The following is a 55,566-nucleotide window of genomic DNA, read 5'->3' as shown; positions in this document are numbered from 1 at the left end:
CAGGCCACTGGCGACAGCCTGCAGCAGACGCATTGGAGCAATCCCATTGAGCTTACTCAGCGTTAGCGTGCAGGTGATATCCAATACACCGCAGGTCAGGCCTGCCAGTGCAATGACTCCAAGATCGGTGAGTAACCGTGAGTTGAGCATCAATCAGGGTCTCCAAAGATGCGAAAAACTTCCCATCAAAGCCTTTGGAGCGTTATGGCCCCGGCAAGGCAACAGGATAGTTTGCGTGGCATAGATGTGATGCATCCTGGCAAGTATTGGCATCGAGTTAGTTTCCGGATCGCTGGTCATTCGAAAGCTTCGTAACAAAAACGCGTTAATGAGATGGTCCGCCGCTTCGCCCTTCCTTTTGCTGAAGCTCGTTGGCGATAATAGGTACTGGCCGGATAATGAGAGCCGAGTGCATGGCAAGCGTTGCAGGAGGATGAATGGCAGACACCAAGACCCTTATTGAGCAGGCGTACTCCGCATTCAACAAGCGGGATATCGACGGTGCATTAGCACTGATGACGCAAGACGTGAGCTGGCCCAAGGCTTCGGAGGGCGGCAAGGTCGTCGGAAAGGAAGAGATCCGCGCCTACTGGACTCGACAATGGGGTGAGTTCGATCCGTACGTCGTACCGCTTGCGATGACCGAGGAAGATGGAGACAATATCCGCGTCAGGGTGCACCAGCTCGTCAAGAGTCTTCAAGGGGATGTTCTTTCGGATAGCGAAGTTCTCCACGTATTCAGTGTGAAGAGCGGTCTCATCGCAGCCATGGACCTTGGAAATGAGGCAGATTCTATCGCTGGTCCGTCTGCCGCATTCGCACATCGATCCTGACTGGGCAATCCGGGAATTGACCACTAGCTCTATATTTCAGTCAAAATAGCAGTCTTTCCCGGCAATTACAGCTCTCTCCGGATCTAACCTACCCTACTCCGCCTATAATCCTTCATTGACATCCGCGAGCGCCACGGATACCGTAGAAAGCAATGACCGTTCTTCTGCACCATCGTGGCCACCACCATCATCATGCGCAAAGCGTGTTGGCGGCTGTGTCCGGTGCGGCGAAGTAGCAAGAACGCACAACAGGATCAACGACAGGCCCGCTGACGCGCACATCGCGAGCGGGCTTTTTGCTGCGCGGCGATATTTAGCTTCAACCGGGTAGAAGACAGGTAGCTTCAGCCGATCAATAAGAGGATTTGGAAAGATGACGACAGCAACAGAGATCGATTTCGAGAAAGCCGGCGGCCTGGTCGCGGGCATTGTCCAGGACGCGAAGACCGGCGAAGTGCTCATGCTCGGCTTCCTTAACGAAGAGAGCTATCAAAAGACTACGGAGACGGGTTTCGTAACCTTCTGGTCACGTACACGTTCGAAGCTGTGGATGAAGGGTGAAACCAGCGGCAATCGGCTGCGCGTGGTTTCAGCCGCAACCGACTGCGACAATGACGCGCTACTGTTCCGCGTCGAGGTCGAAGGCGATGGGCTGGTGTGCCACGAAGGCACGGTGAGCTGCTTCACCAAGCCACTCGGCCTGGGCGAGAAGTAAAAGCAGAAGCAGATTCCCTGCGGGAATGACAGTAAGAAAAACAACGGCAAGAGCAAAAGCGAAGGCGAAGAATCGACATGAGCAATAAATTGAAGCTTGGAATTCCGAAGGGCAGCCTGCAGGACGCTACGATTGCGCTGTTCGAACAGGCGGGCTGGCACATCTATGCCAGTGGCCGCAGCTACTTCCCAACCATCGACGACACGGAGATCGAGTGCATGCTGGTGCGTGCCCAGGAGATGGCCCGCTACGTCGAACATGGTGCGCTGGATGCCGGATTGACCGGTAACGACTGGGTGCTCGAGAACCAATCCGACGTCGAACGCGTTACGTCGCTCACCTACTCCAAGCAGTCCCGCACGCGTGTGAAGTGGGTGCTCGCCGTGCCTGAGGACTCACCCTTTCAGAAGCCCGAGGACCTGGCGGGCAAGACCATCGCGACCGAGCTGGTGGAGTTCACCAAGCGCTACTTCGCGGAGAAGAATATCCCTGTAACGGTGGAGTTCAGCTGGGGCGCGACCGAGGTGAAGCCGCCGACGCTGGCCGACGCCATCGTCGAAGTGACCGAGACCGGCAGCTCCCTGCGTGCGAACCGTCTGCGTATCCTCGAAACCCTGATGGAGTCCGAGACGCAGCTCATCGCCAACAAGGCAGCCTGGACCGATCCGTGGAAGCGCACGAAGATCGAGACCCTCTCGCTGATGTTAAACGGTGCGATGGCCGCGCAGATCCAGGTCGGCCTGATGTTGAACGTGCGCCGAGCCGATCTCGACAAAGTACTGGGCGTACTGCCGGCACTGAATTCGCCGACGATCTCGCATCTGCAGGATCCCGAATGGGTCGCGCTGAACACGATTCTCGATCACTCACTCGTGCGCGATGTGATTCCGAAGTTGAAGGCTGCCGGCGGCACAGGGATTGTCGAGTATCCGCTGAGCAAGGTTGTGTTGTAGTACAGGGCTCCCGCCTGCGCGGGATGGAAGGAGGATGACAGTCTAATGTCATTAGGGACAACGTTTGCATTAATTCTGATCGTCGCGCTGGTCATCGTGATTCCAGCGATGAGAGCCTGGCGCCGGCGCGGGGCCGAGTTAAAAGGCCGTTTGACGATGGCCACCATTGTCGATATCAGTGCCACTCACACCTCGATCAACTATCAGCCGGTCATGAAGATCGACGTAGAGGTGGAGCAGTTGGACGGGCCACCAAAACGCTGCAGCATCCGCAAAGTAATCCCACCCGGTATGAGTCTGGCCCTGGGCCAGATGGTCGCTGTCGTCGTAGATCCAAAGGATCCGAACCGCGTCTACTTTGCCAACGCCACGGCGCTCCAGCGCAAAGACCCCCTTGCAGACAACCTGCGGCTGGCGACGTCTATTCCTCCACAGTTTTCCGGAAGCCTTGCGGTTGGCGATGTGGTCGCCTTGACCCCCACGGGCGATGGCTCGATAAGCGTACAGGTCGATGTTGTGAAGATTGGGCAACCGCGCCAGACAGTCTTCTGCCTGCAGAGCTTTCCCGGCACACCTCCTTTTACCGTTGGCGATCGCGTGTATTTGAAACTGGACACGCTATCTCCACCGCGAGCGGGCTACATCATGCCTCCGGAGTTCACCAAGGGACAGACGATTCCACGCACCGGCAATCGGGTAGATGCGCTGGTGCTCGCCGATGAGATTCTGTTTGCCGGAGCCAAAGGACAGGCAAGAATCAACTCTGCCGTGCAGCAGTCTCTTCCCGAGACCTATACCCGTCAGGGCATCAGCAAATGGGTGCTGCAGCTTTCTGTTTTTCCGGAAGACGGCTCCGCGCCCTATGAAGGAAGCGCTTCGGTTGGAGTAAGCAGCCCGGACAAAGCGGCAGTGGTCTCCCAGACAGGCGCCACAATACCCATCCGCTACGACCCAAACGATCCACAGACCTTCACGATCGACAGCATCGCGATGGGCTGGGGCGATCCTAAACTAGCGCTGGCAAAGCTCAGCAAGGTTGCAGCGCAGGTTGCGCAGGAACGTGGGAGCGGTTCCCCATCGGTGTAGAGTGAGTCACGGATCTGTATGCCGTTTTTCCCCAGGAAAAACGGAGCTTGCAGGAACCATCCGTTGCACAAGAAATACGCGAACAGCTCTAGCGCTGCACAAGAAAGGCATTTGATGAAGATTGCAATTTGGACACTCCTGTTTTTGGCCGCCGCGACGCCGGCCGTGCTGTACTTTTTTCAGCGCTGGCGGCAGCAGAGGGCGGAACGTGAAGGCGTGGCTGTGTATGCCACAGTGGTTTCCGCGGAGCCTATGAAGCGGTTCGGCAGGACCTTACCGATGATGAAGATTTCCATGTGGATTCAGGAGCCCGGCGGCAGCAATCGTTCGGTGACACTGCACTCGCGGGTAGAGCCGGGGCAGAAGATCACTGCCGGTGTGCGGCTCGCCGTGGTGATCGACCCGAAGAACCCGAATCGTATCTATCCGGCTGGACCAGAGGCTGCAAAGCGCGTGGTTCTGACTGGCCCGCGACGCGAACGACGGCAGATGCGCAAAGCGCGTTATTAAAAAAGCAGTGAGGTGGCATGAGAATTCTGAAGACGTTCGGCGATAGCGCGCCAGCAGCGGAGGCTGCATTACAGCAGCTCGAGCAGCGCGGCGCCGCGAATACCGCCAAGGTCGATGGTGTGGTCCGCGAGATTCTTGCAGCAGTACGCGAGCGCGGCGATGTTGCGTTGCGGGAATACGCAGCACGCTTCGATGGACTAGCGGATGACCAGCCACTGCTGGTGAGCCGCGAGGAGATGCGATCGGCGTGGGAGGCCACAAGCGAAGAGCTGAAAGCGGCGATGCGGTTGGCACAGGCCAACATCCGCACCTTCGCGGAGAAGCAGTTGCCACGCGCCTGGAGCTTTCGTCCTTCGGACGGCATGGAAGTCGGACAGATCGTGCGGCCGCTGGGCTCGGTAGGCTGCTACGTTCCCGGGGGGCGCTATCCCCTGCCCTCGACGCTGTTGATGACCGTAACTCCAGCGCAGGTAGCGGGCGTAGAGCGCATCGTGGTGTGCTCGCCAAAACCCGCTCGCGAGACGATGGCGGCGGCTTATCTCGCGGGAGTGACGGAGTTCTATCGCGTGGGCGGCGCACAGGCGATCGCGGCGATGGCTTTTGGAACCCCGACGATCGGCGCCGTCGACAAGATTGTTGGACCGGGCAATCTGTATGTGACCGCAGCGAAGATTGCGGTCTCGCAGGAGACCGGCATCGACATGCCGGCAGGACCGACAGAGATCGTAGTGACCAGTGAAAGCGGCGACCCAAGCGGTATAGCCGCAGATCTGGTGGCGCAGGCCGAACACGATCCTGAGGCGCTGGCCGTGCTCATCACAAGCAAACAGGATTTAGCCGAAGAGGTCGCGCTCGAGACAAAGCGCCAGGCTCAGGGCAACGAGATTGCTCAGGCCTCACTGGCAGCGCAGGGATTTGCATTCGTCACCAAGACAGTAGAAGAAGCGCAGGTGCTGACCAACCGCCTTGCGCCCGAGCACCTAACCGTGGATGCAGGCGCCGATCTGCGCTGGGTGAAGAATGCCGGCTCGGTGTTTATCGGGCACCACACACCACAGTCGATGGGCGACTATATCAGCGGACCGAACCATGTGCTGCCCACCGGCCGCAATGGCCGTGTGCGCGGCGGCCTGAGCGTGCTCGACTTCGTGAAGGTGATTACCGTGCAGCAATACACACGCGAGGCCTTGCGCGAGGTTGGTCCGCATACGATTGCGCTGGCCGAAGCAGAAGGTTTAGTAGGACACGCCGAAAGCGTGCGTGTGAGGATGAGATGAGCACCTTAACGATGGACGACCTGAAAACCGCAACGGTACAACCGCGCAAAGCTGTGCTGGCGATGCCGGAGTATCACCCGCCTCTCGCCGGTCGCGACGCTCTACGGCTGGACTTCAACGAGAACACCAATTCGCCAAGCCCCCGCGTATTTGCGAAGTTACAGAAGCTGACCAGCGAAGGACTGACGATCTACCCGGAGCGCCAGCCGGTCGAGAGGATCGTCGCAACACACTTCGGACTCGATGTAGATCAAGTCCTTCTGACCAACGGCGTCGACGAGGCGATTCACCTGATGGCCTGCGCGTTTCTCGACGAAGGCGATGAGGCGCTGATCTGCACGCCCACGTTCTTTATGTATGACGTGTCGATCAGCATGATGACCTCCGGCCTGCGCAAGGTACAGACCGACGACACTCTGACATTTCCCTTCGAGCGATTTCTTGCGGCGATCACGCCGAAGACCAAGCTGATCATCGTCGCTTCGCCGAACAATCCGACCGGCGCGACCGTGAGCCGCGAACATCTGCTCGCAATTGCCGCTGCCGCCCCGCAGGCCGTGCTGATGGTCGATGAGGCATACTTCCACTTCCACGGCGAGACGACTCTCGGCGATGTTGGCAGCGTGCCGAACCTGATTGTCGCGCGCACGTTCTCCAAGGCCTATGGGCTGGCAAATCTGCGCATAGGCATGGTGGTCGGTGATGCCCGGCTGATTGGTTTTCTGCGCAAGGTGAGCTCGCCCTATAACGTGAACGGCGTTGCACTTGCCGTACTGCCCGAAGCGCTTGCCGATGAGGACTACCTGAACTGGTACATCCTTCAGGTGCATCAGGGACGCGAGCGAGTATTTACCGCTCTTGAGGAGCTCGGCGTGCGGACATGGCCGAGTGCTTCGAACTTTATCCTGATGGATATTGGGACGAAGCACAAAGAGCTTGTAGCCGCGATGCGGAAGCGCGGCGTACTGCTGCGCGATCGCTCGACCGATCCGGGTTGCAATGGCTATGTGCGCATCACCATTGGCGTCGAGGAACATGTAACGCGCGGCATCGCGGCATTGCGCGAGTCGTTGGCAGAGATTGGGTGGACACCCGAGGAAGGCAGGGCACGAGCATGAGTGATCTCGTACAGGAGTTAGGTGTGGTTCCGGGGAACGACGAACGCATCGGCGTCGTTGAGCGCAATACGACGGAGACGAAGATCTCCCTTCGGTTGAATGTCGATGGACAGGGCAGCTATACGGTCTCGACAGGCATTCGCTTCTTCGACCACATGCTCGAACTGTTTACGCGGCATGGCGGATTCGATCTGCAACTGAAGTGCGTGGGTGACCTCGATGTGGATCAGCACCATACCGTCGAGGACGTCGGCATAGCGCTGGGTGAGGCATTTGCCGAGGCACTGGGCGATAAGAAGGGCATCCTGCGTGCCGGTTACTTCGTCATGGCGATGGATGAGACGCTCGCCGTGGCTGCAGTCGATCTCTCGGGGCGCGTGGCGTATGTCGTCGACGACCAGGTAACAGTACCCGTTGTAGGCGACCTGCAGAGCGAACTCGTCGCGGACTTCTTCGACGGCTTCGCCCGCGGCGCGAAGGCCAACGTGCATGTGAAGACGATGTATGGCCGCAGCAACCATCACAAGATCGAGGCGATCTTCAAGGCATTCGCGCGAGCCATGCGCGGTGCGTGCTCGCGCGATGAGCGGATGCGGGAGCTGCTGCCAAGCACGAAGGGGCTGCTGTGAAGATCGAGCTTGCGGAACGGGCGCGAAAAGATGCCATCGCCTCGATCCAACAGTACTTCGAGGTGAACATGCCTGAGCCGATCGGACAATTACCGGCTGGTCTGTTGCTGGATTTTTTCGTCGAAGAGATCGGCCCCGCAATCTACAACAAGGCGATTACGGATGCCCAGACACGGATACAGCAGCGTGCAGCCGACCTCGAAGCTGAGCTCTACGTGGACGAGTTTCAGTATTGGCCGAAGCTTGCAGCCAAGCGGAGTAAATCGAGATAGGCGGACCTGCGGAATGGCAGAAAGAAACGTAAGAAAAACACTATGATCGCTGTCATCGACTACAAAGCGGGCAATCTGACGAGCGTCGTAAAGGCGTTGCGGCATCTTGGCGCTGACGATATCGTCGTCACGCAAAAGCCCGAAGATGTACTTCGAGCAGACAAGATCGTGCTGCCCGGCGTCGGGCACTTTCAGTCGACGCAACTGCTCGCCGATCTCGGCCTGACGCAGGCTACGCGAGAGGCTGTCGCAAAGGGCACGCCGTTTCTTGGCATCTGCGTGGGATTGCAATGGCTGTATGTCGGCTCGACCGAAGCGCCAGAGACCGCAGGCCTAGGCCACTTCAGCGGCCAGTGTGAACGCTTCCCTGCTGTCTTCGAGGGAGCCGAGCTGAAGTCGCCACATGTGGGCTGGAACTCGCTGGAAAATGTGCGCGAAGACTCGCGACTGCTTGCGGGCGTTACACCGGGAAGCTTTGTGTACTACACACACTCATGGCGCGCTCCGGTTTCGCCAGATACCGCTGCAGCAACACTCTACGGCGGTGCATTCACGGCAGCCGTGGAACGTGACAACGTAATGGGCGTACAGTTTCACCCTGAGAAGTCGGCCGAAACCGGCCTGCGCGTACTGAAGAACTTTCTCGCGCTTTAGCATCGATCCGCAACGCAGTAGCAGGAGGCTCATCATGATTAGCGACACGACACACATCTCGCAGGGCACGGTGGAAATGGTGAAGCCAGACTTGGCGGCAAACTGGACCGGCATGGATCTCGTGCCGTTTGAGACCATCGCCGAACGCTTTCTCGATATCGAACACGAAGGCCACACCGCAACCCTGACCGTTGGCTTCGGCAAACCCTTTCACATCGAAGGCAAGGGCTGGGCATGCCCCTACCGCATCAGCGCGCTGGGCCGTGAGCACATCACTCCCGCTGGCGGCGCGGATTCGGCGCATGCCATCCAGATGGCGATGCACATGGTGCATAACGACCTCAGCGGCATGGCTCGTCACCACAAGATGAGCTTTCTTGGGACCGATGATTTTGGCTTTGGCCGCGTCGGCGGCAACGAGGCTGCGGCGGCAAAGTGCCCGGTTATGGATATGAGCGTGAGTTCGTAATTTGTGCCGCTAACCAAAAGCAGATTCCCTGCTGAAATGACAGAAAGAAAAGCAAAGGCTGAACTGTGCTAACGAAACGTATTATCGCGTGTTTGGATGTAAGAGGCGGACGCGTCGTAAAGGGCATTCAGTTCGTCGATATCGTCGATGCGGGCGATCCGGCGGAGCTGGCGCATCGCCACGCGGCTGCGGGAGCCGATGAGATTGTGCTGCTCGACATCACGGCCACCCACGAGGGACGCGGCACGCTGCTCGATACCGTGAAACGCACGGCAGCATCGCTCTTCGTGCCGTTCACCGTAGGCGGAGGCATTCGTTCCGCGGAAGATGCAGCGGCTGTCTTCGATGCAGGTGCCGACAAGGTCAGCATCAACTCGTCAGCCATCGCGCGGCCAGAGTTGATCGGCGAGATCGGTTCCAGCTTCGGCGCGCAGGCGGTCATCGTCGCAATCGATGCCCGACGCGGCGAGCACGGCGTAGAAGATGCCGAGGTGTATGTCAGCGGTGGACGCAAGGCGACTGGCCTGCGCGTCGTCGACTGGGCACGCGAGGCCGAGCAGCGCGGAGCAGGTGAGATTCTGCTGACGTCGATGGACACCGATGGCATGCGCAACGGCTTCGACTGCGAGCTGACGCGGCGCGTGTCGGAGGCCGTGCAGATTCCGGTGATCGCCAGCGGTGGTGCTGGTTCGGCCGCACACTTTGCCGAGGTGTTCAAAGCCGGCAAGGCGGATGCGGCATTGGCGGCGAGCATCTTCCACTTTGGGATTACGGATTCGCGGGCGTTGAAGGCTGAGGTTGCGGCGGCGGGTGTGCCGATGCGGCTGCCGTGCTGAGATCAATGGCCAAAAACAGAAACAGATTCCCCGTTCGACTACGCTCAGGGGAATGACAAAAAGAAAGGCAAGAACAACGACGTGCTGATTCCTTCGATTGACCTGATGGGCGGGCGCATTGTGCAGCTCGTGCAGGGCGAGAAACTCAAACTCGCCTTTGACGACTTCGACTACTGGATCGAACGCTTCTCCAAGTACCCGACCGTGCAGCTCATCGACCTGGACGCGGCGATGCGGCAGGGCGACAACCGCGAGCTTATCGAGATGATCTGCAAGCGGCTGCCTTGCCAGGTAGGTGGCGGCCTCAAGACGCCCGAGGACGGCCAGCGGCTGCTCGACGCCGGGGCTAAGCGCGTGATCTATGGATCGTCGCTCTTCAACAGCGAGGGCGTAGACAAAGCATTCGCCGCAAGCCTGAAGAAAGCGCTTGGCGAAGACGCGCTGTGCTTCTCCGTCGACACTAAGAACGGCAAAGTCGCGATAAAGGGCTGGAAGGATTCGGTCGATCTGACGCCCGAAGAGGCTGTAACGTGGCTCGAGGATTACACCTCAGCCTTCCTCTACACGCACGTCGATACCGAAGGCACAATGCAGGGCTTTCCGATAGACGTTGCCGCAGTGTTACGGTCTACGACTGCCCGGCAGCTCATCGTCGCCGGAGGCATCAAAGAACGCTCCGAAGTGGACGCGCTCGATGCGATGGGCGTGGACGCCGTGGCTGGAATGGCTGTGTATTCAGGGGCTATGGAGGCTTAGCTATTCATCGTCGCCACCGCCGACAATCGCGTAGTACCCCTTGCGTGCCTGCACATTCGTCCCTTTGCCGCAGTCGATGTTGGTCTTGCGGAACTTGCCGTCGGCGACTTTATTCTTGGGCGTATAGCTGACCAGATACTGGGTGCGTAACTCGTCCTGGATCTGGTCGAAGGCTTCTTCGAGCTTCTTGCCATTGTTGCCGACATTGATGACACGGCCACCGGTGTCCTGGGCCAACTGCTCCATCTCCCGGGCGCCGGTCGATCCCAGCGTGATGCCACCCCCATAGAAGCCGCGGTCGGCGATGAGGATCACATAGACGATGGCATTGGCCTTCTGGGCGGCTTCCGTAGCCGTCTTCAGGGTCTCCTGCGAGCCGTTCTCGCCGCCATCGGTAAGCAGCACGAGGATCTTGCGGCCGGCTTCGATGCGGAGCTTGTCATGGGCCGCCAGGTAAACGGCGTCGTAGAGCAACGTGCCGCGAGGGTTGCTCGTCGGGAACGGGCCGCCGCCAATACCAGGAACACCGGCGCTGGAGGAGGCCGCGTTGATGGTGGCCTTATCGATAGCGCGCTTCAGCTCGCGAGCGCTATTGGTGTAGTCGGCCAGAAGATCGACGTTGACATCAAAGGAGATCAAAAATGCCTCGTCCTTCGGCTTCAGCACCTCACTCAGAAAGCGGGCGCCGGAGTCCTGCTCGAGCGGCAGCACGTTTTTCTGGCTCCCACTGGTGTCCAGCAGAATACCGATGGTCAGCGGAAGATTCTTCTCCTGCGTGAAGTTCTTGATCGTCTGCTGCTGACCGTCTTCCCACAGGCCGCAGTCCTGCTGGTGCAGTCCGGTGATGAAGCCCGACTTATCGCGCACGGAAAAATAGACGTCGACCAGGTTGACGTTGACCTTGAGAGTCTGGGTGTCGGGATCCCGTTCCTGCTGGCCGGGTGCCGTGCTCGCCGGAGGGGGGCCGTCGGGCGAGGGCGCCTCCTGTGCACGAAGACCTGGCGCACAGGCCAGAAGAGCGAACGTCAGAGCCGGAATAAGACGCAGAAATACAGGTCGCATAGGTCTATTAGACGACGAAGTGGCCTCTTGGGGCCACAAACGGAAGCCGGGTTCCGGGCCGTCCAGGCCAGCAGCACAACACTGTGTACCTTCCGTGCGTCTATAAGTCTATTAAGAGGTATAGCCGGAATGTAGCAGAGGAGCGCACACACTGGTAGTCTCAAAGGGTGTGCCTGTGACCTGTCGGTCCCGGGCAACCGTGTTCAAGAAGAGGTTGACCTTAATGGTGTTCGGCAAGCAGACAGTTTGGGTAGGGGCGCTAACGGTGGCGCTGGTGGGCTTTGGAGCGGGCTTCGGCTCTGGAATGCAGGGTCAGAGCACTCCCAGCACTCCGCAACAGAACGTTCCGGACGCGCCACGCCCTCAGGCATTGCCGCAGCTCAATAGCATCACCCCCGTGGGTGCCGCACTGCCCAGTGCTCCAGCACCGCAGGCATCATCCGCCCCGGCAGAGGCTCCTGCCAGCGACGGCCAGACGGCGCCCGGCAGTACCCTGCCTTCGTCATCCGCGGCCAGCGCGCAGGCCCCCGACAATGACAACGAGGGCGCTCCACCGCCGCGTGGTGCGGATGCCATTCCGGTGCTGCGTGTGCACGTAAACTTCGTCACGGTTCCCTTCACCGTCAAAGACAGTAAGAATCAGTTGGTTCCCGCGCTGACGTGGCGCGATGTACGCATCTACGAGAATGGCCTGCGTCAACAGATGATGGTGTTCGGGCGCGATCCCTCTCCGATGTCGGTTGCGCTGGTCATCGACCAGAGCGTGACCTTCGACACCATGACCAAGATCAACAACTCGCTGCACGCCCTGCAAGATGCATTCGCACCGTACGACGAGGTCTCGGTCTTTACGTACAACAACGGCGTGAAGGAACAGACGACCTTTACAGCGGCCCAGAGTGCTCGCCTGGGTGTCGTTCTGGAGAGATCCAAGGCGGTTGGACGCGAGCCCAATATGTCCTTTGGCAGCGGTCTCGACCAGACTACGGTGAAAAACAATCAGCAGGTTGATCCCAATACCACTCCGGTACGCGGACAGCAGGGCCTGTTTGTGACCCCTCCCAGAGAGTTCCATACGCTGCTCGATGCGATCCTCGCTGCGGCAATTGAGACGACACACGCGGGCAAAGACCGGCTGCGGGTTGTGTATGTGATCTCCGACGGCAAGGAATACGGCAGCACTGCAAAAGAAAAAGAAGTCATCAAATTCTGCCAGACCAACAATATCGAGGTCTTTGCGACGCTGGTGGGTGACTCGGCCATTCGCGGATTAGGTTTCATCGACCGCATTCACCTGCCACTGACTATGCGTGACGATGTTCTGCCACGTATTACCGCGTTGACGGGTGGACAGACCGATCCCGAGTTCCGCCAGGGCGGGATCGAGAAGAGCTTTGGCAAGATTACCGAACAGGTACGGTATCAGTACACGGTTGGCTATTACAGCCACGAGCCGATCCTCGACGAGAAGTTCCGCAAGATCGAAGTTCGTGTCATGAAGCCTGACCTGACGGTCATCTCAAAGGATGGCTACTTCCCAACCCCCAGAAACAGCACCCCTCTGCCGGTAACGCCTTCGGCTGTACCGTAGACACTGGAAGTCTGTGAACTGGAACATACAAAGCAACGCCCTGGTGGCGCTTGCTGCGGCGGTGGCATGGGGCGGCGGTGACTTCGCTGGCGGCATGGGCGTCAAGGCCGCAGGAGGCTCGCTCCGGGCGGCGTTGCGCGTCATCCTGCTGTCTCACTTCACCAGCTTTGCAGTGTTAGCGGCGATCATCCTGCTTCGGCATGAATCGATGCCTCACGGTGCGCTGCTCGGCTGGAGTTTGCTGGCAGGCTTTGCCGGCGGTACCTCCGTGACGGCGTTCTATATCGCTCTCTCACGCGGTGAGATGGGTGTTTCAGCCGCGATCAGTGGGCTGCTGGCCGCTGCTATCCCTGCGCTGGTCTCGCTGGTGCTCGAAGGGGCTCCAGGCGCGCTACGGCTGGCCGGATTTGCGTTTGCGTTTGTCGCTATCTGGGTGATCGCTGCCGGGCCTTCTACGGGAAACTCTGCCCGAGGGACGCTGGGCCTCGCCATCTTTGCCGGCATCGGCTTCGGCGTTTACTTCGTAGCTCTGCGCATGGCGAACCCGCTCGGAGTCTTTGTGCCACTGGCCGTGGCTCGTATCGGAAGCCTCACCACCTGCGGCCTGACACTGCTGGTGCTGTGGCTTCGCGGAGGCGCCGCAGACAAGGACGCAGGCCGCATCAACAGGTCCGCTGCCCTGTGGGCTCTTTCTGTCGTGCTGCTCGATACCGGCGGCAATATGCTCTTCGTATGGGCCACTCGCCTGGGCCGGCTGGATGTGGCGGCGGTGCTGGCTTCGCTCTATCCTGCGTCAACAATTCTGCTGGCGGCATGGAGGCTGCACGAGCGGCCTACGCGACGGCAGATCGCAGGTATGGTCATGGCGGTGGCCGCAGTTGTGATGGTTACGCTCTGAGGAGTTGCTCTCCTCATCCCACCCTTATTTGCTGCTCGCTGGAGTCGCATCGGCAGCAGGGGCATCTTTGCCTTTGCGTTTCTTGCGCGCCGCGATCTTCTTCACGGCCGAATCCGCGCTCTCTTTCGTCAGCTTGATGCCGGATGGATCGAACGTCGGTTTCGGATACTCCAGCTTCAGGCCCTTCATCGCGTCTACCAGAATCTGAGAGATCGCGATGTTGCGGTACCACTTGTTATCCGCCGGAATCACGAACCATGGGGCGTGCTTGTGGCTGGTGTCGCGAAGGATGTCCTCGTAAGCGTCAACGTACTTCGGCCAGAATTTGCGTTCGGCGAAGTCGGCGGGTGAAAGCTTCCAGCGTTTGTCGGGCGTGTCGATGCGCGCCTGCAGACGGCGTGTCTGCTCCGCGTGCGAAATGTGCAGGAAGAACTTGAGGATCACAACCTCGTTGTCCGCCAGCGTCTGCTCCCAGGCGTTGATATCGTCCATACGGCGGCGCGCAACCTTGTCTGAGATCAAGCCGTGGACGCGCGGGGAAAGCACATCCTCATAGTGAGAACGATTGAAGATCTCGATCATGCCGCGCGCTGGCGTCTGGGCCTGGCAGCGCCATAGAAACTCATGCCGGGCCTCCAACGGTGTCGGCACCTTGAAGGCTGCAACATCGCAGCCTTGAGGATTGATCCCCGAAAAGATGTGCCGGATAGTGCCATCCTTGCCTGCGGTATCCATGCCCTGCAGCACGATCAGCACGGCCTTGGACTGGGAGGCGTAGAGGACTTCCTGCAGGGCCGCAAGCTGCTCGAGATGCTTCGCGAGCACAGGCTCCACGTCATCCTTGTCGTGGAAACTGCCGGTCTCAGAGGTGGAGAGACGCGAAAGCCGCACTTTGCTGTGCGGCTTTACGAAGTAGCTTGATTTCAACTTCATGGAGATGGCCTCTTTGGGAGATCCCGGCAAACGCCGGGCATTCACCGAAAAAGAAAACGACGGTCGCAGGGGACCGTCGCTCCTGTGTTGTCGATAAAAAACCAGTTAGGCTGCCGGTGGCGGTTTGAGCGAGTCTCCGGGCTTGGGCGCCTCGCTGGTCTTGGCGGCGGCATTGGGATCTTCTGTGATGCCCTTAACGCCTTCCTTGAAGCCACGCAGGCCTTCACCGAGGCCCTTGCCAAGCTCCGGCAATTTTTTGCCGCCAAAGAGCACAATAGCCACAACAGCCAGCACAATCAGGTGGGTTGGTGTAAAAAGTTCACCCATACGAAGTCTCCCTGCTGCCGTACCCAGTCGAACGGGGCGGCGACGTACCATTGTCGCACGATCCAGCAGTCCTTGGTGAGTGCGGCTTGAAGGGTACAGGCCTCAAGCTGCCAGGGCCGCGGACTTCAAGTCCCTCTTCTGCACGACAACAACAGGCGCTGGAGCCGTGCCGTTCCACGATCCAAACTAACGCGTTATCCAATCCGCAGGATTCGCCGCAAATCATGCCCCGGCGTTATATCCTTAGAGGAACGCACCGCGAAGGCGCGCACTTGAACAATAGCGCGCTCCGGCGCCGGCAGTAGAGGACAATCTTCCACGTGACGAATCAGACAGCTTTATCCACGCGCCGCACGCCGATAGCGGCGCTTGTTCTGGCAATTTTGACAACTCTGACAGGAACATCCCTTTTCTGCGCCAGCAGCCTGCAGGCACAGGTTGCAGCCCCCGGGACCAAACCCATGTCGACCACCGTAACCTCACCAGCGCTGGCGCCTTACGCCGGACCACGCTATGACAATCGGTGGGAGGTCTACGGCGGCCTGAGCTACAGCAACGGCCAGGCCGGCCAGAACCTGCCCAAGCACTACAACATGGGTGGCGGCGAATTGATGGGCACCTATTGGCTGACCAACCATCTCGGCATCGCGGGAGACTATCGCTTTCAGGCTGGAACCACGCCTACCTCCCCCAATCCCGGATCCAATCAATTGACCAATCTGAACCGTGTACTCGTCATGCAGAACATTGAGAGCGGCGGCATACAGTGGCGCGGCCCGAAGAACCGTTACGCCGCAATCGACTATCACGCGCTCGTCGGCGCTACAGAGGGCATCTTCGATCACGCTACGGCGAATTTCCCGGGAGGCAGCCCCGTCTCTGCCTGCCCGTCACAGCAGCAGCCCGGCCAGATCGGAAATCTGGGACTCTACTGCAACAGCACCTCTCCCTTTGGCGCAGTAGGCGGCAGCATCGACTTCAACTATGCACCGCGCGTAGCCGTACGCCTGCAGCCCGATCTCATCTTCGAACACTTCGGAACGGAGACCCGCGAGTTCTTCTCGATCTCGGCGGGACTGGTCTATAAGTTCGGAAAGAGATAAAGGCAGTGAATAAGTGACCAGTGGTAAGTGACAAGTAGTAAGACAAAAGCGGCGCGGAACGATATTCATTCCGCGCCGCTTAGCTTTTACTTATCACTTGTCACTTAACACTGGTCACTGTCTTTACCAGCCTTCGCTCACCTGCTTGAAATCCGTCGAAACCGGGTTCTCATAGACCGAGTAGTCGCGCGTGACGACGGTTAGGCCGCTGGGAGTGACGAAGTAGTTCTTCTTATCTTCGGCGGGGTCGTAGCCGATGACCGTGCCATCCGGGATATGCACGTCGCGGTCTATGATGGCATGCCGAATACGGCAGTGGCGGCCGATGTTGACGTGCGAGAAGATGATGCTGGAATCGACATCCGCATAGCTGTTCACACGCACATCCTGCGAAAGCACCGAGTTGCGCACCACCGAGCCTGAGACGATGGAGCCGGCGCTGACGATCGAGTTGATCGCCATACCTGTGCGACCGGGTTCCCCGAAGACGAACTTGGCCGGCGGGTACTGATAGGCCCGCGTACGCATCGGCCACGCCTTGTCGTAGAGGTTGAAGGTTGGCGCCACCGCAGCGATGTCCATGTTGGCCTCGTAGTAGGCCTCCAGGGTTCCCACATCGCGCCAGTAGAGCGCGCGCTGCTTGTTCTCATCGACGAAGTTATAGGCGTGTATCTTGTAACGCCCCAGCAGCTTTGGCAGAATGTCGTGGCCGAAGTCGTGCTTGGAGTTCGGGTCCTCGGCGTCCTTCATCAACTCGGGAATCAACACGTCCGTGTTGAAGAGATAGATGCCCATCGAGACATCGACCATGTCAGGGTTGAAAGGGGACCGAATATTCGTCTCCTTCGGCTTTTCGACGAAGCCTGCAACTTCAGCGTTCTTGCCGACCTCGACAACGCCGAACTGAGAGACCTGATCCGGGTTCACCGGCAGGGTGGCAATCGTTACATCCGCGCCCGATTCGATGTGCTGCTGCCTCATCAGCGCGTAGTTCATCTTGTAGATGTGGTCGCCGGAGAGAATTAACACATAGTTTGGCTCTTCGGAGCCGATGGAGTAGATGTTCTGAAAGACCGCATCGGCCGTGCCTTGGTACCAGCTCTTGGAGACACGCTGCATCGGCGGCAGAATCTCAATGAACTCGCCCAGTTCACTCGCGACTACCGGCCCCCACCCCTCGCGAATATGGCGATTCAGCGACAGCGCTTTGTACTGCGTCAGGATGTAGACGTGACGAAGATCGGAGTTGATGCAGTTCGAAAGTGTGATGTCGATGATGCGGTACTGCCCCGCAAAAGGTACCGCTGGTTTAGCACGGTCGCGAGTCAAGGGAAACAATCTCTCGCCCGCCCCACCGGCGAGCAATACACCCAACGTATCTCTCATGTACTCCCTTTACCTCTCCCAAAGTGCATTTAATCTCACAAGACGCAAAACTGGCGACGAGTCTAGCACACGGTCAAAACATTGAGGCAGATGCAGTTATGCACCGTCGGGCCCACCACTACCAGTGTCGCTGCTGGAGCCCGATTCATGCTCCTCTGTTGTGATGCGCAAAGACTTCAGGAAGGTTAGATCGTTGCGCGTAAAAGGACCGTGCGCCGCCTCATTGCCTTCGTCGTTTTCTGCCGTTTCGTCGTCATCATCGACCTCGTTCAAGCCGATGGTCGCTTCCAGCATCAGGATCACGTCGAAGCCTTGCTCGCGTATCTCGCGGACCACGCCCGCAATCGCTTCCGATTCAGCTACCGACTCGTGAATCGCTTCGCCTAACTTTTGGATAAGATCCTTGACCTGTTGATTCAATGCCACCTCCCGGCTTCGTTCAGAATGCCCTGACCACGCACCGGGTATTCCCAAAACCAACCTTTTGGGAACGGCAGCAGCGGGTGCAACTGCCCTCAAGATTACGCCGATGTCGGCGGTGTCGCAAAACATGATTTACCAGGTGGCCTTTAGATCTCTATATCCTGGCCTTCGTCGTGCTCTTCCCAGGCCTCTTCAAGGCGATGCGCCAGGTCCTGGACCGGCTTGACGCGCTTTGGTCCCCACACCAGGAACCCCGCCGCAGCGGCGCACAGCCCTCCCACCAACCAGGCCCATTTCTTCAGGCTTCCCGTACTCTCATCTTCCCCATCGACAGACGCCATATGCCGTTGGATGCAAGGCGTGGACTTCGCGCTTCGCGGCAACAGGTGGGGGCACGATACACTTGGGCCATGGACAGGGTTCGCCTCGGTCGCGCTCTTGGCTACGGCGCGCGCCACGCCACAAAGACGCTAATCAGTGCCGTCGACGCAGCCACAGCGCCAAATCCTTCGGCTGGGACTTCGCAGCGAGCGACACAGCCCACCCCTGCAAATACAACCCCTCAACCTTCCCCCATAGCCCAGGTCGCAGAGGCCTACCGCACCGTTGCCGAAGTGAAAAAAAATGCCAGAACCCATGCACGTGGCCTCGGTCAGTCCGTACTGACTCCCGTGAAACGGTTTTCCAGTGTTCTCTGGCTGGAGGTAACAGGCACCTTCTTCGCGCTGTTTGCGCTGTTCCTGGCGCAAGGCGTGTGGCGGCTGCGCAACAGCTTCAAAGCGTCGCCAATCACACCCGAAGCTCACAAGGCTTACTTTTACCTGGCCGTGTTTCTGGTCTTCGCGTACTTCTCCGTCAGCAGCTTCGTGCGCGCGAGCCGCCGGCAGCGACGCTAGTACTACAGTTCTACTGAAGAATCTCTCCCGAACCCCCTCCAAAAGCTGCCATTTCGACCAACCAACGGGAGCAGAGAGGTCTTCTTGCTTTTGTTGTTGTTTTTCTGGTTGTCATTCCCGCAGGGAATCTGCTGTTGGTTCGTATAGCCACAACCTTCTTACCAGCAAAGAAAGAAGCAGATTCCCTCCGGGAATGACAACTAGAAAAGCAAAGGGGCCTAATTACGCAGTCACGGTCCCAGGGGTAGGTTTGGTTCACCGAATATCTTTCCCAAGAGACCAACTGTAAAAATCCCACGTCTCTTGCCTAGCAGACAGACGACACTCCTTGCTGCTAAAAAGGACACCATCATGCGGCTTCGTTCCGTGCTTCTACTCTCGTTCCTGCTTCTACCCGGCGCGATACAGTCCCAACAGCTTCCAAACCGGCCTCCCGTACCGGCGCCACTGCTTGCGGGCAAGAGCGTGTTTGTCTCCAACGCAGGCGCCGACAGCGGACTATTCCCTCACCCCTTCAGCGGCGACACGGCGCGGCCCTATACCGCGCTCTATATGGCGTTGGCGGCAGATAAAACGTTTTCCCTGAAGACAAGCCCAGCTGAAGCTGACCTCGTCTTCGAGATTCAACTGGTAGCGCCCAAAGGACCTGCCTTTGGAGACAACCAGGGAGCCAAGGTAAAGGGTGCGGCCGATCCGCTGCCGATGTTTCGGCTTGTGATCTACGATCGGCCGACCCATTACATCCTGTGGACGTTTACCGAATCCGTCGATGTCGCATACTTACAGAAGACGCATGATCGCAACTTCGATGATGGAATCGCTGCCCTGCTGAACGACCTGAAAGCCGTCGTATCGCCGGCCCATTAGGTTGGGGCAGCGCTCCTGAGGCTATGCCTGAGGTTTGCTATCGTAGACAGTTGCCTCGCGCGAACTGCGCGCTCTGGTGCATCCTAAGGACAGACATATGACCACGACCGAAACCCCCTCCGCTCTCCGCCGTACCGCCCTTCACGCCACTCACCACGCGCATAAGGCGCGCATGGTCGACTTTGGCGGTTGGGATATGCCCGTTCAGTATCGCGGACTGATCGAAGAACATATGGCCGTGCGCACCGCAGTCGGCCTCTTCGATGTCTCGCATATGGGCGATATTCAGCTACGCGGGCCAAACTCGCTGGCCGCTGTGCAGAAGCTGCTGATGAACGATGCCAGCAAGCTCCAGACCGGACAGGCGCACTACTCCGCGATGCTGTATCCGAACGGGACCTTCGTCGACGATGTCGTTCTGCATAAGCTCGGCGACAACGACTACCTCATCGTCATCAACGCCGGCACCCGGGAGAAGGACGTGCAGTGGGTGCGGCAGGTCATCGGCGGCATGAGCGGCGTTCATGTCAACGACTTTTCCGACTACTACACGCAGCTCGCGATCCAGGGCCCGAAGGCACAAGCGACCCTGCAAAAGCTGACCGGCGTTGACCTCACCCCGATCAAGAACTACTGGTTCACCTGGGGACAGGTTTGCGGCTGCCACAACGTGATGATCGCCCGCACCGGCTACACCGGCGAGGACGGCTTCGAGATCTATATCCCCTCCGACGAGCCGACCAGCGCGCGGGTGTGGGGCGAGGTGCTCGCCGCCGGCGAGGAGTTCGGGATCATCCCCTGCGGGCTCGGCGCAAGGAATACGCTGCGCCTGGAGTCCTCCATGGCCCTCTACGGGCACGAGATCTCCGACACGATCAACGTCTTCGAGGCGAATCTTGGCCGGTATTGCAAGCTGGACAAGGGGACGGACTTCGTCGGGCGGGAGGCACTGCTCGAGGTACAAAACAGCGGTGGCCCGGCTCGCCGGCTGGTTGGGTTGGAGATGGTCGACCGCGGCATCGGACGCGACGGCTATCCGGTCGCCACCCTCGACGGAACCCGCATCGGAGAGATCACTTCGGGCTCCCCTGCCCCATTTCTCAAGAAAAACATCGCTCTGGCCTACGTACCCGTGGCTTATACGGAGGTCGGTACCGAGCTCGCGGTCGAGATTCGTGGCCAACTGGTGAAGGCGGTGGTTGTCCCAACCCCCTTCTACAAACGCCCTAAGGCCGTCGCAGCGCCGATTACCGCGCCACTATCCTAGTTTTCAGCGCGGCCTCACCCTCAGCAATCCTCTACAATCTTCTTCGGAGAACCTCAAATGTCTTATCCCGAAAAGTACCGTTACGCGAAGTCGCACGAGTGGCTCGCAATCGATGGCGACACCGGCAGTGTCGGCATCACCGACTACGCGCAGAGCTCGCTGGGCGATATCGTCTTTGTTGAACTGCCCAAGGTAGGCCAGGAGCTTACTGCCGGTGACTCCTTCGGATCCGTGGAGTCGGTTAAGGCCGTCAGCGAACTCTACTCGCCCGTAACTGGCACCGTCACCGAGATCAACGAGTCGCTCAACGACGAGCCCGAGACCATCAACACTGCCGCGAACGACACCTGGCTCCTCAAGCTCAAACTGACCAGCGACGACGACGGAAACGCCTTGCTTTCCGCCGCAGAGTACGAAAAATTCGTCTCCGAAGAGACCGGTCACTAATTTCTAGAAAAGATCCGCGAAGCCTCTTCATGGCAGTCGTATCGTCTCGCCATGAAGAGGCTTCGCGAAGACATATCAGGCTCCAGAAAGTTCCCTTCCCATGCGCTATCTCCCCAAATCTCCCGCCGACCGCACAGAAATGCTCGAAGCCATCGGCGTCTCCTCCATCGAAGATCTCTTTGAGACGATCCCCGCTGAATACCGCCTGACTCGTGACCTCGATATCCCGCGTCAGCACTCGGAGTCCGAGGTGCTGGACCGTTTTCGCGCATTTGCAGGGAATATCGCGAGCGGCGAATTTAACCAGTTGGTTCAGCAGCCCGCGAGCAAGCCCTATGCGAGCTTCCTCGGCGCGGGTGCATACCGGCACTACCGGCCGGTGATCATCGATTCGCTCGTGCAGCGCGGCGAGTTCCTCACCAGCTACACGCCTTATCAACCCGAAATCGCCCAGGGCACGCTCCAGGCCATGTTCGAGTTCCAGACGATGATCTGCGAACTCACCGGCATGGAGATCGCCAACGCCTCGATGTACGACGGTTCGACGGGCGCCGCGGAAGCCGTGATGATGGCTGTACGCGTGACAGGCCGCAATGGCGCCGTCGTAGCCCGGACCGTTCACCCGGAATACCGCGAAGTACTGCATACTGCAACACAGCATCAGGGCATTCCGGCAACGGAAGTTGGCTATGTCGCCGAGACAGGCCGGGTCGATCTCACGGCGCTGGACGCCGCAATTACCGACGATACCGCCTGTGTGCTCATTCAATCGCCGAACTTCTTCGGCACGATTGAGGATGTGGCAACTATCGCCGAAATCGCCCACAAAAAGGGCGCTCTGCTGATCGTTTCGATCGCGGAGGCTGTCTCTCTCGGTATCGTGAAAGCCCCGGTAGAAGCTGATATCGTCTCGCTCGAGGCGCAAAGCTTTGGCGTGGCTGTGGGCTTTGGCGGACCTTACTGCGGTGTGATCGCGTGCAAGGAAAAGTTCCTGCGCCAGATGCCCGGCCGCCTTGTCGGCGAGACCAAAGACAAGAACGGCAAGCGGGGCTTCGTGCTCACACTGAGCACACGCGAACAGCATATCCGCCGCGAGAAGGCGACATCGAATATCTGCACCAACCAGGCGCTGGTCGCGCTGATGACGACGATCTTCCTGACCGTCTACGGCAAACAGGGCCTGCGCGAACTCGCGGAACAGAACCTCGCGAAAGCAGCGTATCTGCGCAGTGCATTGGTTGCGGCTGGTGCGACGACAAAATTCGACGGTGCACCCCGCTTCCACGAGTTCGTTTTAGCGTCTACAGAATCGGCAGAGCAGCTGAATGCAAAGCTGCTCGACAAACAAATCATCGGCGGCCTCGCGTTGGCGAAGTGGTATCCCGAGCTTGGCGAGAACGCGACGCTGTGGTGTGCAACGGAGCTTACGACCAAGGCCCAGATCGACACAGCAGCCACCGCACTTTAGCTTTTGCTTTTCGGAGATGGTTTGCGGGGCTAAAGCCCCGCGCTACTCCTAAACACAAAGAACGGAAGCGTAATGGACATCACCGAGATCGAAGGTCAGGAACTAACGGCGGTCGAGTTCGTCGCCGACTACGTCCGTCTGCGCTTCGAAGGGCCCCTGGTCACTCTCTACGCATGGCCGCACGTGCTGCTCGCGGACTTCAGCATCGCTTTCGGCGAGCCGGAGTATCGCAACGCCCTCTGCGCGCAGATCGGCGAGACAGTCGCAAAGGCCGCGTTGGAAGAGATGGAGTCGCTGACAATCGAGTTCGAAAGCGGTACGGTCATTGCGCTGGGTCTGCGTGAAGAAGATTTAGATGGACCGGAGGCTGGAAGTTATTCCGCTGACGGCAGTGGCTTGGACGAAGAGGATTTCTAGTTTCGAGTCGTGAGTTTCGAGATACGAGTTAAGGCGGTAGGCATGTCAGATAAATTTGTTGGAACACCCATTAAGGCAACCACGCACGTCAATCAGAACGAAGACCTGATCTTCGAGAAGTCCTCGTCCGGCAAGAAGGGCTATCGTCTCGCGCAGCTCGATGTGCCTGCGGTGGATGCCGCCTCCCTTCTGGGCAACACCGTACGCACCGACGATCTCGGCGCGATGCCCGAGCTTTCGGAGATAGAGATCATCCGTCACTTTACGCGTCTATCTACATGGAATTATGCGATCGACCTCGGCATGTATCCGCTGGGCTCCTGCACCATGAAGTACAACCCGCGTATCAATGAGGCCGTGGCGAGACTTGAAGGGCTGGCAGAGGCACACCCCTATCAGCCGGAATCTCTGAGCCAGGGCGCGCTGGGTATTATGAAGCTCCTGTCCGATTGCCTCATCGAGATCACCGGCATGGACACGATCACCTTGCAGCCTGCCGCCGGAGCACATGGTGAGTTCACCGGCATCCTGCTGGCGCGCGCCTATCATCAGTCGCAGGGGAATCCGCGCAAGAAGGTGCTCATCCCCGACTCCGCGCACGGGACGAATCCCGCTACTGCAGCAGTGTGCGGGTACCAGGTGGCAAACCTCAAGTCGAACGCCCAGGGCATGGTCGATCTTGCCGAACTGGAGCGGATGGTCGATGGGGATGTCGCCGCCCTGATGCTTACGAATCCTTCGACGATCGGCGTCTTTGAGAGCGATATTCACAAGATTGCGGACATTCTGCATGCGAAGGGCGCGCTGCTCTACATGGACGGCGCGAATATGAACGCTCTGTGCGGCAAGACGCGGCCCGGCGACTTTGGCGCGGACGTAATGCACCTGAACCTGCACAAGACCTTCTCGACGCCGCACGGCGGTGGTGGTCCGGGTTCGGGACCGGTCGCCTGCAAGAAGATCCTTGAGCCGTTTCTGCCAACGCCTGTCGTCAAGACCAACCCCGACGGCTCGCTGGGCCTGGATTACAACCGTCCGCAGTCGGTGGGACGCGTGCGCGCCTGGTACGGCAACTTCGGCATGTTCATTCGCGCTCTGGCCTACATCCTCGCCAACGGTCCCGATGGCCTGCGCCAGACGACCGAAGACGCCGTGCTCAACGCGAACTACATCCGTGCCAAGCTCGAAGGCACCTTCGAACTGCCGTACAAGTCGCCATCCCTGCATGAGGTCGTGTTCAGCGACAAACTGCAGGCCAAGAACGGCGTCAAGACCGGCGATATGGGCAAGCGGCTGATCGATTACGGCTTCCATGCGTACACGGTCTCGTTCCCTCTCGTGGTCAACGGCGCAATGATGATCGAGCCAACGGAGAGTGAGTCGCGCGAAGAGCTCGACCTGCTGATCGATGCGCTGAAGCAGATTGCACGCGAGGCCGAGGAGAATCCTGAGCTGGTGCAGAACGCTCCGCACTCCACACGGCTACAGCGGCTGGATGAGACCACCGCCGCGCGCAAGCCAATCCTGCGCTGGAAAGCCCCAGTGGCTTCGACGCAGCTCACACCGGATACCGCGGCGAAAGAGTGGTAACGACGGATAGAAAACAGCAAAAGGCCTGCTCCTAGGAGCAGGCCTTTCTGTTTCAGTCAGGTACAGCTACTTCGCTGCTTCGACCTTCACCCACTCGTCTGTCGTCTCCCACTTCACATGCAGTTCGGTTGAGTGTGCGGTTGTCTTCTCGAAGCTGATGCTCATGGATTCCTGCGGCGCTGAAAGCTTGTCGAAGTGCAGCGGCGTGCGGCCGAGGTCCTGCTCCTGGTGGTACTCGGTTCCCCACTGACCGGTCTGCTTGTTCACGATCAGCAACCATGGAGTACCAGGAGCGGCAGGCAGTGTGTAGATGGTGTATGTACCGGCGGGAACGTCCAGCGTGCCAATCTTCAGGCCGGTGGCGGTGATGAGGGTCGTCGCTGGGTTTGCGCCGGTACGCCAGACCTGGCCATAAGGAACGAGTCCGCCCATGATCTTGCGTCCGCGAATTGCAGGCGAGTTGTAATGGATGGTGACTGACTGGCCCGCGAGGGTGGTCTCGGCGGTAGCTGCGGGAGAGGCAAGAGGCTCTTGGGCCACGCCCATGAGGGTGAGCGGGGCAAAAACGGCTGCGAGGAGGGCGGTGCGGAGTGAGTTCATAATGCCCCTATGCTACGCTTAAGCAGTGCACCCGTAGCTCAGCTGGATAGAGCGGCAGCCTCCGAAGCTGTAGGTCAGAAGTTCGAATCTTCTCGGGTGCACCATATCCCTCATTTTTTTGCTATCCCCATGCGTCGACTGTAACGACACGCTTGCCTTCTCTGCTAAAGCGCTCCAGCAAGGCACCTGTTGCCTTCACTGTGGCACTGCGGTCTGTTCCCATCGCCTGGTCATAGCCGTCATGTAGCAGGATGTTCGCGCCAACCCCACGCCTCTGCGCGCGGGCCAGTCCCCTGTCTACGTGGCGCACGATGCCGTCGGCACCGATAGGCTCCCAGTCGAACCCCATTACATTCCACTGCACCGTTGTCAGGCCGAGTTCGCGGGCAATACGCATAACTGCCGGACGACGAGCTCCATGGGGTGGGCGGAAGTAGCGTACAGGAGCGCCAAGCGCATCTTCCAGCGCCTCGTTGCAGGTGCGCAACTCTTCACGAATCACACGCGCAGATTGCCAGGCAAGCCACGGATGCGTCTCAGTATGGTTACCGATGAGGTGGCCGGCAGCCTGCACCGCGCGGACGATCTCGGGCCGCTGCCGTACGAAGCGCCCGATCATGAAGAAGGTGGCACGGGCATTGTGACGCGCCAGCAGGTTCAACAACTCGCCGGTCGCGTCGTCGTTCGGGCCGTCGTCATAGGTGAGGGCTACTTCCTGAGGGTTCCTGCCCGCGACCAAAGTGCTGCCGAAGAGCTGGGACCCAGGCCGAAGGGCGGCGTTGGTCACGACGAACGCCGCCGCAGCGGCCACAGTTGCGCCGAGCACCAGATCTTCAGGGATGGTTGGGGCAATCATCGTTACTTCTTCAATAGCGCCAAAACTTCCTCGGCGTGGCCTTCCGGCTTGACCTTATGGAAGACGTGCAACAGCTTCTGATCAGGGCCGATGACGAAGGTTGTGCGTTCAACGCCGCTGACCAGCTTGCCGTACATCGTCTTCGGCTTGACGAGCTCGAAGCGGTTGACGATCGTTTGATCGGCGTCAGCGAGCAAGGGGTATTTCAGGTCGTACTTGTCGGCGAATTTCTTCTGGGCCTTCACCGTATCGCGAGAGATGCCAAGGACGACGACACCTGCCTTCTGGAGCTTGGCGAAGTGATCGCGGAAGCCGCAGGCTTCGATCGTGCAGCCGGGCGTATCGGCTTTCGGATAGAAGAAGAGTACGACGGGCTTGCCGGCGAAGTCGGTGAGGTTGATGGTGTTCCCATCCTGATCGGGCAGGGTGAAGTTTTCTACGAGTTCGCCTACTTGCGGTTGCATGATAAATCTCCTCGGACTCTATCGTAGCGCGGGAGAGCCTCGCAGGGCTGTCGCCAATACCGATACGCCGCGGCGAAGCTCGTCGGGATTGCACCCGGCAAAGCCCAGTATCAGGGCAGGCCTTTGTTTCTGCTGAAAAGTGAATGCCGACAAGGCCATGACCTCGAGTCCGAGCTGGCTGGCTCGCTCGGCTGCAACCTTGTCCGATGTTCCTGCCTTGAGCCACGCTACAGTCCGCATGCCTGCAGCAGCGGCAGTCACATCGAGCAGACCATCCAAGTCCTTGTCTGCTGATTCCTTCAATATCTCCATCCGCTCGGAGTAGGTCTGGCGCATTCTGCGTACATGATGGCCGAAGTGACCCTCCGTGATGAATTCGGCGAGAATCGCCTGATCGAGCGTCGGAGGGTGACGGTCCACAAAGCTTCTGGCGGCTTCAAAGGCTCCAACCAGCCGTTGCGGCAGCACCATGAAACCCAGACGCAACGCATTGAAGAGCATCTTGGTGAAGGTCCCAACATAAATGACGGATCCTGAGCGATCAAGGCTTTGCAGAGCAGCTACAGGACGACCGTGGTAGCGGTACTCGGCGTCGTACTCGTCTTCGACGATCCATGCTCCCGCACCCACGGCCCAGTTCAACAACTCCATGCGGCGATCGGCGGACATGGTGACACTCAGCGGAAATTGATTGGCCGGTGTTACATAGGCCAGCTTTGCACGGGGCGAGAGCTTCATCCCTGCTACAACGTTGAGACCGTCTTGATCGACGGGGACCGGGATCATGCGCGCGCCGGTAGCTCGAAGCGTCTGCCATGCGCCGGGATAGCCAGGGTCTTCTATCCAGACAGGATCGCCGGGATCCAGCAAAAAGCGTCCGATGAGGTCGAGAGCCTGTTGCGCCCCCGAGGTAACGATGATCTGCTCCGGCAAACAACGCACACCGCGTGACGTCCCAATGTATTCCGCTATAGCGCGGCGTAGCGGTGGATATCCAGCGGCATTGCCGTGGCCATAGAGAGACCTGGGCGCGTGACGAAGGACACGAGCCGCAACGCGGGCCCAAAGTTCGACAGGAAAGAGATCGATGGCAGGTTCATAGGCGCGAAACGCTTTGCCGACCGAGTGCGGTGCGGGCATAACCGTTATCCCTTTGAGGGTTTCTATTGCACGCTTGCTTAGCGTAGCAGTGGACGGTGGCAGCGTAAGCGCAGGCTTAGTGCGCGGCGACGATAAGGGAGGGTCTGGCAGACCTGAGGCGACGAAGGTTCCAGAGCCGATCTCTGTGTGCGTATAGCCCTCGGCCTGCAACTGATCAAACGCCGCTACAACGGTACCGCGCGAAAGCTGGTACTGCACAGCCAGGCTACGCGTAGAGGGGAGCCTGCTCCCTGGGCGTAGACGGCCATCGAGGATCGCGGCCCTCAGTTCCGTATAGAGCCAGCGCCAGAGTTCACCGTGGCTCCCCGAACTGACAAGGGATAGGTCCTGGAACGTTTCGGTCTTTGGCATGATCCTCAATTCCGTCGAGCAAGTGGACTATTCCACATTTTAATTATGGACCTTACTGCTAGACCACATTCTCTCTATGCTTTGAAGGAGAGGAGCGAGATCATGAAACCCAGATTAGAAGCACAGAAGGCGTCTCCGGCAGCGTACACGGCTATGCTCAGCATGGAGGCATTTGTCAGGAAGGCCTCCAAACTAGAGCCCTCTCTGATCGAGTTGGTCAAGATGCGTGCCTCGCAAGTCAACGGATGCGCTTATTGCATCGATATGCACTCAAAGGATGCTCGCGCCGAGGGCGAGACCGAGCAGCGCCTCTATGCGCTCTCCGCATGGCGCGAGACACCGTTCTTCACCGATCGCGAGCGTGCAGCGCTGGCATGGACCGAAGCGGTAACGCTGATTACCGAGGGCCATGTGTCCGATGCGGTCTACGAGGAGGCGAAACAGCGGTTCTCCGACGAGGAACTTGTCAACCTGACACTTGTGGTCATCACCATCAATGGTTGGAACCGCATAGCGATTCCATTCCGCATGGTGCCGGGAGAATACCAGCCGAGCACACACAAGACGGAGGGAGGAAAGTAATGAAGCGCATCCTCCTCCTGTTGTTCCTCCTGACGATGCCCCTGACAGCTCAACAGGCGAAGGTCACACCGCTTCTCTCAAAAGACCTCACCGGTATTCCCGGCAAAGAAGGCACGATGATCACCGTGGAGTTTGCGCCCGGAGAGGTTGATGCCGTACATCGCCACAATGCGCATGTGTTTGTTTACGTGCTCGAAGGCACTGTGGTGATGCAGGTGAAGGGTGGAAAGGAACGGACGCTCAGACCCGGCGATACGTTCTACGAATCACCGCAGGACATTCATGTCGTCGGCCGAAACGCGAGCAAAACCGAACCGGCAAAGTTTCTCGTATTTTTCGTCAAGGACAAAGGAGCCCCGCTCCTGGAGCCCGTAAAGTAGCGATACAGCCACCTTCGATTGAAGCCCATCCATTCCAAAGGAGGAAAAGAGATGAATATTTTTGTTGCAGGCGCCAGTGGAGCGATTGGGCAGCCGCTCATTACGGAGCTGATTCGCAAGGGACATGCGGTCACCGGCATGACACGAACCGAAACAGCAGCCAAGAAGCTTCGTGAGATAGGCGCGACCGCTGCAATGGTAGATGCGTTCGATGCGGCAGCCTTGGAATCCGCGCTGCGGCAGTCGCAGGCCGAGGTGGTGATCGATGAGCTTACCGCCCTGCCGAAAGATCCAAGAGACATGCCCGCCTATCAGCCCGGTGACCGAAAGCTGAGACTGGAGGGCGGAGGAAATCTGCATCGTGCAGCTCAGGCTTGCGGAGTGCGACGGTACATTCAGCAGTCGACCGGGTTCTTTCTGCGACCCGGTAACGGACTCGCAGACGAGTCAGAAGGACTGGCCGTCGATGCAAGCCCCGGCGTGTCTACCAACTCACAAACCTACACCGCTCTGGAAACCCGCGTACTGGGTTCTATGGAAGGCATCGCTCTGCGTTATGGATTTTTCTATGGGCCAAACACGTGGTATCACCCTGATGGCGGCGCGGCAGACCAAGTGCGGGCAGCGCAACTGCCTTTGATCGGCGAGGGCGAAGGCGCATGGAACTGGGTGCATATTGAGGATGCTGCGTTGGCTACTGTCGCAGCTCTCGACTGCGAGCCCGGGATCTATCACGTGGTACAGGATGAGCCGAGCCTGATGCGTGAGTGGCTGCCCGCGTTTTGCCGGTTTGTTGCAGCTCCGGCACCAGAACGGGTTTCAGTTGAGGATGCCCGAAGGACTGCTGGAGAAGACGCTGTCTATTACCAAACGAAGCTGCGCGGGGCTTCGAATGCAAAGGCGAAGAGGGTACTTGGGTTTAAACCCCGGCAGCTTGAATGGCTCTGATACGGTAGCCATTTCAAGATCAAGGCAACCATCTTTGAAAGATGAGTGAAGCGTTGGTCCCCCCAAAGCCGAAGGAGTTACTCATCGCATACTTCATCGGCGTGGAGACGCCTTTGTCGAGAACAAGATTCAGCTTGATCGTTTCATCCAGTTGTTCAATGTTTGTAGTGGGAGGCGCCATCTGATCCCGCAGAGCCAGAACGGTGATGCCCGCTTCGAGACTTCCCGCTCCACCAAGCAGATGCCCTGTCATCGACTTGGTAGAACTCACGAGCAGTTTGTCCGCGTGATCTCCGAACGCATCGGCAATCGCGCGAGCCTCGGCGCGATCGCCGAGTGGCGTTGAAGTGGCGTGAGCATTTAGATACTGGATGTCAGCCGGCACAAGTCCTGCGCGATCGAGGGCAAGCTGCATCACTCGCCGCACGCCACGACCGTCTTCCGGCGGCGCGTTGGTATGGAAGGCATCGGAGTTAGCGGCGTAGCCAACAAGTTCGGCGAGGATCGTCGCTCCTCGAGCCTGAGCACTTTCCAGCTCCTCGAGGACCAGCACTCCGGCTCCCTCACCCGCAACGAATCCATCCCGCTGTTTATCCCACGGGCGTGATGCTGTCTCGGGATTCTCGTTACATGTAGAGAGCGCACGCATCGCGGCAAAACCAGCGATAGAGAGAGGCGTTACAGCGGCTTCGCTGCCACCGCAGATCATGACATCTGCATCGCCACGGCGAATGATGTGCCAGGCTTCCCCTATGCCATGTGCGCCAGTGGTACAAGCCGTGGCACAGGTCAGATTTGGCCCCCTCGCACCGTACTTGATGGAAATCTGTCCCGACGCCAGATTCGCGATCGTAGCGTTGATAAAGAAGGGCGAGACACGATCAGGGCCACTTGCGAGGAGCTTCGCGTGCTCCCGTTCGATTACCTCAAATGAGCCGATTCCGCTACCAACATAGACACCTACGCGTTCCGCATTTTCTTCTGTGATGTGCAGCCCCGCTTGCGCTAAAGCAAATTCTGCAGCGGCCATCGCAAACTGGATGAATCGACCCATCTTTTTGATGTCTTTGCGATCGATGTATCTCTCTGGGACAAAGTCTTTCACCTCACCGGCGAACCGGCAGGCAAACTGGGAGGCATCGAACAACTGGATTGGAGCGATGCCCGATTCGCCGTTCAGTAGGGCGGCCCAGGTCTCTTCCGTGCCAATACCAACCGGGCTTATGAGACCTACGCCGGTTACGACAACACGCCGTTGTTGATTCATAGGGCTCCTTTTTCGTGAGGCTAATTGGCAGACAGACGGTCCATCACGTTATCCAATGTCTTGGTGAGTGATTTCACTTCCGCGTTGCCGAGCTGCCGCTCCAGGCTTTGTTGAGCGGCGCGCCAGAGTGGCTTCGCCGACGAGAGCGCTTTCTCGCCGGCTTTGGTCAAGCGTAGAGATTTGGCTCGCTTGTCTTGACCTTCCGCGATCGTGATATATCGGAGCTTTTTTAGCGGTGAGAGATTGCGGGTGAGAGTTGTGCGTTCCATCTGAAGCACATCAGCGAGTTCAGAGATTGACTTCCCCTCCATCGCCGCTAGAGTGGACAGCATACCGAACTGGCCGATGCTGATATCTGCAGGTGCCAGGAAGCGATCGTAGGTACGGGAGACCAGGCGGGCGGTCTGTCGCAGGCGATAGCAGGTACAGCCAGGATCACCGGGGTTTGGGGTCATTCACAGATCTCCTGTGAATCATTGTATGCGTGTAATTACACGAGTGTCTATACAGGGAGAACTGCACAGATACAAGAATGCAAGCACAGACAGAATAAAGGCGCCGCTGGTGTGCGACGCCCTTATAGAAGCTGCGATTTGTTCGGGTTAGGCAAAAACAGTCTCGCGGACCTCGTCCTCAACAACCTGGTCAGTTGCTGCAACCGAGGCTGATTGCGGAAAGTAGGCATTAGAGACGTATTGGCCCAGCATGCGGTGAGTATTGAAGAACGTACCGTTGATCGCAATGCAGTGACGGCGCACCTCAGCCCAGCCAGTCTTGTTGGCATAGAGCGGAGCGATGGAGTTCTCAAGCTTGTCGTAGAGCAGATTCGCCTCGGTAGCCTCGTCGTCGCAGTCGGGGATCGCCCAGCCGGTAATGCTCTCGGCGCAACCCTCGATCCACCAACCATCAAGCACGCTGAGGCTAGGCACGCCGTTGAGCGCAGCCTTCATGCCGCTGGTGCCGGAGGCCTCATAGGGACGCAGTGGCGTGTTCAACCACACATCGACACCACCAGTCAGTTGCTCGCCAAGATCCCAGTCATAGTTCTCCAGGTAAAGAATGCGCAGCTTCGAACTGTTGATCCTGGCTGCGGCACTGAAGACATCACGGATCAGTCCCTTGCCCGCATTGTCGGCAGGGTGTGCTTTGCCGGCATAGAGAATCTGCAAGCCGCCAAGCTTTTCTGCAATCTCTGCGAGGCGCTCGGGCGAATGGAAGAGCAGGCTTGCACGCTTGTAAGTGGCGACACGACGCGCAAAGCCTAGGGTCAGCACGTTCGGATCCAACTCGACGCCAGTACGCTGTTTGACCGTTGCAAAGAGTCGCTGTTTGCCGATGGCATGCGTTGCATCGATAGCTGACGGAGCAATGCCATAGACCGAACGGAAGTACTGGTTGTCGTGGCGCCACTCCGGAACTTCCTTGTCCAGCAATTGCTGGAAGGGTTGCGAGAGCCACGTCGCCGCATGAACGCCGTTGGTGATGGCATGCACCTTGTATCCGGGGAACATATGCTGCGAAACCTTGCCGTGTTGCATAGCGACGCCGTTGACGTAACGGGAGAAGCGCAGCGCAAGGTACGTCATGTTCATCAAGCCGTCGTGCAGACAGCCAAAGCGCTCGATAGCCGAGGCACGCTCGTGACCGAGCACAGCGAACATCTGGTCGAGACCAAACTTATCGTGGCCTGCAGGCACTGGCGTGTGCGTCGTAAAGACGCACTGCTGGCGAATCGCTTCCGCGTCGGCCTCCGTGGCATCGCGAAGGGGGACCCCGTTCAGTCGTTCTTCGAGCAAACCGATCGTCAACAGCGCGGCGTGCCCTTCGTTCATATGACAGACTTCAGGTTGGCAACCGAGTGCGTGCAGTAATTGCACGCCGCCCAAACCCAGAATCGTCTCCTGACAAAGCCGGTAGTAGGTATCGCCGCCATAGAGATGATCGGTCAACCTGCGATCCCATAAGTCGTTCCCTTCGACGTCGGTGTCGAGTAGAAAGACGGGGATAATGTGACCGGTTACACCCACGACATCAAAGCGCCAGGCGCGAACCTTGACCTCGCGGTTCTGCATGATGAGCACAATCTCTTGCCCGGCAGAGGGCAGAGTTGTTTCGGGGAACCAGACAACGTCACTTTCGGTCTGCTGGCCAGCTGCATCGAGGTGCTGCTGGAAGTAGCCGCGACGGTGAACCAGTGAGATTACCACCATGGGCGCACCCGTATCGGCGGCAGAGCGCAAAGTGTCTCCCGCAAGCATCCCCAGGCCGCCGGAGTACGTGGGCAGGGACTTGGAGAGAGCAATTTCCATCGAAAAGTAAGCGATCTTGCGTTCGGCGAGATCAATGGCGGGGGCAGAAATGGGATGAGGGGAAGAGGTGGAGAAGCTCATGCGGAGGGGTAGGATCCTTTTCTCAACCGTGCAATATCTCGGCGATTACAGCAATTTCTGGATAGAAACAAATGCCCCTCCGGTCTCACCTACATGGATGTACGTGCTCAATCGTTTGACCGATGATAGTGCTTCGTTCTTTAAAGTCTAGCAAAAAACGACCTTTTGGACAGAAAATCCTGGTTCCGAGGCAGATTCCGGCCTGTGGAAAACGCTTACCAGAGGTGGCTAATGGTTCGTCGCGGCAACCGCTAAACGAACCACTGCAAGCACTGGAGACGGCGGTTTAAGAGGCAGCCGAACCGACGCTGACCATGCCGAACTTCATCGCAAAACCGAGGATCAGGGCGATCACAAAAGCAATGGTGGTGAGGACGCCGGAGGTATTCAGCCGCTTCCGGATCGCTTCGATGGCGAGAATGATCAGGTAGAGCACGATCATGAAGACCAGACCGTCGAGCACGAAGTCGTGCGTGGCCCCTGCCCCCATCTTCCACATCGGCAGGACGTTGAAAGCCGGAAGAAACGACCCAGCACCGAAGACGGCCAGCAGCAGAATCGTTTGCAACACTACCGAAATCACTCGTTTCAACGAAGGACCCTCCTTGAGCTCAAGGCTTTCTGCGGAATACACGCGACCTGATGCGACATAAGTTTAGCGCATGGACTAGTGGATAGAGGCCTCGAAGGTGGCGAAGCGGCGTTCGAGCTCCCACTGCTCTGCCGCGCGCTCACTGGACTTGAGAACTGCTGCGCAAGCAGAAGTGGGATTGCTTGTTGGCGTAATGGGTGCGGCGCAGGCTGTCTTGCGTCGCGTGAAGTCGTCGGGAGAGGCCCAGAGGCTTTCACCGGCAAGGAATGCGTGCTCCAGTGAAGTGCGCGCCATGTCCTTGAGATCTCTGTAGGTAAGTCCCTGCTCTTCCGCGCCTTTGACATACTCATGGGTAAGATCGATGCGGCTGACGCCTTCGTCATCGGTGGAAAGTGCAACAGGCACGTGCGCAGCTCGATAGGCCGCGAGCGGATGGTCAGTATGACTAAGGCCAAGGATGACGTCATTCGAGGTCAGGTTGATCTCGACCATGACGTGCTTGTCTGCCATCTCTTTCAGCAGTTCAGCAGGGTGGTCTTCGTAGAGGACGTCCATGCCGTGGCCGATACGCTCAGCGTGACCGAGGTCTACGGCTTCGCGAATGTGGAAGCGGAGGCCATCCGGCGTAACCATGCCCGGAGCGACCTCGCCGGCGTGGAGCGAGAGGCGAACTTTGGGGTAGACCGAGTGCAGATAGTCGAGCATCTGCATCTGGAGGTGGTAATCCTGCATGGAGACGCGACCGTCTTCGGGCATTACGAAGTTAATGCCGACGACATCAGGGTCGGCGCTGGCGACTTCGAAGCCAAGGAGCGTCTGAGCAAAGACCTGTGGAGGCGGAAAGCCGCGGAGAACCTGATAGAGCCAATGAATCCGGATGAAACAACCCGAAGGATTACCTGGAGCTCGTAACGCACTTACTGCGTCAGAGTGGCAATATTCAATCTCTGCGCGTGCGGCCTTGGCATCGGCAAGTTCTTTCGTGTCTACAGCAACCTCATCGCGGAGACCACCTGCCAACAAAGCATCACGGAGTTGCGCGAGTTGATCGTGCGTAACCTCCTTTTCTGCACCGGCAGGCCAGCCGAGTTTGTAGCCGAGCGTAGCAGCATGGGTGAACGTAGGGGTTTGCATAATCTCAAGGTATTGTTCGTTCTGTGCAGCGGCGCGGCTGGCGACCTCGTCGAGCCATTCGCCAGCTACATTTTTGAGACCGCCGAAACGCTCGAAGGTTGAAAAAAATTGGTCGTGCCCCGTAATACCGGGAGTCGGCACATAGCCGCGCATGGAGAAGGAATCGATGAGATCGTCATAAAGCGGCTGGCGCTTGAGCGCTTCCGCGGCTGGCACCTGACCAGGAGCGCAGGAAGCGGAATTTTCGGGGTCAGCCGAAACCTTCGGAACGAAGCGTACAGCGTTTGGTCCTTCTGGAACACGAGGCACGCCAGGGTCGACTGGGGCGATACAAAGGCCCTGCATAACGGCCTCCGCGATAAAGGTCTCCGCGTACACTGCTCCGGAGAGGTGCATATGGAGATCTGCTCCCTTAGGCATCGGCTTGAGGAATGCATAAAGCTCCGGCGCCCCGAGTTTCTTTGCAGCTTCAAAGGCATGAGAAGCACGGACTTCAGAGGGTGCAAGCACGGAATGAGCGGTCTGTGCTCGCGTAATGTTGTCTGCAGCCGATGAGCCAACTGCAACTAGAACAAAAGAACAGAGCAACCCCTGGATAGGGTTGTTACGAAAACTCATCATGCCGGGTGTACCTCTTTAAGGACTTATCGTACCGCTAAGACCGAGATGAGGACAGGGTTACCCAAGTGATTACGGGAAAATGCAGATGCTTCGGTGATGCTTCCGAGACACTGGCAAATCACAATAACAGCAAGCAGAAGCACCATGTCGCGACAAGAGTCATGTTGAGGTTGGCGCGATATGGCAGTCATTGGTATACTGGCCTTCGACGTTCTCGAGGGCCGCGTGTGGCAACGCAGCAGGCTCATTCCCTCCCCACCTCAGGCAGGCGAAGTCGAAACGCACGAGCTTGACGGGCGCACTTGGCAGCCCGGTAGGCGTTCCATTGCCAAGGCCAGATAGCTCAGTGGTAGAGCGCGGCCCTGAAAAGGCCGGCGTCGGCGGTTCGATCCCGTCTCTGGCCACCATTTAGAATCAATAACTTACAGGAAATAAGTTCGAAGCCTCCCTCAGCGGAGGCTTTTCTAATTTTCTCTATAAGTCGTTTATATTCAATATTATACGAAGACGTAGAGTTGCAGCGGTAAAAAGGCCAGCAGACATTGGTTCGACTCTACAGTCGAACTTTAAATTTACCAGCGCTAAACATAATTATTTCAATAAGTTATTGGTTCAAAGTGCGACTATTGCTCTCCCCCAAAAAGGGATACTGCATTTTTGCTGACGTACAAGCCCCATCGCGCTCTCACAACTGCGAGCAAAGAGAAATCCGATTTATATATTGATTGCTTAGCTTCCTGCCCTGTCACTGCTTTGGGGCCTATCCGGCGCCCTGCGGCAGCTCGCTCTTCTGCTTCGGCTTCGCCGCCCTTCGGGTTGCGGTTTCCGTGCCGAACCCTCCGTAAATGCAGAGCTTCGGCACTTGGGAGCCGGGTTCTCACGCTTGGCTCCGCCCGGTGTGACCCGAGCAAGATCGGGAAATTCAACAAACGGAGAACCAGCCTCTCGAAAGGCCGGAACTTGATCCAGCGTTTTTCGGAGGACATTGACATCTTCCTCGACCTGCTTGCCTTCGAGCCACCCCTGACCAAACGCGGCATTGACCGCGAACTAAAGAACCTGCGCGATGCCGTGGCCGCGCATCCAGCTCTTCAGTTTGTTCCGGAGGAGAGCCAAACGATATAAGGCTTCGGACGCAATGACCGATTTTCCTATCACCAGCTCTACGGCGGCTCCGGTGAAGTCGCAAGCCGTGTACTCCTCGAAGCAGGAGCCGCCAGCGGTCGGGAACCACGAATGTTGAGCTGCGCTCCTACCTCGGTCAGTTCTATACGAAAGAGGAATCACATTCGGGGCGGAAGACGAAAGCTCGTTCCCGATGCGCTTGCTTCATTTGAGGCGGACCTTCGTAGAGAAGATGTTTGCTATTCACAGTAAGGTGGAAATCCTCAAACGGGACGGACGCGCTCTGGGCACCTACGCTCGGCACCACTACGACCTGTTTCAACTCGCATTATTGCGGCCCGAGGTTTTAGAAATGCTGCAATCTGCCGAGTATGGGGAAATTAAGCAGGACTACGACCGCATCAGCCGCACACACTTTTCTGGCAGCTACTTCTACCCGGATCAAATGAGCTTTGCCAACAGCGACGCGCTCTTTGCGACGGGAGACCTTTCTGCCACGATTGGTCGCGAATACAAGGGCTAGTGCGAAATTCTCTGTTTCGGCTCCCACCCGTCCTGGGAGATCGTGCAAGCCCGTTTCATGGAGCTTCGCGACTTGCTTTAGGACAAGAAAACGATCTGTCGAAATGGACGGGTTGGGTATTAGCAGGTGAGTCTCCGCATCTCAGATTGTCCTGCGTTGCTGAGTTGGAACGAGGATGAGCGCAAGTCTCTGCACCTCCTGGTGAAGCAGATCTTCCTTTGTGAATTCGTAAATAGTCTGCACTTTGCTGAGAAGTTGGTCTGCAAGTTCGGCATTTGATTCAGGCGTCGCTGATGCTGCAAGTCGCGAAAGGGCTCCTTCGAGCCGTTCGGCGATATCAGTTCGTTCAGAGTAGGTGACGAAAACAATCAATTGCCAAAACCAGTCAAAACCCTCCCACGAAGCAATGAACTGACGCAAGGCATCGGGGTGTTGATCGATGCCTTGCTCGAAAGCGGTGAGGCCCTCAGATTCTGGCAATGAAGTCATTCACGAAGTTTATGCCAGGGTGTTCCGCCGTGTTGGCGACGATCAGTCGTCAGTCCTTTCGTCCATGGGTGCGGCTGCCAGTGTTTCGAACTCAGAAAGATGACTTGGTAGGGCATTGTGGCGACCTGCATCGACGTCTAGCGGTAGCCCACGATTCTCGTGGGCGCATGTTTCAGCCGCCATTGGCGGCAAGAGCAAAAGCTAAAACCGTGCTTCGCCTTTGAATACGTGCTTCTGATGCCACACCAAGTACTCAGGTCGCGGCAATGCACGTTCGAGCGATGGGCGATTGATTTTCTTTCCTTGGAGTTTCAGAAAAAGCTCATCGAAAAAAGTTCCCCCATGAACAAGCGAGGAAATAAGAATTCTGCGCTCCTCATCTATGCCAATTGCTCCTCTATCGAAAGCAAGATGATGGATGGAGCAACAGGCTATACCATTCGCTGAGATATCCGGTCCGCCGTGTTGAACCCATCGTATATGCGCTGCATCCAAACCCAAATCTGCGTGGCCGAGCTTTATGTCATAGCCGCAGAAACCACATCGATGACCCCATGCGGTCAGGACCTCATCCCTGAACTTTGAATCACGGTTGCTTGTGCGTACCGAGACCTCTAACTCGATGCCGATTGCATTAGCGATCAGTGAATGCAGGGTAGACGGGAAATGAGCCGCTAAAATATCTCTCGCCACGGCCACTAATATCTCGGGACGCTTGCTAAGCGTCTTGTAGTGCTCTTCGGTAAAACCACCCTCTGTGGAGCCTTGTAGAAGTTCATTTCTGAGAGGGTCTGACTTGCCAGCTCGGCGCTTCAAATCTTCGGCATTTGTAACCTGCCAAATCCCGTCATTCTGTAGTTTCCAGAAAGGGTACTCAGGATGATAGCTACGACGAGAAGGTCCGAATTCGATTAGAAGCTTCTTCAGCACTGGCTCAATTTCTACAAACGGCTGCAGTCTCTGGTGTCCTCTTTGAACTTGGCTGAGCGCGTGAAGCATCAACAATGGTTTGTGGGGCGCTCGCTCACTGCCACGCTTCCAGATGTTGATCGCGGCAAACGCTTTTATAGTCTTATCTCCCGAAGTCATAGAGTTCTAGCTACCTCAATAATTCAAATTTCACACTTTGGCGCTTCGCGCCGAATAGACGCTTTACTATGGGGCGAAAGCCCCGTAGTAACTCCTTTCTGGGACAGGATACGATCTTCACAAACTTGGCGACCGTCTATGCCTGCTTCTATTGCAGAGATGTCTTCGTGGCTCAATCGAACGGAAGTAATGAGGCGAACCGTACCCCCTCGATAGAAGAATTCCCCCCATGGGAGCACCGATAGTCTCGAACGAGGTACTCGCAAAGAAACCGGCAGCCCTCCAATACCGCATGGCCCTACTCAGCGCCGGGCGGTAGAAGTCTCCCACCAAATCATCGGTGCCAGTTCGGTACTCAATCGCAAAGTCGTATTCTCGTAGCGGCATATATGGGTTGTATCTGATCTTCTGGATTATAAGATGAAGCGGCTACGGCCCATTGCCGAAACCAGAGGTCGGGAAAGAGAGGTCAATAGGGCAGAGATCGCGACCTGCTTAATTAGCAACGAGCCGCCTTGTATTTGACCTATGTTCGCCGCGAATCATGCATCGGTAGGTTGGATCCGCAACAAGCTCTGAAGTGCTCAGGTCAACAACGAAAGAGATTTAGTTGTGACGTGATGACCGGATGCTTTTTCGGTGCCTTATCATCGAATACAGTCCGGCCATTGAGCGAAGGCGAGATTACTCGCTCATGTTTAAGTGCTGCATCAAAGTCCGCAAGCGGCTGGCGATCACTTTCTACTGTGCGTGTAAGACGATCTAGGCGCTTGAATCCCTCGACCCTTTCGGTGTGGCCGAGGCGAGCTGCGTCGAGAGATCGCCGGAGAATTGCAAGTGATTCATCGTAGGTCTTAAGCGGCACCGGGAAAGGATGCCCATCTTTGCCTCCATGGGCGAACGAGAAGCGCGCGGGATCCGAAAATCGACTCGGCGCTCCGTGTACGACCTCGGCAACCAATGCCAGAGATTGCAGCGTTCGTGGCCCAAACCCCTCGACAAGAAGTAAGGATGCGAAATCGCGAAGGTCCTGTTCATGGGCAACTGCAAGAACTGCCCCTAGACGTTTCAGATCCACATCCTTGGCACGTACATCGTGATGCATCGGCATGGTGAGCTTGCGAGCTTCATTCAAAACATTCGTCGGTGGCTCTTTCATCATTGTGAGCATTGCGTTTTGAGCTTTCTCTGCGCGAGCATCCACCAGATTGAGAATTTCTCCTTGTGTCTTACCGACAATCGCTGTGTGCGGATTGGATACGAAGTCACGAACCGCTGCCGAGTGCCAGTGGTACCGCCGCGCCAGGTGATTTGCGGGATTCATTCCCTGCTGCACGACAGCCCATTCGCCTGACTTCGTAATAACAAAGGAATGCAGATAAAGCTGAAAGCCATCGGCGACAGCGTTGTTATCGACACGCGCCGTGAGTCGACTGGTGCGTGCGAGCGCCTCGCCATCGAGACCGGCCTTCACAGAGAAAGCTCGTAGCTCATCGGGTGTTCGAACGGAATGTCGACCGCGTCCGCCGCAGACCATCACACCAAGTTCAGAGAAGCGCGGATTGATACCACGCTTCAGCGCGCCTAGTACAGACGTTGTGATGCCGGAGGAATGCCAGTCCATACCCATCACAGCACCAAATGATTGAAACCAGAACGGATCGCTTAACCGGGTAAGGAATTCGGAGCAACCGTAATTCAGGATGATCTGCTCGGCGATGGCAGTTCCAAGTTCTGTCATCCGGCTTGCCAGCCAGGGAGGCACATGGCCGTTATGAAGCGGAAGATCGGCGGTGCCAGAGCGTTTCATCCAAGAAGAACCCTCCCATATTTTCGTTATTTATTCGCCAAAATGCAAGTTGTATTGTATAGAGAATGAAGAAGTTCCCATGATTTTCTCTTTATAGACAAAAGTCAATATTTTGTCTGTTACTTGGTATAATAGAAACAAGAGGTAATATATTGTCTGTTTATCTCAGGACAGTGCAAGAGGTAAAGACAGGAATCGCAGGGCGGTTCAAGGCCCGGCGGCTTGCCATGAACCTGACGCAGAAAGAACTGGCGGCGCGCTCGGGCGTGACTTGGAGTTCGCTGAAGCGATTTGAGCGCGAAGGATTGATTTCGCTGGATTCGCTTCTGAATCTGGCCCTGGTGCTGGATTGCCTTGACGATTTCGACAAGCTGGCCGGGAAAAGCCAGTCAATCCCGGCCGCCCAATCGCTCGACGCCCTGCTGGCCACGCCGGCGTTGCGGCGCAGAGCGACGGGCGGGAAAGGACGCGGCCATGGCATATAGCCCGATAGAGTTGCTGACCGTCTATCTGGACGCGCGAAACCAACGCCGCAAGGTTGGGCGACTCGCTTTCAAGGATAGGCAGGTCCTTTTCGAGTATGACGCTTCATTCATCGCTTCCGACATCGAGATCTCGCCAATCAAACTGCCACTCAGGCCGGGTGTATCCATTGCCGACACTACGATCTTCGACGGCCTGTTCGGCGTATTCAATGACAGCCTGCCGGACGGATGGGGCCGTCTTCTGCTCGACCGCACGGTGGAAAAAAATGGTGTCCATCGCGGCCAACTGAATCCGCTCGACCGGCTGGCCTATGTGGGGCGGCACGGCATGGGCGCTCTCAGTTACGAGCCGGAACTGGGTCTCGAAAACACCGATGATGTTCCGTTGGCGCTCGACAAACTCGCTGAGGAATCAGCCGCCGTGCTGGCTGGAGCAAACGAAGAGGTATTTGAAGAGTTGCTGCGGCTCAATGGCTCCTCTTCGGGCGCCCGTCCTAAGATCGTGGCACAAGTGAGCGCCGACAAGAAAAGAATCATTCACGGCCAGCAGGAATTGCAATCCAGCTTCGCGCACTGGATGATCAAGTTTCCGTCTTCCCAGGACGCGCGGGACGTGGGGGCGATCGAATACGCCTATAGCCTGATGGCAAAGGATGCAGGCGTAGAGATGCAAGAAACCCATCTTTTCCGCACGAAACGGAACAAATATTTCGGCACGAAACGCTTCGACCGGGACGGCGACGCCCGCATCCATATGCATAGCCTTGGCGGCCTGATTCATGCCGATCATCGCAGTCCCAGCCTCGACTACGATACGGTTCTGCGCGTGACCCTGGCGTTGACCAAGAATATCCAGGATGCCGAAAGGGCCTATGCGCTGGCCTGCTTCAACGTCCTTGCCCATAACCGCGACGATCATGTGAAGAATTTTTCGTTCCTTCTCAACGCGAGAAATGAGTGGACCTTCGCGCCCGCCTACGATCTGGTCTTTTCCTACGGCCCGGGCGGCGAGCAAAGCATGCTCGTCATGGGCGAGGGAAGGAATCCCGGCGCAGCCCAGCTCCAGGCATTGGGCAAACAGCATGGGATAAAAAACGCGCCGGAGATTCTGGCGAAGGTAGAGAGCGCCATGGCCAATTGGCCACGCTATGCAGAACTGGCAGAAGTTTCGCGAAAATCGGCCAAAGAGATCGTAGACAAGATCGGGTTACGGTGATCGTCTACACCCCTTTTGTCCGGGCCGGCGTTGACCTTAATCGCGACCGCGTCCAGATTCTTGCTGATTCCCTGTTACGGCTTACCGCCTATCCACACTCATAAAGCTAATGCTAACTGCAACTTGAACCGCTATTCGTTGTCCTTTTCAATTGTTCAAATTCTGCATTTGACCGAATATTGCAAATCGGTTTCACTCACGCGTGAGGGCCGCAACTCTGGATAGGAGATTCTCCCATGGACGAAACTCTCACGTTGGAAGAAGCCAAACTGCTGATTGGACATTGCCGTGCCGGCAGACTCTATGAAGTCGAGAGGTGGATCGCGTCCGGAAAATCAATCCAACCACCTCCTCCTTCCAGGAAGCTGCCAAAGACGCCCTTGCAAGTGGCAATCCAGACTGGGTTCCATAGTCTTGTGGAATTGCTGGTTCGAAACGAAGCGTCTCAGGAGATCAAGAATAGGGCGCTGTCAGAAGCAGTTTCAACAAAGAGACTCGATCTCGTGCAGTTGCTGGTCGAGCATGGCGCAGCAATTCGAGCTGTCCCATTGGTTGATGCGCTACGCACCTCGAAGCTGGAGATCATGCGGTACTTTCTTGAAAGCGGTGCTGATGCCATAACCGATCATCCATTTGAAGATGCTTTTCGGGAGGAAGTTTGGATCTCATGGCAAGCATTCACCAGATACAAGAAGGCTCATCCAGAACTTGCAAGTGAGCTTCAGAAGCAAACGGATTGTGCATTGCGTTATTTTGCCTCCGAAGGCAATTTGAAATGGGGAAGGCTGCTTATGGTGGCTGGCGCTAACCCACGCTCGAGCGGGCCGGTATTGTCTGACGATGATGATCCTGAATGCTATACAACCGCTCTCAAGGAAGCTTGTAATGCAGGAAATCTCGATCTCTTGAAGAAGATGAAACCTGATCCTGTCAACGACAATCTGACGGAACTGCTCCAGGCATCATTTCTGTCAGCGTCCGCGGATGTGATTCGATATCTTGTCGAACTCGGCGTCAACCCCAATGATCTGCCGAACGGAGGTTCTTCCATCCTGGACCAGAGCCTGCGCCATCTAGATCTACATGCTCAGCGTGACGAGATGCGGAGGGATCTGATTCCGAAGTACCTCATTGGACATGGTCTGGATTGCATCCAGGCATTAGTGGAGAGCGGTGCTCTTTGGCGACCAGAAGAGCGAAAGAATCTAATTTGGGTTCGAAGGTCGCTGATGAAATTTGATCCCGAGGTTACGGTCAGCATTCTGAAGCTGTTTTCCCGTCACAAAACCGCTTCCCTCGAGACGATGGAGCAGCTTTTGGATTCACCGCAGATGAAATCACACATGTCTGGTTTGGGTATAAAGCTATAGTCGAAACATTGGAGATCTGAAAGTTGAAGACGAATGAGACGGACAAGTTCTGGGATCGGAATGCGCTTTACGAAGAAGTATGGACGACTCCGATGCAGAGACTGGCCGAGAAATATGGCATCTCTGACGTTGGCCTTGCGAAAGTTTGCCGCAAGCTTTCGATCCCGCGGCCAGGCAGAGGAGATTGGGCAAGAATAGCCGCCGGACAGATTGTAGCGAGAACGCCACTCCCAAAGCTTTCTGAGGAAATTCGAGTCTGGAAGCCTGTGCCGCGCAAGGAGATTCCGAGAGTCGAACAAATAGCAAATAAGCAGGAGCGACTCCAGCTTGAACGCCTCGAACAACTGCCAAGCGAATATGTTCTTAAGCACGGCAGCTTGTCTCATCCTTTGATTGCTCAAGCCCGCATCGTACTGGCGCGAGCCACGGAAGACGACAGGCACATCCTCCAGGTCCGGGAACAGTGTCTCGATATCCGGGTATCAAAGAAGAGTCTGGATAGAGCATTAAGGATCATGGCTGGACTGATCAGCCTGATCGAAAACGAAGGTTTTGTTGTAAAGGTTGTCAAAAACTCTCGTGAGCAGACCACGGCAGTCATTCATGAACAGGAGATCGCATTTGGAATTGTTGAAAATGCAGAACGAGTCGATGCCATCTCCCTTCTTTCGGAGAACATTTTGAAAAAGGTCCTTTCCTATGGCGGAACAGATGTCGCGTTCCATCCCACGGGACAGCTTTCCCTCGAGATTTGGAAGCCATGGCAGGCCGATCCGAAGCGATGGAGAGACAAAAAAGACTCTTTGTTAGAAGGAATTCTGCCTCGAATAGTTGCGAGCTTTATCCGTATCGCATTGGCAGAAAGAACAGAAAGAGACAAAGAGCGTGCTGCCGATCAGGAACGACAGCGCAAAAATAAGGATCGTGCCAGGTTACATCGGTTGATCAAAGAAGAGAAGGCAAGAGTCGAAGCATTGCATCGCACTACAGGCGACTGGATACGTGCTGATCAACTCCGTACCTTCATCCAGGCGGCACGAGATGCAGCGATTGAGAATGGGCAGGAAGTACAGCCGGGAACCCAGTTTGGGGATTGGCTGATCTGGATGGAGCAGCAAGCTGATCGTCTCGATCCCCTTAAGGAAAGCCCCATTTCAATTATCGATCGTGAAGATGATGTGTCGAACTATCGTGATCCTTACGCAGCTCCAGAAAAAGAACCTCGTTTTGAATTTCCTAAGCCTATCTGGAAAATAAAATAGTCGTATTTTCCGCATATTCCTGAATTGACCAAAGCTCAAATTCGAATATGCGATTTGCCCCCTGGGCCAACCAGTACTCGGGCATTGTGCGATCGAATGGGGCCGGTTTGATCAGCTGCATATGCATGATCAAACCGATCCTGCCTCGCCAAGCCACATGTCGAAAACTTAGCTGTAGTTTCAGCGTACTGTTTAGGTCAAGACGGGAATAACGCGCATCGTCGTCAAGCGGTATGCCATTCCCTTTCCTCTTCTTCCTGCTCCGATGCCTTGTCCATCATGCTCCAGATCACTCTGGCCGTGGTTCCGGTCTTGGCAATATGGGCGCGTCCCAACTTGGCATAACGCTCGGTCATTTTAATATTGGAGTGGCCGAGGAGCTTCGCAAGTTCGTAGAGATCGCCGCCGTTCATCATGTACCAGGACGCGAAGGTGTGACGCAGATCGTGAAATCGAAAGTCCCGAATTCGTGCCCGTGCGAGCAGATTATTGAAATTTCCTGCCAGCCTTTGCCTTTTATTTTCGTCTCCACATGTTGGCAGGAAGAGGCGATCTTTACCGATCACTGCTGGATACCGTCGAATCTCTTCGGCCAACTCCGACGTCATGGGAACATAACGGTGCTTACCCTTCTTCAGCTTTGCTCGGACCGCAATCAGTTTTTCGCGATACATCACGTCCGGCCAGCGGAGGCTATAAATCTCGGCTGAACGCATCCCGGTTGAAATGGCGAGCAATACAATCAGCCTCATCCGAAGATTTGTCTGATTAAAGTCTTTGGTTCCCTTGCGGAATATTCTTTCGTCCAGGGCTATCTTCAGCCTCTTGAGTTCTTCTTTCGAAAGGAAACGCTCCCGTGAATCATCGGAACGTTTTATCTCAACCATGTCGGCCGGATTCTGGGTGAGTCCAGTCTCCCTGGACCAGATCGTCGAGGCCTTCTTCATCAGGTGATGCATGACGTTGAAGTGCCTCACTGCGGTGTTCTCTGCCAGCCCACGCTTGCCAGTAAGGTTATCGCACCAGCGTTGGATGTGAGTGCCGTCCACGTTTCGTACAAACATGGATCCCAACTCGGAACCGATGCCCGCTAAAATACTCCTCTCTCGGCCTGCAGAAGCTTTTTTGACCCCATATTGAACCCAGTAACGATCAATCAGCTCAGACATTCTGTAGTTGATCTCTTTCGAGATGTCGGGGTACCGGTTCTCATCGCGCAGGCAAAGCTTTTCTCGCTCCACTTTTCTCGCGAACTCTTCTGTGCCATGGACCTTCAGGCTCCTGTGACGATCTCCTTCACGCCAGCGAACAACATAGATCCCTTTTCCTTTTTTACAAACGGACAACCAGATTCTCCTTAATAGACGGTTTTGCTCGTACTGCTCTATTTATTAAAGAGCAGGCGCTTCCATGCAATTTCAGAGTCGGTTGAGGATGGGATCGAAGCTCATTGTTGGTGAATGGCAGTTTGAAGCGTGTCCTATTCGTGACAGAAGATGCAACGGCTATGACAAATGCGATTCCCGAGTATGGAGATTTTCTGTCGAGGCACACTTCGAGACGGCTAAAGGTCAACGATGCGCACCTTGCCCGCGGGTTCCAACGGTTTGTACTGTTCGTTGAGGTATGCGGCATTCACAAAGCGGGTGACCCCGTTCTCAAATGTCCCAGCACCTCCATGAATATGGCCGAAGAGATGTATCTTGGGTTTCTTCTCTTTCACTGCTTCAAATAATTCTTCGCAACCGAGATGTACGCCGCCTGGCATGGCTTGGTCGAGAGTACCCCAAGGCGGCCCGTGTGTGATGAGCACGTCCAGGTTATATGGGATCTGGTCCCAGTACTGTCTGGCTGCTAAGCCACGAGGGTACATAAATGCCCAATTCATAAATTCGGGTGTGTAGGGTGATCCCCAGAGAAAGACGTTGTCGATCGTGACACCATCGTTCTCCAGGTAGATTGCATTGGTAAGAAGAGCGCGGGCCTGATGCGGTGAATTCTGGAAATATCGATCGTGATTCCCGCCGCAAACCACGCGATGCTCGAAGGGCTGTCTCCCCAGCCAACGATTGAATGACCGGATGTCCTCCGGATCGTAGCCAGAATTCATAAAATCTCCAGCATGAATCAGAACATCGCCGTCAGGAAGCTCCTGAATTCTATTGTGGAGACCATGAGTGTCAGAAATTACAACAAGACGCATGAATTAACCCCATAAACAGGATATGGGAGCTGCAAACAAACGATCTCTGAACGGAACGATCCCCGTTCCGTCGTACAGGCGGAGATCTCCACGTAATTTTGCGCTTCCGCGTCTTCTGTCAAACCTGCATCCTCAATGCGCGCTCATCATGGGCGCCGACTCGTCGTTGCGGGCTGATGAGATGGAGTTACTGGAGAAGCTCGAAGCCAAACACCGGAGGCCAGCAGAACAAAGTCCAATACAAGCGGCGGATGACGTTCAAGTTGGCTCATAAAAGCCAAAGGTTTGACGAGTTTGGCCTTGCTAATAAGTCCGGAAGCGTTATTTGGACTCATTAGTAAGGCCAAATACGCTTGACTCGAATCACTTTCTGGGAGATTATTGGACTCGTATATTAGGCCAGAAGCTCCTTTTGGCGTCATATATAAGACCAAGGTGGAATATGGCAAAACCATCGCGCATCTATTCACGTCAAAACATCGAAGCCATCGAATTGTTGGCCGAGATGATTCGCGCCGGCAGGATCGAGCGGAAGATCACCACGCGAGACATGGCGACACGAGCGGGCGTCTCCCGAACCCTCCTGCAACGCATTGAGGAAGGTGATCCGAGCTGCGCTATCGGGGCCGTCTTCGAAGTCGCTGTCATCGCAGGTGTCCCTCTATTCGAAACCGACCCAGGCCGGCTCCAGACACATCGGGCGGCGCTAAGGGAGAAGCTCAGCTTGCTGCCCCAGCATGCACGCAAATCGAAGAGAGTGATCCACGATGATTTCTAAGGACGACTACAAAGAGGCATACGTTTGGATTTGGCTCCCCGGCGAGACAAAGCCCGTCGTCGCTGGCGTCCTGCAGCGCGTCGGAGATCAGTTGCTGTTCAACTATGGCCGGAGTTATCTGGCGCGAGAGAACGCGATCTCGATCTACGAGCCCGAACTTCCTCTTCAGGCCGGTGAGATCCCACTCGCAGACGGCCTCTCGATGCCTGGTTGTATTCGAGATGCCTCTCCCGATGCCTGGGGGAGGCGTGTTCTGATCCACCGCGTGCTCAGCGTCAAGGGGAAGGAAGCCGCCAGCCACGATCTGGGTGAGTTGACCTACCTTCTCGAATCCGGCTCAGACCGCGCCGGTGCCCTGGACTTCCAGGTATCCCCGTCCAAATATGAGCCACGGAGTATGAACCAAGCCTCTCTGGCCGATCTGCTGCGTTCAGCGGAGCAGGTAGAAAAAGGAGTCCCTCTCTCTCCAGAGCTGGATAAAGCTCTTCAGCACGGGACGTCATTGGGTGGGGCCAGGCCCAAGGCTCTCCTGACATCCGATGACAAGAAGTTCATCGCCAAGTTCTCCATGAGCACAGACATCTACAACGTCGTGAAAGCAGAGTACATTGCGATGCGACTCGCAAGCCTGGCGGGGCTCAATGTTTCGCCGGTGCGGATGGAAGCAGCGCTCGGCAAAGATGTGCTACTGGTAGAACGCTTTGATCGCGAGGAGCAGAAGGGCGGATGGAGCCGAAAGGCGTTCGTGTCTGCCCTTACCATGTTCGAACTCGACGAAATGCTGGCCAGGCACGCAAGCTACGAGACGCTGGCGGAGATTATCCGGCGTCGCTTTCAGAATCCCCAGGAAGACCTTCGCGAGCTATTCGGAAGGCTTACCTTCAACATCCTGTGCGGGAACACCGATGACCACGCACGCAACCACGCCGCGTTCTGGAATGGAAAGAATCTGCGTCTCACCCCTGCCTACGACGTATGCCCGCAACTTCGCACCGGCAACGAGGCCGGGCAGGGCATGTTGATCGAGGGCAACGAAAACAGGAGTCAATTGGGATTGTGTCTGAAATCTGCGCCGCAATTCCAACTCACCGATGCGGACGCACGCGCCATCATTTTGCGACAGGTCAATACCATCCGGGCACACTGGGATGGTATTTGCGATGAGGCGAATCTATCAGCGGCAGACCGCGCGCTCCTCTACGGCAGACAGTTCCTGAATCCTTTCGCATTTTATGACGCGCCTGAAGAGATCAGAACCGCCGGCCAGATCTAACCAAACGAGAACACCGCGAGTATGGAAAAGGCGCGCTTCGGCTGATCCAGCTGCTCGACCTCAGCGATGTCTCGCACATCACGCTGTACGATGACCTGGATTTTTGATTCGTCCAATTCGGAATATACGCTCGTTTGATTCGGATCAGCTCACGCTGCGAGAAGCTAACAGTGCAGGGGTTAGGTGGGTACATTAGGGGTACACCACAGATCCAAAAAGATCCCAAAATCTCCTTCTCTATCCCACTTTTTGCGCGGCTATAATTTCTTTTTCCTCAGTAATATCCGCTGATTCCAGACGACTTAGAGCGATCAACAAAAGGCCCTGAAAAGGCCGGCGTCGGCGGTTCGATGCCGTCTCTGGCCACCATTACTGCTACACACATCCCCCGAGTCTCCCAATACGTTGAATAGTTCAACGTCTCCGGAAACTTCGAGTAGAGGTCCATCGGGAGCTTCTGTCGGCGTAAGTATAAGCTGCTCAATGTGTTTGCCCAGCGTCTGCCGCGCAATTTCGACATCGCCATGCAGAAGCCTGTCAACTTCAGCGGCCTGCTGGCACAAAAACTCCCTCAGTTCATCCAGCGACAGCGATAGGTCTCGCGGTTCGTTCATCTCAGCAAGCCGGTCGTCTAACCTACCGATCTCCGCTTCGATCATGGCCAATTTCGATAAGAGACTGGGCGAATGACCGATTGTCGCAATCGCCTCGGTCACGTTATTCACCTGCATCTTCAAGTCCTGTCGCTTCGCCTGAAGTGCCGCTACCCCGTTAGCAGCACTGTCCGCTTGATCGCGTATTTGGTTTAAACGACGTTGCAATGCTTCCTGGAAACGCTCGAGAGCGAACGCAACCGCAACCGGGTGGAGGGTTCGGTTCGACAATCCGTCGAGAAGTTGCGCTTCAAGTCTGTCCCGACGCATGAGGACGCTGTTCGTGCAGACTCCACGGTAGCGATGGCTGGGGCAGCCGTACTTGACGTATGCTCGCTTGCCATCGCCCGAAACGATAATCATCCTCGCCCCGCAGAGGCCGCAAATCATAAATCCGCTGAAAAGGTATCTCGGTCCCCGACCCATTCGACCATGCCCTCCGACGCTGACTGCCCCGAATCTCTTATTCACTCTATGAATTTGGGCTTCAACTCGCTTCCAGAGTTCCTCATGCACGATCCGCCATTCAGGAACCTCCACCCGCATCCAGTCTGACTCGGGACGTGGCCTGCTGGTCTTGCGTCCGGTCTCGGGGTTCCTCTCCTTACGCGTCCGATTCCAGACAAAAACTCCACGGTAGCGTTCGTTACGCACCATCTCCCGAATCGCAGATGGATGCCATGCTCGAATCTGGCGTGTGCGGGGAGGCTGAGGAGCCTGTACGCCCTCGGAATTCAAGATTTTTGCTATCGCCGCGAGGCTGTTGCCATCGGCATACATATTGAAAACGCGAAGAACAGTTGCGGACTGCTCCTCATCGAATTCCAGCTTCACGCCGCTCACCGCAGCGCGGCCGTACTTGCCCATCCGGGTCGGATCTTCGATAGGAACATTCCGGTAGCCGAAACACCGTCCACCGGGTTGCATTCCCTTCAACGCCCTTCCCTCCTGACCACGATGTACTTTTTCTCCGAGGCTCACGAGGAACTGCTCGTCCATCATGCCGTGGAGCGTCAACAGCGGTCGGGATGTCTTCTCGCGGCAATCCAGGCGTTGGGCAACAGCGTAGATAAATACGCCGGAATAGAGGAGCCGGTCGTTCATGTTCAAGACATCCGGCAGATTGCGAGCCAGACGTGAAGTGTCATCCACAAGAAGGCAGTCGAACGGGCGGGGCTTCGTCTTCGCCGCTTTCATCAACTCTGTGAGCGCATCACGCCCAGCTAAGGTCGCTGCCGATCTAGCTTCATCGCAGCGAACAAGCTCCTCGACAACCGACCAGCCTTGCCTTTCTGCGAATTCTCTACACCGGCGAAGCTGGTCTTCAATGGAAGTAGGACGTTGTAGATCAGACGAGAACCGAGCGTATATAGCGCATCGCATAGCCAATTTCCTTGTCGTAGAGTTTAACTCGCAAATTGGCCGTTGCCGCGGCTATTTAGCCGCTATTTCTCGTCAAGATGCACTCTGAACAGCATCACGTTCCAGCGCTCAGGTTCAACTCCTGCGCGTCGAGGTCAACACCCCGCGCTCCACCGTGAATTGGACCCTTCGAATGAATGCGGATGTATTCGTCAACCAGCTTGGGCACCAGCCACTCAACTATGAAGTCCTTTAGAGCGTCGTCGAGAACTTCGCTCGCACCTCCGACGATCACGATTCGCCGCTCAACCGGGTTTGGCTTATCCAGGGCTTCTTTGCTCATTGCCGAGCACTCCAAGCCCTAAACTAGGTCGGAAAATGATCGCGATTATTACCTTTTGCGACGCATTATTCCACCTGGGACAACAATCGAACGCCCCGGAAGACCTCTCTGCTGCCCCGTTGTAAAGAATGCCAACTAGCTGATCCCCAGTCCAATCTCTCTGCGCATCGACCGGACACTGCTTCGGGTCTTGACCGCCGCCCTGCGGACTGCGCTTGTTCTGCTTCGGCCTGGCGGCCGCCCTGCGGGTTTCGGATCTCTCCAAAACAATCTTCTGCAAAGAGCGCAGAACATTCTTTCGGCCCTCCCGAAAATGCACCCGCTTGCCTTGGGAGGCGGGCCCCTCGCATCGCTTCGCGTGGTGTGTCCCGGTCGCCTTCAGAGACATGGGACCAAAGGAGATTTCAGCGATGGCAACCACAACCGTAGCAACCGCGCAGCAGAGCAGCTTCACGAACCAGATCCTTCATGGCGACTGCATCGAAGTGATGCGTCAGATGCCCACAAACAGCGTGGATTTCATACTCACTGATCCACCCTACCTGGTGAACTATCGCGACCGCACCGGGCGCACGATTCAGAATGATGCCGATGACACCTGGCTCAAGCCGGCGATGGCAGAAGCATATCGGGTATTGAAGCAGGACCGGGTAGCCGTGATGTTCTACGGATGGACGAAGGTCGATGCGTTCTTCGAAGCATGGCGCAGCGCGGGCTTTCAGCCTGTCGGACACATCGTCTTTCGCAAGAGCTATAGCTCGAAGAGCAGGTTCCTCCGTTATCAGCATGAGCAGGCATTTCTGCTGGCCAAGGGAAGACCCCCGCTGCCGAAACAGCCGCTCGGCGATGTGATGGAGATGCCATACAGCGGCAACAAGCTTCATCCCACTCAGAAACCTGTAGAAGCTCTGGCTCCTTTGATCCGCTGCTTCTCACTCCCTGGAGAGCTGGTGCTCGATCCCTTCGCAGGTAGTGGAAGCTCATGTGCAGCCGCATTGCTCGCTGGCCGAAGGTACATCGGCGTGGAAATGGACGATGCGTACTTCCACCATGCCATCGATCGTCTGAACAGAGTCCACCGGAGGATTGCTGCAAAGCGGTCCCCCGGAATGGGCATTCCCACGCGAGTTTGATTTTGCTCGCGTGCCCGCCGCGCCTCAAGGCGCACATTCTTCTTCGATCATCTGGGCTCCAGCCTTGACCCGCGGCATACCCGCGAATTTTCTGCCAATCATGGTGGGAATGCCCAGATCTGATGAATTCGCGGCCACAAACCGGAGTGGATGAGTGCATTGACCTGAATGCGCCAGTCGAGGCTGGGATTGAATACGAGAGCTTTTTCATGCCTCTCCGGAGCTTCCCGCGAGGAGTGAGCAATGTGATGTCTTCTCAGTTTAGTTTTCACTGTCTAAGCATTGATAACAGCTACCGCTTCAATTTCGATGAGCCACTCTGGGCGAACAAGCCGCTTTACCACTACGAAGGTGCTGATTGGCGGCGCTGCAACGTTTACGAAGCGATCTCGTACCGCCAGAATTCCGGGAGTCAACGAGGGATCCACGCTTTCGACACAGAAGTAATTCAGTTTCACGATGTCCTCGGGAGTACCTCCGGCCGCCTCTACTGCTGCCTTCAAATTTTTGAACACCTGCTCCGCCTGGCTCAGGAAGTCATCTTTCCCAACTAAATTCCCCTCCTGATCGAACGGAATCTGGCCTGCAATGTAAACGAGCTTGCCGCTCTTCACTTCCGCGACTTGGGAGTATCCTGCGGTGGGCTTGAACATGGTCTCTGGATTAAATAACGTAACCTGGCGAACTTCTGGCATGGTGCTTCTCCTCTGCGTACTGCGCTTATAGCTTGAGGTTCCGCGACAGCTTGCATCTCTGGTCGCAGATCTCTTTTCGGCTATGCCTACACTAAGAGAATCAGCAGTATTCTTCCAATCGATTGTGCTCATAATGTATATTCTCTCAGTGAATATAGCTTCCCTGAATCTCAACTTGCTTGCCGCGTTGGACGCTCTTCTCCAGGAAGAGAGCGTCAGCCGGGCAGGGATGAAAGTCGGCCTCTCACAGCCTGCAATGAGTCACTCTCTGGAAAAGCTGCGCGATCTGCTTGGGGATCCGCTTCTGGTGAGAGTCGGCGGCAAGATGGAACTGACTTTGCGAGCCCAATCGTTGAGGCCACAAGTGAGGGATACAGTCGAGCGTGTTCGGGAAATATTTGTCAGCGACACCTTCATCCCTGCTTTGAGCACGCGTACGTTTCGCATTGTCATGTCAGATTACGCGAGCAACCTGCTTCTGCCCGCGTTATCGAGAAGCATGCAAGCGCAAGCTCCTGCGACCCGGATCGAAATCCATCCATGGAGGGGAAACATCGCGGCTTCATTCCAGAACGCTCCGCTGCCGGACGCGGTCGTCGCGTGTCAGACACAGGATGTGCCCGGCTTCAAGAGAGAGTTTCTTTTCTCTGACCGAGACATCTGCGTCTTGCGTTCGAACCATCCCTTGTGTACGAAGAGGCTGGACCTCAAGACGTTTTTGAACGCCGCTCACGTTGGGGTTGTGCCTGTGGAGTTCACCCCGGACCCAATTGACGAGTGGCTCGAAGAACTGGGCCATACGCGGCGGGTGATCGCCTCCGTTCCGCACTACATGGATGCTCTTCATCTCGTCGCACAAAGTGATCTCATAGCAGTGATTCCTGAACGCCTCGCCCGCGCACACTCTTCTATCCTCAATCTGGTGAACAAGAGTGTTCCCCTGGACGTCGGTTCATTCGATGAGTATCTCCTGCATTCGGCGCGTACTCATGCTGACGCAGGGTGCGTCTGGCTTCGCAACTTGATCAGGAATGTCAGCAACGAACCCAGGATCCGAGCGAAACCCACGCGAACTTCAAATCCAGCTGTTCATCGTGGACGCAGCGTCTCAATCTGAGTAAGCTTCCGAAGCATAGCGGCATGGATGGGCCTGGAATGGTGCTAAATCGCCGAGTCACTCATTGACCCGCAAGCGGCAAGCGAAACCGCCTTCTGCGAGGAAGGCCTGTGGCTGAGACCAGCAGTTTGTCTACCTTGATGATCTCGTTGCATTCCCTAAAAAGAGAAATATCCCCCCTGGACACCCCTAAATAGAAAAAAGCCCAGACCAGCGAGAGAGAATCTCTGCGCCTCCACAGCGCAACCCAATATGCCCTTCCTGTGTGTCTCAACCAGCGCGATCTGTGTCTCTGGATTATTGCCTCAGATGGAATAATGCGTCGCAAAAGGTAATAATCGCGACCCAATTCTCGCCTACCTTCGCTCCAGACGTTGCAACGGAGAGCACCCACTCGCCGGAGATGTAAACAAAAGGAGCAACAATGCACATCACCCATCCCATCAAACGGCCTCACCTCCGGCGCTTGATTGAACGCGCCCGAAGGCTGTCAATCCCATCCCTGGTGTTC

At 56.8% G+C, this 55,566-nt stretch carries 60 protein-coding genes and 2 tRNA genes (1 of these 62 cut by a window edge); 38 read left to right on the top strand and 24 right to left on the bottom strand.

Going from position 1 to position 55,566, the window contains the following annotated elements; all coding sequences use genetic code 11:
- Positions 1–153, bottom strand: partial view of a hypothetical protein gene (locus GSQ91_RS12225; protein ID WP_216845201.1) — the start only. It extends 309 nt beyond the left edge of the window; only the first 153 of its 462 coding nucleotides appear in the window; the start codon lies at positions 151–153; the stop codon falls past the left edge of the window.
- Between the two features lie 284 nt (positions 154–437).
- On the opposite strand from GSQ91_RS12225, the gene GSQ91_RS12220 reads away from it, so the two are divergent.
- From GSQ91_RS12220 to GSQ91_RS12160, 13 genes are all read left to right on the top strand, one after another.
- Positions 438–833 (top strand): nuclear transport factor 2 family protein, encoded by a 396-nt coding sequence (locus GSQ91_RS12220; RefSeq protein ID WP_158821817.1) that lies wholly within the window; start codon positions 438–440, stop codon positions 831–833.
- Positions 834–1,206: 373 nt separating this feature from the next.
- A complete protein-coding gene (gene hisI / locus GSQ91_RS12215; protein ID WP_158821816.1) occupies positions 1,207–1,548 on the top strand; it encodes a phosphoribosyl-AMP cyclohydrolase in 342 nt (113 codons plus the stop codon).
- 77 nt (positions 1,549–1,625) lie between these two features.
- Positions 1,626–2,501, top strand: a complete 876-nt coding sequence (gene hisG, locus GSQ91_RS12210; RefSeq protein ID WP_158821815.1) for an ATP phosphoribosyltransferase — start codon at positions 1,626–1,628, stop codon at positions 2,499–2,501.
- A gap of 45 nt (positions 2,502–2,546) precedes the next feature.
- Positions 2,547–3,587, top strand: a complete 1,041-nt coding sequence (locus tag GSQ91_RS12205) for a hypothetical protein (RefSeq protein WP_158821814.1) — start codon at positions 2,547–2,549, stop codon at positions 3,585–3,587.
- Positions 3,588–3,701: 114 nt separating this feature from the next.
- Positions 3,702–4,097, top strand: coding sequence for a hypothetical protein (locus GSQ91_RS12200; RefSeq protein WP_158821813.1), 396 nt, complete (start codon positions 3,702–3,704; stop codon positions 4,095–4,097).
- A gap of 17 nt (positions 4,098–4,114) precedes the next feature.
- Positions 4,115–5,374, top strand: a complete 1,260-nt coding sequence (hisD, locus tag GSQ91_RS12195; RefSeq protein ID WP_158821812.1) for a histidinol dehydrogenase — start codon at positions 4,115–4,117, stop codon at positions 5,372–5,374.
- Complete coding sequence (hisC, locus tag GSQ91_RS12190; protein WP_158821811.1) at positions 5,371–6,492, top strand: histidinol-phosphate transaminase; 1,122 nt, start codon at positions 5,371–5,373, stop codon at positions 6,490–6,492. The genes hisD and hisC overlap by 4 nt, the downstream gene beginning before the upstream one ends.
- On the top strand, positions 6,489–7,121 hold the full coding sequence (hisB, locus tag GSQ91_RS12185) for an imidazoleglycerol-phosphate dehydratase HisB (RefSeq protein WP_158821810.1): 633 nt from the start codon (positions 6,489–6,491) through the stop codon (positions 7,119–7,121). The genes hisC and hisB overlap by 4 nt, the downstream gene beginning before the upstream one ends.
- The gene (locus tag GSQ91_RS12180; RefSeq protein WP_158821809.1) at positions 7,118–7,393 is read left to right on the top strand and encodes a DUF2164 domain-containing protein; all 276 of its coding nucleotides are present in this window, start codon (positions 7,118–7,120) and stop codon (positions 7,391–7,393) included. The genes hisB and GSQ91_RS12180 overlap by 4 nt, the downstream gene beginning before the upstream one ends.
- A gap of 42 nt (positions 7,394–7,435) precedes the next feature.
- Positions 7,436–8,047, top strand: a complete 612-nt coding sequence (gene hisH, locus GSQ91_RS12175) for an imidazole glycerol phosphate synthase subunit HisH (protein ID WP_158821808.1) — start codon at positions 7,436–7,438, stop codon at positions 8,045–8,047.
- Positions 8,048–8,081: 34 nt separating this feature from the next.
- Positions 8,082–8,516, top strand: a complete 435-nt coding sequence (locus tag GSQ91_RS12170; protein WP_158821807.1) for a hypothetical protein — start codon at positions 8,082–8,084, stop codon at positions 8,514–8,516.
- A 65-nt stretch (positions 8,517–8,581) separates the two neighbouring features.
- Positions 8,582–9,352, top strand: a complete 771-nt coding sequence (gene hisF, locus GSQ91_RS12165; protein ID WP_158821806.1) for an imidazole glycerol phosphate synthase subunit HisF — start codon at positions 8,582–8,584, stop codon at positions 9,350–9,352.
- Between the two features lie 81 nt (positions 9,353–9,433).
- Positions 9,434–10,108 (top strand): HisA/HisF-related TIM barrel protein, encoded by a 675-nt coding sequence (locus tag GSQ91_RS12160; RefSeq protein ID WP_158821805.1) that lies wholly within the window; start codon positions 9,434–9,436, stop codon positions 10,106–10,108.
- On the opposite strand, the gene GSQ91_RS12155 is transcribed toward GSQ91_RS12160, so the two are convergent.
- Positions 10,109–11,170 carry a VWA domain-containing protein gene (locus GSQ91_RS12155; protein ID WP_158821804.1) on the bottom strand — a complete coding sequence of 354 codons (1,062 nt, stop codon included), beginning with the start codon at positions 11,168–11,170 and terminating at the stop codon, positions 10,109–10,111.
- Between the two features lie 223 nt (positions 11,171–11,393).
- On the opposite strand from GSQ91_RS12155, the gene GSQ91_RS12150 reads away from it, so the two are divergent.
- Both GSQ91_RS12150 and GSQ91_RS12145 read left to right on the top strand, forming a co-directional pair.
- Complete coding sequence (locus GSQ91_RS12150) at positions 11,394–12,761, top strand: VWA domain-containing protein (protein WP_158821803.1); 1,368 nt, start codon at positions 11,394–11,396, stop codon at positions 12,759–12,761.
- Positions 12,762–12,774: 13 nt separating this feature from the next.
- Positions 12,775–13,659: a DMT family transporter gene (locus tag GSQ91_RS12145; protein WP_158821802.1), complete on the top strand. Its 885-nt coding sequence runs from the start codon at positions 12,775–12,777 to the stop codon at positions 13,657–13,659.
- Between the two features lie 24 nt (positions 13,660–13,683).
- Here GSQ91_RS12145 and GSQ91_RS12140 read toward each other — a convergent pair whose 3' ends face one another.
- Entirely contained in the window at positions 13,684–14,592 is a 909-nt protein-coding gene (locus GSQ91_RS12140) for a polyphosphate kinase 2 family protein (protein ID WP_158821801.1), read from the bottom strand.
- Between the two features lie 105 nt (positions 14,593–14,697).
- Positions 14,698–14,919 (bottom strand): twin-arginine translocase TatA/TatE family subunit, encoded by a 222-nt coding sequence (locus GSQ91_RS12135; protein WP_158821800.1) that lies wholly within the window; start codon positions 14,917–14,919, stop codon positions 14,698–14,700.
- 320 nt (positions 14,920–15,239) lie between these two features.
- Here GSQ91_RS12135 and GSQ91_RS12130 point away from each other — a divergent pair, with 320 nt between their 5' ends.
- The gene (locus tag GSQ91_RS12130; RefSeq protein ID WP_158821799.1) at positions 15,240–16,022 is read left to right on the top strand and encodes a hypothetical protein; all 783 of its coding nucleotides are present in this window, start codon (positions 15,240–15,242) and stop codon (positions 16,020–16,022) included.
- A gap of 123 nt (positions 16,023–16,145) precedes the next feature.
- On the opposite strand, the gene glgC is transcribed toward GSQ91_RS12130, so the two are convergent.
- From glgC to GSQ91_RS12115, 3 genes are all read right to left on the bottom strand, one after another.
- Positions 16,146–17,408, bottom strand: coding sequence for a glucose-1-phosphate adenylyltransferase (glgC, locus tag GSQ91_RS12125; RefSeq protein ID WP_158821798.1), 1,263 nt, complete (start codon positions 17,406–17,408; stop codon positions 16,146–16,148).
- 96 nt (positions 17,409–17,504) lie between these two features.
- A complete protein-coding gene (locus GSQ91_RS12120) occupies positions 17,505–17,834 on the bottom strand; it encodes a hypothetical protein (RefSeq protein ID WP_371417110.1) in 330 nt (109 codons plus the stop codon).
- Between the two features lie 143 nt (positions 17,835–17,977).
- Positions 17,978–18,172: a hypothetical protein gene (locus GSQ91_RS12115; protein WP_158821796.1), complete on the bottom strand. Its 195-nt coding sequence runs from the start codon at positions 18,170–18,172 to the stop codon at positions 17,978–17,980.
- 69 nt (positions 18,173–18,241) lie between these two features.
- Between GSQ91_RS12115 and GSQ91_RS12110 the strand changes: the two genes are divergently transcribed.
- The 7 genes from GSQ91_RS12110 to gcvPB all read left to right on the top strand — a co-directional run bounded on the left by GSQ91_RS12110 (position 18,242) and on the right by gcvPB (position 24,783).
- On the top strand, positions 18,242–18,727 hold the full coding sequence (locus GSQ91_RS12110) for a hypothetical protein (RefSeq protein WP_158821795.1): 486 nt from the start codon (positions 18,242–18,244) through the stop codon (positions 18,725–18,727).
- A 351-nt stretch (positions 18,728–19,078) separates the two neighbouring features.
- The gene (locus tag GSQ91_RS12105) at positions 19,079–19,594 is read left to right on the top strand and encodes a hypothetical protein (RefSeq protein WP_254064526.1); all 516 of its coding nucleotides are present in this window, start codon (positions 19,079–19,081) and stop codon (positions 19,592–19,594) included.
- 97 nt (positions 19,595–19,691) lie between these two features.
- Entirely contained in the window at positions 19,692–20,861 is a 1,170-nt protein-coding gene (gene gcvT, locus GSQ91_RS12100) for a glycine cleavage system aminomethyltransferase GcvT (protein WP_158821794.1), read from the top strand.
- 57 nt (positions 20,862–20,918) lie between these two features.
- Entirely contained in the window at positions 20,919–21,308 is a 390-nt protein-coding gene (gene gcvH / locus GSQ91_RS12095) for a glycine cleavage system protein GcvH (protein ID WP_158821793.1), read from the top strand.
- A 100-nt stretch (positions 21,309–21,408) separates the two neighbouring features.
- Positions 21,409–22,776, top strand: coding sequence for an aminomethyl-transferring glycine dehydrogenase subunit GcvPA (gene gcvPA / locus GSQ91_RS12090; RefSeq protein WP_158821792.1), 1,368 nt, complete (start codon positions 21,409–21,411; stop codon positions 22,774–22,776).
- A 72-nt stretch (positions 22,777–22,848) separates the two neighbouring features.
- Positions 22,849–23,193: a hypothetical protein gene (locus tag GSQ91_RS12085; protein ID WP_158821791.1), complete on the top strand. Its 345-nt coding sequence runs from the start codon at positions 22,849–22,851 to the stop codon at positions 23,191–23,193.
- A 42-nt stretch (positions 23,194–23,235) separates the two neighbouring features.
- A complete protein-coding gene (gene gcvPB, locus GSQ91_RS12080) occupies positions 23,236–24,783 on the top strand; it encodes an aminomethyl-transferring glycine dehydrogenase subunit GcvPB (protein ID WP_158821790.1) in 1,548 nt (515 codons plus the stop codon).
- A 66-nt stretch (positions 24,784–24,849) separates the two neighbouring features.
- Here gcvPB and GSQ91_RS12075 read toward each other — a convergent pair whose 3' ends face one another.
- On the bottom strand, positions 24,850–25,383 hold the full coding sequence (locus tag GSQ91_RS12075; RefSeq protein ID WP_158821789.1) for a DUF2911 domain-containing protein: 534 nt from the start codon (positions 25,381–25,383) through the stop codon (positions 24,850–24,852).
- A gap of 27 nt (positions 25,384–25,410) precedes the next feature.
- Between GSQ91_RS12075 and GSQ91_RS12070 the strand changes: the two genes are divergently transcribed.
- Positions 25,411–25,487 (top strand) — tRNA-Arg (locus tag GSQ91_RS12070).
- A 17-nt stretch (positions 25,488–25,504) separates the two neighbouring features.
- On the opposite strand, the gene GSQ91_RS12065 is transcribed toward GSQ91_RS12070, so the two are convergent.
- The 3 genes from GSQ91_RS12065 to GSQ91_RS12055 are packed head-to-tail and all read right to left on the bottom strand — an operon-like array spanning position 25,505 to position 28,215.
- Complete coding sequence (locus GSQ91_RS12065) at positions 25,505–26,239, bottom strand: polysaccharide deacetylase family protein (RefSeq protein WP_254064524.1); 735 nt, start codon at positions 26,237–26,239, stop codon at positions 25,505–25,507.
- A gap of 2 nt (positions 26,240–26,241) precedes the next feature.
- On the bottom strand, positions 26,242–26,703 hold the full coding sequence (gene bcp, locus GSQ91_RS12060) for a thioredoxin-dependent thiol peroxidase (RefSeq protein ID WP_158821788.1): 462 nt from the start codon (positions 26,701–26,703) through the stop codon (positions 26,242–26,244).
- Positions 26,704–26,721: 18 nt separating this feature from the next.
- Positions 26,722–28,215 (bottom strand): PLP-dependent aminotransferase family protein, encoded by a 1,494-nt coding sequence (locus GSQ91_RS12055; RefSeq protein ID WP_158821787.1) that lies wholly within the window; start codon positions 28,213–28,215, stop codon positions 26,722–26,724.
- A 102-nt stretch (positions 28,216–28,317) separates the two neighbouring features.
- Here GSQ91_RS12055 and GSQ91_RS12050 point away from each other — a divergent pair, with 102 nt between their 5' ends.
- Genes GSQ91_RS12050 through GSQ91_RS12040 form a run of 3 tightly spaced genes read left to right on the top strand, consistent with a single transcriptional unit; the run spans position 28,318 to position 30,125 of the window.
- Complete coding sequence (locus tag GSQ91_RS12050; protein WP_158821786.1) at positions 28,318–28,797, top strand: carboxymuconolactone decarboxylase family protein; 480 nt, start codon at positions 28,318–28,320, stop codon at positions 28,795–28,797.
- A complete protein-coding gene (locus GSQ91_RS12045; RefSeq protein ID WP_158821785.1) occupies positions 28,797–29,177 on the top strand; it encodes a cupin domain-containing protein in 381 nt (126 codons plus the stop codon). The genes GSQ91_RS12050 and GSQ91_RS12045 overlap by 1 nt, the downstream gene beginning before the upstream one ends.
- A 51-nt stretch (positions 29,178–29,228) precedes the next feature.
- Complete coding sequence (locus GSQ91_RS12040) at positions 29,229–30,125, top strand: NAD(P)-dependent oxidoreductase (protein WP_158821784.1); 897 nt, start codon at positions 29,229–29,231, stop codon at positions 30,123–30,125.
- A 19-nt stretch (positions 30,126–30,144) separates the two neighbouring features.
- Here GSQ91_RS12040 and fabF read toward each other — a convergent pair whose 3' ends face one another.
- From fabF to GSQ91_RS12015, 5 genes are all read right to left on the bottom strand, one after another.
- On the bottom strand, positions 30,145–31,392 hold the full coding sequence (gene fabF, locus GSQ91_RS12035; RefSeq protein WP_158821783.1) for a beta-ketoacyl-ACP synthase II: 1,248 nt from the start codon (positions 31,390–31,392) through the stop codon (positions 30,145–30,147).
- Positions 31,393–31,412: 20 nt separating this feature from the next.
- Complete coding sequence (locus GSQ91_RS12030) at positions 31,413–31,847, bottom strand: MarR family winged helix-turn-helix transcriptional regulator (protein ID WP_158821782.1); 435 nt, start codon at positions 31,845–31,847, stop codon at positions 31,413–31,415.
- Positions 31,848–31,994: 147 nt separating this feature from the next.
- On the bottom strand, positions 31,995–33,782 hold the full coding sequence (glgP, locus tag GSQ91_RS12025) for an alpha-glucan family phosphorylase (RefSeq protein ID WP_158821781.1): 1,788 nt from the start codon (positions 33,780–33,782) through the stop codon (positions 31,995–31,997).
- Positions 33,783–34,068: 286 nt separating this feature from the next.
- Positions 34,069–34,374, bottom strand: coding sequence for a hypothetical protein (locus GSQ91_RS12020; RefSeq protein ID WP_158821780.1), 306 nt, complete (start codon positions 34,372–34,374; stop codon positions 34,069–34,071).
- A 75-nt stretch (positions 34,375–34,449) separates the two neighbouring features.
- Positions 34,450–36,129 (bottom strand): adenosine deaminase, encoded by a 1,680-nt coding sequence (locus tag GSQ91_RS12015; protein ID WP_158821779.1) that lies wholly within the window; start codon positions 36,127–36,129, stop codon positions 34,450–34,452.
- 332 nt (positions 36,130–36,461) lie between these two features.
- On the opposite strand from GSQ91_RS12015, the gene GSQ91_RS12010 reads away from it, so the two are divergent.
- The 3 genes from GSQ91_RS12010 to GSQ91_RS12000 all read left to right on the top strand — a co-directional run bounded on the left by GSQ91_RS12010 (position 36,462) and on the right by GSQ91_RS12000 (position 37,777).
- Positions 36,462–36,536, top strand: a tRNA-Phe gene (locus GSQ91_RS12010).
- A 250-nt stretch (positions 36,537–36,786) separates the two neighbouring features.
- Positions 36,787–37,254 (top strand): nucleotidyl transferase AbiEii/AbiGii toxin family protein, encoded by a 468-nt coding sequence (locus GSQ91_RS26065; RefSeq protein WP_371417107.1) that lies wholly within the window; start codon positions 36,787–36,789, stop codon positions 37,252–37,254.
- Positions 37,255–37,411: 157 nt separating this feature from the next.
- Positions 37,412–37,777 carry a nucleotidyl transferase AbiEii/AbiGii toxin family protein gene (locus tag GSQ91_RS12000; protein WP_256370380.1) on the top strand — a complete coding sequence of 122 codons (366 nt, stop codon included), beginning with the start codon at positions 37,412–37,414 and terminating at the stop codon, positions 37,775–37,777.
- Between the two features lie 141 nt (positions 37,778–37,918).
- On the opposite strand, the gene GSQ91_RS11995 is transcribed toward GSQ91_RS12000, so the two are convergent.
- The 3 genes from GSQ91_RS11995 to GSQ91_RS11985 all read right to left on the bottom strand — a co-directional run bounded on the left by GSQ91_RS11995 (position 37,919) and on the right by GSQ91_RS11985 (position 41,165).
- Positions 37,919–38,257, bottom strand: a complete 339-nt coding sequence (locus GSQ91_RS11995; RefSeq protein ID WP_158821777.1) for a hypothetical protein — start codon at positions 38,255–38,257, stop codon at positions 37,919–37,921.
- Between the two features lie 210 nt (positions 38,258–38,467).
- The gene (locus tag GSQ91_RS11990; protein ID WP_158821776.1) at positions 38,468–39,355 is read right to left on the bottom strand and encodes a phosphorothioated DNA-binding restriction endonuclease; all 888 of its coding nucleotides are present in this window, start codon (positions 39,353–39,355) and stop codon (positions 38,468–38,470) included.
- Positions 39,356–39,944: 589 nt separating this feature from the next.
- Positions 39,945–41,165, bottom strand: a complete 1,221-nt coding sequence (locus GSQ91_RS11985; RefSeq protein WP_158821775.1) for a DUF763 domain-containing protein — start codon at positions 41,163–41,165, stop codon at positions 39,945–39,947.
- Between the two features lie 173 nt (positions 41,166–41,338).
- Here GSQ91_RS11985 and GSQ91_RS11980 point away from each other — a divergent pair, with 173 nt between their 5' ends.
- From GSQ91_RS11980 to GSQ91_RS11965, 4 genes are all read left to right on the top strand, one after another.
- The gene (locus GSQ91_RS11980; protein ID WP_256370379.1) at positions 41,339–41,650 is read left to right on the top strand and encodes a helix-turn-helix domain-containing protein; all 312 of its coding nucleotides are present in this window, start codon (positions 41,339–41,341) and stop codon (positions 41,648–41,650) included.
- Positions 41,640–42,866 (top strand): type II toxin-antitoxin system HipA family toxin, encoded by a 1,227-nt coding sequence (locus tag GSQ91_RS11975; protein WP_158821773.1) that lies wholly within the window; start codon positions 41,640–41,642, stop codon positions 42,864–42,866. Before GSQ91_RS11980 ends, GSQ91_RS11975 begins: the two co-directional genes overlap by 11 nt.
- Positions 42,867–43,102: 236 nt before the next feature.
- A complete protein-coding gene (locus GSQ91_RS11970) occupies positions 43,103–44,236 on the top strand; it encodes an ankyrin repeat domain-containing protein (RefSeq protein WP_158821772.1) in 1,134 nt (377 codons plus the stop codon).
- 23 nt (positions 44,237–44,259) lie between these two features.
- Complete coding sequence (locus GSQ91_RS11965; protein ID WP_158821771.1) at positions 44,260–45,498, top strand: hypothetical protein; 1,239 nt, start codon at positions 44,260–44,262, stop codon at positions 45,496–45,498.
- Positions 45,499–45,722: 224 nt separating this feature from the next.
- Here the strand turns inward: GSQ91_RS11965 and GSQ91_RS11960 are convergent, their stop codons facing one another.
- Complete coding sequence (locus GSQ91_RS11960; RefSeq protein ID WP_158821770.1) at positions 45,723–46,844, bottom strand: site-specific integrase; 1,122 nt, start codon at positions 46,842–46,844, stop codon at positions 45,723–45,725.
- Between the two features lie 218 nt (positions 46,845–47,062).
- A complete protein-coding gene (locus GSQ91_RS11955; RefSeq protein ID WP_158821769.1) occupies positions 47,063–47,701 on the bottom strand; it encodes a metallophosphatase domain-containing protein in 639 nt (212 codons plus the stop codon).
- Positions 47,702–48,143: 442 nt separating this feature from the next.
- Here GSQ91_RS11955 and GSQ91_RS11950 point away from each other — a divergent pair, with 442 nt between their 5' ends.
- Positions 48,144–48,479 (top strand): helix-turn-helix transcriptional regulator, encoded by a 336-nt coding sequence (locus GSQ91_RS11950; protein ID WP_158821768.1) that lies wholly within the window; start codon positions 48,144–48,146, stop codon positions 48,477–48,479.
- A complete protein-coding gene (locus tag GSQ91_RS11945; protein ID WP_158821767.1) occupies positions 48,469–49,752 on the top strand; it encodes a type II toxin-antitoxin system HipA family toxin in 1,284 nt (427 codons plus the stop codon). The genes GSQ91_RS11950 and GSQ91_RS11945 overlap by 11 nt, the downstream gene beginning before the upstream one ends.
- A 311-nt stretch (positions 49,753–50,063) precedes the next feature.
- Here the strand turns inward: GSQ91_RS11945 and GSQ91_RS11940 are convergent, their stop codons facing one another.
- Positions 50,064–51,788, bottom strand: coding sequence for a recombinase family protein (locus tag GSQ91_RS11940; RefSeq protein ID WP_158821766.1), 1,725 nt, complete (start codon positions 51,786–51,788; stop codon positions 50,064–50,066).
- A 94-nt stretch (positions 51,789–51,882) separates the two neighbouring features.
- The gene (locus GSQ91_RS11935; protein WP_158821765.1) at positions 51,883–52,110 is read right to left on the bottom strand and encodes a hypothetical protein; all 228 of its coding nucleotides are present in this window, start codon (positions 52,108–52,110) and stop codon (positions 51,883–51,885) included.
- 410 nt (positions 52,111–52,520) lie between these two features.
- On the opposite strand from GSQ91_RS11935, the gene GSQ91_RS11930 reads away from it, so the two are divergent.
- Complete coding sequence (locus GSQ91_RS11930; protein WP_158821764.1) at positions 52,521–53,243, top strand: DNA methyltransferase; 723 nt, start codon at positions 52,521–52,523, stop codon at positions 53,241–53,243.
- Positions 53,244–53,518: 275 nt separating this feature from the next.
- Here GSQ91_RS11930 and GSQ91_RS11925 read toward each other — a convergent pair whose 3' ends face one another.
- Complete coding sequence (locus GSQ91_RS11925) at positions 53,519–53,938, bottom strand: RidA family protein (RefSeq protein ID WP_158821763.1); 420 nt, start codon at positions 53,936–53,938, stop codon at positions 53,519–53,521.
- A 133-nt stretch (positions 53,939–54,071) separates the two neighbouring features.
- On the opposite strand from GSQ91_RS11925, the gene GSQ91_RS11920 reads away from it, so the two are divergent.
- Positions 54,072–55,055 carry a LysR family transcriptional regulator gene (locus GSQ91_RS11920; RefSeq protein ID WP_158821762.1) on the top strand — a complete coding sequence of 328 codons (984 nt, stop codon included), beginning with the start codon at positions 54,072–54,074 and terminating at the stop codon, positions 55,053–55,055.
- The last annotated feature ends 511 nt before the right edge of the window (positions 55,056–55,566 follow it).

It is taken from the genome of Granulicella sp. S156 (assembly GCF_009766105.1).
Classification (GTDB): domain Bacteria; phylum Acidobacteriota; class Terriglobia; order Terriglobales; family Acidobacteriaceae; genus Granulicella.
The sequence above is the reverse complement of the archived record's forward strand: the minus strand, read 5'-3'. Positions and strand labels throughout refer to the sequence as shown.

What these genes read in the sequence shown, in the direction of transcription:
- GSQ91_RS12220 (WP_158821817.1), top strand. Translation starts at nt 438, where the DNA reads ATGGCAGACACCAAGACCCTTATTGAGCAGGCGTACTCCGCATTCAAC.
- hisI (WP_158821816.1), top strand. Translation starts at nt 1,207, where the DNA reads ATGACGACAGCAACAGAGATCGATTTCGAGAAAGCCGGCGGCCTGGTC.
- hisG (WP_158821815.1), top strand. Translation starts at nt 1,626, where the DNA reads ATGAGCAATAAATTGAAGCTTGGAATTCCGAAGGGCAGCCTGCAGGAC.
- GSQ91_RS12205 (WP_158821814.1), top strand. Translation starts at nt 2,547, where the DNA reads ATGTCATTAGGGACAACGTTTGCATTAATTCTGATCGTCGCGCTGGTC.
- GSQ91_RS12200 (WP_158821813.1), top strand. Translation starts at nt 3,702, where the DNA reads ATGAAGATTGCAATTTGGACACTCCTGTTTTTGGCCGCCGCGACGCCG.
- hisD (WP_158821812.1), top strand. Translation starts at nt 4,115, where the DNA reads ATGAGAATTCTGAAGACGTTCGGCGATAGCGCGCCAGCAGCGGAGGCT.
- hisC (WP_158821811.1), top strand. Translation starts at nt 5,371, where the DNA reads ATGAGCACCTTAACGATGGACGACCTGAAAACCGCAACGGTACAACCG.
- hisB (WP_158821810.1), top strand. Translation starts at nt 6,489, where the DNA reads ATGAGTGATCTCGTACAGGAGTTAGGTGTGGTTCCGGGGAACGACGAA.
- hisH (WP_158821808.1), top strand. Translation starts at nt 7,436, where the DNA reads ATGATCGCTGTCATCGACTACAAAGCGGGCAATCTGACGAGCGTCGTA.
- GSQ91_RS12170 (WP_158821807.1), top strand. Translation starts at nt 8,082, where the DNA reads ATGATTAGCGACACGACACACATCTCGCAGGGCACGGTGGAAATGGTG.
- GSQ91_RS12155 (WP_158821804.1), bottom strand. Translation starts at nt 11,170, where the DNA reads ATGCGACCTGTATTTCTGCGTCTTATTCCGGCTCTGACGTTCGCTCTT.
- GSQ91_RS12150 (WP_158821803.1), top strand. Translation starts at nt 11,394, where the DNA reads ATGGTGTTCGGCAAGCAGACAGTTTGGGTAGGGGCGCTAACGGTGGCG.
- GSQ91_RS12140 (WP_158821801.1), bottom strand. Translation starts at nt 14,592, where the DNA reads ATGAAGTTGAAATCAAGCTACTTCGTAAAGCCGCACAGCAAAGTGCGG.
- GSQ91_RS12135 (WP_158821800.1), bottom strand. Translation starts at nt 14,919, where the DNA reads ATGGGTGAACTTTTTACACCAACCCACCTGATTGTGCTGGCTGTTGTG.
- glgC (WP_158821798.1), bottom strand. Translation starts at nt 17,408, where the DNA reads ATGAGAGATACGTTGGGTGTATTGCTCGCCGGTGGGGCGGGCGAGAGA.
- GSQ91_RS12115 (WP_158821796.1), bottom strand. Translation starts at nt 18,172, where the DNA reads ATGGCGTCTGTCGATGGGGAAGATGAGAGTACGGGAAGCCTGAAGAAA.
- GSQ91_RS12110 (WP_158821795.1), top strand. Translation starts at nt 18,242, where the DNA reads ATGGACAGGGTTCGCCTCGGTCGCGCTCTTGGCTACGGCGCGCGCCAC.
- GSQ91_RS12105 (WP_254064526.1), top strand. Translation starts at nt 19,079, where the DNA reads ATGCGGCTTCGTTCCGTGCTTCTACTCTCGTTCCTGCTTCTACCCGGC.
- gcvT (WP_158821794.1), top strand. Translation starts at nt 19,692, where the DNA reads ATGACCACGACCGAAACCCCCTCCGCTCTCCGCCGTACCGCCCTTCAC.
- gcvH (WP_158821793.1), top strand. Translation starts at nt 20,919, where the DNA reads ATGTCTTATCCCGAAAAGTACCGTTACGCGAAGTCGCACGAGTGGCTC.
- gcvPA (WP_158821792.1), top strand. Translation starts at nt 21,409, where the DNA reads ATGCGCTATCTCCCCAAATCTCCCGCCGACCGCACAGAAATGCTCGAA.
- GSQ91_RS12085 (WP_158821791.1), top strand. Translation starts at nt 22,849, where the DNA reads ATGGACATCACCGAGATCGAAGGTCAGGAACTAACGGCGGTCGAGTTC.
- gcvPB (WP_158821790.1), top strand. Translation starts at nt 23,236, where the DNA reads ATGTCAGATAAATTTGTTGGAACACCCATTAAGGCAACCACGCACGTC.
- GSQ91_RS12075 (WP_158821789.1), bottom strand. Translation starts at nt 25,383, where the DNA reads ATGAACTCACTCCGCACCGCCCTCCTCGCAGCCGTTTTTGCCCCGCTC.
- GSQ91_RS12065 (WP_254064524.1), bottom strand. Translation starts at nt 26,239, where the DNA reads ATGATTGCCCCAACCATCCCTGAAGATCTGGTGCTCGGCGCAACTGTG.
- bcp (WP_158821788.1), bottom strand. Translation starts at nt 26,703, where the DNA reads ATGCAACCGCAAGTAGGCGAACTCGTAGAAAACTTCACCCTGCCCGAT.
- GSQ91_RS12055 (WP_158821787.1), bottom strand. Translation starts at nt 28,215, where the DNA reads ATGCCAAAGACCGAAACGTTCCAGGACCTATCCCTTGTCAGTTCGGGG.
- GSQ91_RS12050 (WP_158821786.1), top strand. Translation starts at nt 28,318, where the DNA reads ATGAAACCCAGATTAGAAGCACAGAAGGCGTCTCCGGCAGCGTACACG.
- GSQ91_RS12045 (WP_158821785.1), top strand. Translation starts at nt 28,797, where the DNA reads ATGAAGCGCATCCTCCTCCTGTTGTTCCTCCTGACGATGCCCCTGACA.
- GSQ91_RS12040 (WP_158821784.1), top strand. Translation starts at nt 29,229, where the DNA reads ATGAATATTTTTGTTGCAGGCGCCAGTGGAGCGATTGGGCAGCCGCTC.
- fabF (WP_158821783.1), bottom strand. Translation starts at nt 31,392, where the DNA reads ATGAATCAACAACGGCGTGTTGTCGTAACCGGCGTAGGTCTCATAAGC.
- GSQ91_RS12030 (WP_158821782.1), bottom strand. Translation starts at nt 31,847, where the DNA reads ATGACCCCAAACCCCGGTGATCCTGGCTGTACCTGCTATCGCCTGCGA.
- glgP (WP_158821781.1), bottom strand. Translation starts at nt 33,782, where the DNA reads ATGAGCTTCTCCACCTCTTCCCCTCATCCCATTTCTGCCCCCGCCATT.
- GSQ91_RS12015 (WP_158821779.1), bottom strand. Translation starts at nt 36,129, where the DNA reads ATGATGAGTTTTCGTAACAACCCTATCCAGGGGTTGCTCTGTTCTTTT.
- GSQ91_RS11990 (WP_158821776.1), bottom strand. Translation starts at nt 39,355, where the DNA reads ATGACTTCGGGAGATAAGACTATAAAAGCGTTTGCCGCGATCAACATC.
- GSQ91_RS11985 (WP_158821775.1), bottom strand. Translation starts at nt 41,165, where the DNA reads ATGAAACGCTCTGGCACCGCCGATCTTCCGCTTCATAACGGCCATGTG.
- GSQ91_RS11975 (WP_158821773.1), top strand. Translation starts at nt 41,640, where the DNA reads ATGGCATATAGCCCGATAGAGTTGCTGACCGTCTATCTGGACGCGCGA.
- GSQ91_RS11970 (WP_158821772.1), top strand. Translation starts at nt 43,103, where the DNA reads ATGGACGAAACTCTCACGTTGGAAGAAGCCAAACTGCTGATTGGACAT.
- GSQ91_RS11955 (WP_158821769.1), bottom strand. Translation starts at nt 47,701, where the DNA reads ATGCGTCTTGTTGTAATTTCTGACACTCATGGTCTCCACAATAGAATT.
- GSQ91_RS11950 (WP_158821768.1), top strand. Translation starts at nt 48,144, where the DNA reads ATGGCAAAACCATCGCGCATCTATTCACGTCAAAACATCGAAGCCATC.
- GSQ91_RS11945 (WP_158821767.1), top strand. Translation starts at nt 48,469, where the DNA reads ATGATTTCTAAGGACGACTACAAAGAGGCATACGTTTGGATTTGGCTC.
- GSQ91_RS11940 (WP_158821766.1), bottom strand. Translation starts at nt 51,788, where the DNA reads ATGCGATGCGCTATATACGCTCGGTTCTCGTCTGATCTACAACGTCCT.
- GSQ91_RS11935 (WP_158821765.1), bottom strand. Translation starts at nt 52,110, where the DNA reads ATGAGCAAAGAAGCCCTGGATAAGCCAAACCCGGTTGAGCGGCGAATC.
- GSQ91_RS11930 (WP_158821764.1), top strand. Translation starts at nt 52,521, where the DNA reads ATGGCAACCACAACCGTAGCAACCGCGCAGCAGAGCAGCTTCACGAAC.
- GSQ91_RS11925 (WP_158821763.1), bottom strand. Translation starts at nt 53,938, where the DNA reads ATGCCAGAAGTTCGCCAGGTTACGTTATTTAATCCAGAGACCATGTTC.
- GSQ91_RS11920 (WP_158821762.1), top strand. Translation starts at nt 54,072, where the DNA reads ATGTATATTCTCTCAGTGAATATAGCTTCCCTGAATCTCAACTTGCTT.